This window comes from Streptomyces sp. D2-8 (assembly GCF_023184515.1).
Classification (GTDB): Bacteria; Actinomycetota; Actinomycetes; order Streptomycetales; family Streptomycetaceae; genus Streptomyces.
This window is the reverse complement of record NZ_JAAHBP010000003.1, coordinates 457,362-514,114: the sequence shown is the minus strand read 5'-3', so window position 1 is coordinate 514,114 and position 56,753 is coordinate 457,362. Positions and strand designations below refer to the sequence as shown.

Annotated in this window: 50 protein-coding genes and 3 pseudogenes (2 of these 53 cut by a window edge); 14 read left to right on the top strand and 39 right to left on the bottom strand. The window is 70.8% G+C overall.

What is annotated here, in order from left to right; translation table 11 throughout:
* The 3 genes from G3I77_RS08655 to G3I77_RS08645 all read right to left on the bottom strand — a co-directional run.
* Window positions 1-195, bottom strand: the 5' end (the start) of a protein-coding gene (locus G3I77_RS08655; RefSeq protein WP_248502026.1) for an Fpg/Nei family DNA glycosylase. It extends 669 nt beyond the left edge of the window; the window shows 195 of its 864 coding nt (coding positions 1-195); it begins with the start codon at window positions 193-195; its stop codon lies beyond the left edge, outside the window.
* Window positions 196-217: 22 nt separating this feature from the next.
* A complete protein-coding gene (locus G3I77_RS08650; protein WP_248502025.1) occupies window positions 218-2,305 on the bottom strand; it encodes a SpoIIE family protein phosphatase in 2,088 nt (695 codons plus the stop codon).
* A gap of 77 nt (window positions 2,306-2,382) precedes the next feature.
* Window positions 2,383-3,519 (bottom strand): DUF6777 domain-containing protein, encoded by a 1,137-nt coding sequence (locus tag G3I77_RS08645; RefSeq protein WP_248502024.1) that lies wholly within the window; start codon window positions 3,517-3,519, stop codon window positions 2,383-2,385.
* Window positions 3,520-3,663: 144 nt separating this feature from the next.
* Here G3I77_RS08645 and G3I77_RS08640 point away from each other — a divergent pair, with 144 nt between their 5' ends.
* Window positions 3,664-5,085, top strand: coding sequence for a lipase maturation factor family protein (locus tag G3I77_RS08640; RefSeq protein ID WP_248502023.1), 1,422 nt, complete (start codon window positions 3,664-3,666; stop codon window positions 5,083-5,085).
* A 91-nt stretch (window positions 5,086-5,176) separates the two neighbouring features.
* Here G3I77_RS08640 and G3I77_RS08635 read toward each other — a convergent pair whose 3' ends face one another.
* Entirely contained in the window at window positions 5,177-5,650 is a 474-nt protein-coding gene (locus G3I77_RS08635; protein ID WP_248502022.1) for a carboxymuconolactone decarboxylase family protein, read from the bottom strand.
* Between the two features lie 99 nt (window positions 5,651-5,749).
* Window positions 5,750-5,923 (bottom strand): annotated as a pseudogene (locus G3I77_RS08630) (glycosyl hydrolase-related protein); the annotation flags it as partial.
* A gap of 47 nt (window positions 5,924-5,970) precedes the next feature.
* Here G3I77_RS08630 and G3I77_RS08625 point away from each other — a divergent pair.
* From G3I77_RS08625 to G3I77_RS08615, 3 genes are all read left to right on the top strand, one after another.
* Complete coding sequence (locus G3I77_RS08625; protein WP_248502021.1) at window positions 5,971-6,996, top strand: S9 family peptidase; 1,026 nt, start codon at window positions 5,971-5,973, stop codon at window positions 6,994-6,996.
* Between the two features lie 161 nt (window positions 6,997-7,157).
* On the top strand, window positions 7,158-8,501 hold the full coding sequence (locus G3I77_RS08620; RefSeq protein ID WP_248502020.1) for an amidase: 1,344 nt from the start codon (window positions 7,158-7,160) through the stop codon (window positions 8,499-8,501).
* A gap of 207 nt (window positions 8,502-8,708) precedes the next feature.
* A complete protein-coding gene (locus tag G3I77_RS08615) occupies window positions 8,709-9,128 on the top strand; it encodes a VOC family protein (protein ID WP_248502019.1) in 420 nt (139 codons plus the stop codon).
* 19 nt (window positions 9,129-9,147) lie between these two features.
* On the opposite strand, the gene G3I77_RS08610 is transcribed toward G3I77_RS08615, so the two are convergent.
* Both G3I77_RS08610 and G3I77_RS08605 read right to left on the bottom strand, forming a co-directional pair.
* Window positions 9,148-9,630, bottom strand: coding sequence for a GNAT family N-acetyltransferase (locus tag G3I77_RS08610; protein ID WP_248502018.1), 483 nt, complete (start codon window positions 9,628-9,630; stop codon window positions 9,148-9,150).
* Between the two features lie 53 nt (window positions 9,631-9,683).
* Window positions 9,684-9,857 (bottom strand): hypothetical protein, encoded by a 174-nt coding sequence (locus tag G3I77_RS08605; RefSeq protein ID WP_248502017.1) that lies wholly within the window; start codon window positions 9,855-9,857, stop codon window positions 9,684-9,686.
* Between the two features lie 368 nt (window positions 9,858-10,225).
* Here G3I77_RS08605 and G3I77_RS08600 point away from each other — a divergent pair, with 368 nt between their 5' ends.
* Window positions 10,226-10,618 carry a hypothetical protein gene (locus tag G3I77_RS08600; protein ID WP_248502016.1) on the top strand — a complete coding sequence of 131 codons (393 nt, stop codon included), beginning with the start codon at window positions 10,226-10,228 and terminating at the stop codon, window positions 10,616-10,618.
* Between the two features lie 24 nt (window positions 10,619-10,642).
* On the opposite strand, the gene G3I77_RS08595 is transcribed toward G3I77_RS08600, so the two are convergent.
* From G3I77_RS08595 to G3I77_RS08570, 6 genes are all read right to left on the bottom strand, one after another.
* On the bottom strand, window positions 10,643-12,145 hold the full coding sequence (locus tag G3I77_RS08595) for an SDR family NAD(P)-dependent oxidoreductase (protein WP_248502015.1): 1,503 nt from the start codon (window positions 12,143-12,145) through the stop codon (window positions 10,643-10,645).
* 106 nt (window positions 12,146-12,251) lie between these two features.
* On the bottom strand, window positions 12,252-13,595 hold the full coding sequence (locus G3I77_RS08590) for a wax ester/triacylglycerol synthase family O-acyltransferase (RefSeq protein ID WP_248502014.1): 1,344 nt from the start codon (window positions 13,593-13,595) through the stop codon (window positions 12,252-12,254).
* A 159-nt stretch (window positions 13,596-13,754) separates the two neighbouring features.
* Window positions 13,755-16,358, bottom strand: coding sequence for a PA14 domain-containing protein (locus G3I77_RS08585; protein ID WP_248502013.1), 2,604 nt, complete (start codon window positions 16,356-16,358; stop codon window positions 13,755-13,757).
* Between the two features lie 101 nt (window positions 16,359-16,459).
* Window positions 16,460-17,680, bottom strand: a complete 1,221-nt coding sequence (glgC, locus tag G3I77_RS08580; RefSeq protein WP_142156854.1) for a glucose-1-phosphate adenylyltransferase — start codon at window positions 17,678-17,680, stop codon at window positions 16,460-16,462.
* A 51-nt stretch (window positions 17,681-17,731) separates the two neighbouring features.
* On the bottom strand, window positions 17,732-18,883 hold the full coding sequence (gene glgA / locus G3I77_RS08575) for a glycogen synthase (RefSeq protein WP_248502012.1): 1,152 nt from the start codon (window positions 18,881-18,883) through the stop codon (window positions 17,732-17,734).
* Window positions 18,884-18,922: 39 nt separating this feature from the next.
* On the bottom strand, window positions 18,923-19,678 hold the full coding sequence (locus tag G3I77_RS08570) for a (2Fe-2S)-binding protein (protein WP_282572660.1): 756 nt from the start codon (window positions 19,676-19,678) through the stop codon (window positions 18,923-18,925).
* Between the two features lie 208 nt (window positions 19,679-19,886).
* Here G3I77_RS08570 and G3I77_RS08565 point away from each other — a divergent pair, with 208 nt between their 5' ends.
* A complete protein-coding gene (locus G3I77_RS08565; protein ID WP_248502011.1) occupies window positions 19,887-21,215 on the top strand; it encodes a DMT family transporter in 1,329 nt (442 codons plus the stop codon).
* On the opposite strand, the gene G3I77_RS08560 is transcribed toward G3I77_RS08565, so the two are convergent.
* Window positions 21,205-22,419, bottom strand: coding sequence for a transglycosylase family protein (locus G3I77_RS08560; RefSeq protein WP_248502010.1), 1,215 nt, complete (start codon window positions 22,417-22,419; stop codon window positions 21,205-21,207). The genes G3I77_RS08565 and G3I77_RS08560 overlap by 11 nt on opposite strands.
* A gap of 351 nt (window positions 22,420-22,770) precedes the next feature.
* Here G3I77_RS08560 and gndA point away from each other — a divergent pair, with 351 nt between their 5' ends.
* Window positions 22,771-24,210 (top strand): NADP-dependent phosphogluconate dehydrogenase, encoded by a 1,440-nt coding sequence (gene gndA / locus G3I77_RS08555; RefSeq protein WP_248502009.1) that lies wholly within the window; start codon window positions 22,771-22,773, stop codon window positions 24,208-24,210.
* 486 nt (window positions 24,211-24,696) lie between these two features.
* On the opposite strand, the gene G3I77_RS08550 is transcribed toward gndA, so the two are convergent.
* The 8 genes from G3I77_RS08550 to G3I77_RS08515 all read right to left on the bottom strand — a co-directional run bounded on the left by G3I77_RS08550 (window position 24,697) and on the right by G3I77_RS08515 (window position 32,844).
* Complete coding sequence (locus G3I77_RS08550) at window positions 24,697-25,041, bottom strand: GNAT family N-acetyltransferase (RefSeq protein WP_248502008.1); 345 nt, start codon at window positions 25,039-25,041, stop codon at window positions 24,697-24,699.
* A 24-nt stretch (window positions 25,042-25,065) separates the two neighbouring features.
* Complete coding sequence (panD, locus tag G3I77_RS08545; RefSeq protein ID WP_248502007.1) at window positions 25,066-25,485, bottom strand: aspartate 1-decarboxylase; 420 nt, start codon at window positions 25,483-25,485, stop codon at window positions 25,066-25,068.
* A 1,301-nt stretch (window positions 25,486-26,786) separates the two neighbouring features.
* On the bottom strand, window positions 26,787-27,446 hold the full coding sequence (locus tag G3I77_RS08540; protein WP_248502006.1) for a nucleotidyl transferase AbiEii/AbiGii toxin family protein: 660 nt from the start codon (window positions 27,444-27,446) through the stop codon (window positions 26,787-26,789).
* Window positions 27,443-27,805, bottom strand: coding sequence for a hypothetical protein (locus tag G3I77_RS08535; RefSeq protein WP_230222500.1), 363 nt, complete (start codon window positions 27,803-27,805; stop codon window positions 27,443-27,445). The genes G3I77_RS08540 and G3I77_RS08535 overlap by 4 nt, the downstream gene beginning before the upstream one ends.
* Window positions 27,806-28,429: 624 nt before the next feature.
* The gene (locus tag G3I77_RS08530; RefSeq protein ID WP_248502005.1) at window positions 28,430-28,939 is read right to left on the bottom strand and encodes a gluconokinase; all 510 of its coding nucleotides are present in this window, start codon (window positions 28,937-28,939) and stop codon (window positions 28,430-28,432) included.
* A gap of 27 nt (window positions 28,940-28,966) precedes the next feature.
* A complete protein-coding gene (locus tag G3I77_RS08525; protein WP_248502004.1) occupies window positions 28,967-30,013 on the bottom strand; it encodes a glucose 1-dehydrogenase in 1,047 nt (348 codons plus the stop codon).
* Window positions 30,014-30,047: 34 nt separating this feature from the next.
* A complete protein-coding gene (locus G3I77_RS08520; RefSeq protein WP_248502003.1) occupies window positions 30,048-31,901 on the bottom strand; it encodes a glycoside hydrolase family 15 protein in 1,854 nt (617 codons plus the stop codon).
* A 46-nt stretch (window positions 31,902-31,947) separates the two neighbouring features.
* Window positions 31,948-32,844 (bottom strand): universal stress protein, encoded by an 897-nt coding sequence (locus G3I77_RS08515; protein WP_248502002.1) that lies wholly within the window; start codon window positions 32,842-32,844, stop codon window positions 31,948-31,950.
* Window positions 32,845-33,177: 333 nt separating this feature from the next.
* On the opposite strand from G3I77_RS08515, the gene G3I77_RS08510 reads away from it, so the two are divergent.
* Complete coding sequence (locus tag G3I77_RS08510; RefSeq protein WP_248502001.1) at window positions 33,178-33,993, top strand: hypothetical protein; 816 nt, start codon at window positions 33,178-33,180, stop codon at window positions 33,991-33,993.
* A gap of 78 nt (window positions 33,994-34,071) precedes the next feature.
* On the opposite strand, the gene G3I77_RS08505 is transcribed toward G3I77_RS08510, so the two are convergent.
* From G3I77_RS08505 to G3I77_RS08495, 3 genes are all read right to left on the bottom strand, one after another.
* On the bottom strand, window positions 34,072-35,094 hold the full coding sequence (locus tag G3I77_RS08505; protein ID WP_248502000.1) for a TerC/Alx family metal homeostasis membrane protein: 1,023 nt from the start codon (window positions 35,092-35,094) through the stop codon (window positions 34,072-34,074).
* A gap of 11 nt (window positions 35,095-35,105) precedes the next feature.
* Window positions 35,106-36,323, bottom strand: a complete 1,218-nt coding sequence (gene nhaA / locus G3I77_RS08500; protein ID WP_248501999.1) for a Na+/H+ antiporter NhaA — start codon at window positions 36,321-36,323, stop codon at window positions 35,106-35,108.
* Window positions 36,324-36,840: 517 nt separating this feature from the next.
* Entirely contained in the window at window positions 36,841-37,164 is a 324-nt protein-coding gene (locus G3I77_RS08495; RefSeq protein WP_248501998.1) for a TraR/DksA C4-type zinc finger protein, read from the bottom strand.
* Between the two features lie 559 nt (window positions 37,165-37,723).
* Here G3I77_RS08495 and G3I77_RS08490 point away from each other — a divergent pair.
* A complete protein-coding gene (locus G3I77_RS08490) occupies window positions 37,724-37,894 on the top strand; it encodes a hypothetical protein (RefSeq protein ID WP_248501997.1) in 171 nt (56 codons plus the stop codon).
* Between the two features lie 16 nt (window positions 37,895-37,910).
* Here G3I77_RS08490 and G3I77_RS08485 read toward each other — a convergent pair whose 3' ends face one another.
* From G3I77_RS08485 to G3I77_RS08470, 4 genes are all read right to left on the bottom strand, one after another.
* Entirely contained in the window at window positions 37,911-38,765 is an 855-nt protein-coding gene (locus G3I77_RS08485; protein WP_248501996.1) for a CBS domain-containing protein, read from the bottom strand.
* Entirely contained in the window at window positions 38,752-39,159 is a 408-nt protein-coding gene (locus tag G3I77_RS08480; RefSeq protein WP_248501995.1) for a DUF3040 domain-containing protein, read from the bottom strand. The genes G3I77_RS08485 and G3I77_RS08480 overlap by 14 nt, the downstream gene beginning before the upstream one ends.
* A gap of 126 nt (window positions 39,160-39,285) precedes the next feature.
* A complete protein-coding gene (locus tag G3I77_RS08475) occupies window positions 39,286-39,945 on the bottom strand; it encodes a response regulator transcription factor (protein WP_248501994.1) in 660 nt (219 codons plus the stop codon).
* A gap of 2 nt (window positions 39,946-39,947) precedes the next feature.
* Window positions 39,948-40,898 (bottom strand): HAMP domain-containing sensor histidine kinase, encoded by a 951-nt coding sequence (locus tag G3I77_RS08470; protein WP_248501993.1) that lies wholly within the window; start codon window positions 40,896-40,898, stop codon window positions 39,948-39,950.
* A gap of 1,435 nt (window positions 40,899-42,333) precedes the next feature.
* Between G3I77_RS08470 and G3I77_RS08465 the strand changes: the two are divergent.
* Window positions 42,334-43,229 (top strand): annotated as a pseudogene (locus tag G3I77_RS08465) (cation:proton antiporter); the annotation flags it as partial.
* A 114-nt stretch (window positions 43,230-43,343) separates the two neighbouring features.
* Here the strand turns inward: G3I77_RS08465 and G3I77_RS08460 are convergent.
* Window positions 43,344-44,600: a sodium:proton antiporter gene (locus G3I77_RS08460; protein WP_248501992.1), complete on the bottom strand. Its 1,257-nt coding sequence runs from the start codon at window positions 44,598-44,600 to the stop codon at window positions 43,344-43,346.
* Window positions 44,601-45,111: 511 nt separating this feature from the next.
* Between G3I77_RS08460 and rpmF the strand changes: the two genes are divergently transcribed.
* Together rpmF and G3I77_RS08450 are read left to right on the top strand one after the other, a co-directional pair.
* Window positions 45,112-45,282 carry a 50S ribosomal protein L32 gene (gene rpmF, locus G3I77_RS08455; protein WP_230222493.1) on the top strand — a complete coding sequence of 57 codons (171 nt, stop codon included), beginning with the start codon at window positions 45,112-45,114 and terminating at the stop codon, window positions 45,280-45,282.
* Between the two features lie 6 nt (window positions 45,283-45,288).
* Window positions 45,289-46,473 (top strand): GTP-binding protein, encoded by a 1,185-nt coding sequence (locus G3I77_RS08450; protein WP_248501991.1) that lies wholly within the window; start codon window positions 45,289-45,291, stop codon window positions 46,471-46,473.
* A gap of 212 nt (window positions 46,474-46,685) precedes the next feature.
* On the opposite strand, the gene rpsN is transcribed toward G3I77_RS08450, so the two are convergent.
* From rpsN to G3I77_RS41125, 3 genes and pseudogenes are all read right to left on the bottom strand, one after another.
* Window positions 46,686-47,006, bottom strand: a complete 321-nt coding sequence (rpsN, locus tag G3I77_RS08445; protein ID WP_248501990.1) for a 30S ribosomal protein S14 — start codon at window positions 47,004-47,006, stop codon at window positions 46,686-46,688.
* Window positions 47,006-47,242 carry a 50S ribosomal protein L28 gene (gene rpmB, locus G3I77_RS08440; RefSeq protein ID WP_129802793.1) on the bottom strand — a complete coding sequence of 79 codons (237 nt, stop codon included), beginning with the start codon at window positions 47,240-47,242 and terminating at the stop codon, window positions 47,006-47,008. Before rpmB ends, rpsN begins: the two co-directional genes overlap by 1 nt.
* Before the next feature lie 320 nt (window positions 47,243-47,562).
* Window positions 47,563-47,733 (bottom strand): annotated as a pseudogene (locus tag G3I77_RS41125) (epimerase); the annotation flags it as partial.
* 220 nt (window positions 47,734-47,953) lie between these two features.
* Here G3I77_RS41125 and G3I77_RS08430 point away from each other — a divergent pair.
* Window positions 47,954-48,415, top strand: a complete 462-nt coding sequence (locus G3I77_RS08430; protein WP_308311366.1) for a Fur family transcriptional regulator — start codon at window positions 47,954-47,956, stop codon at window positions 48,413-48,415.
* Between the two features lie 427 nt (window positions 48,416-48,842).
* Window positions 48,843-49,403, top strand: a complete 561-nt coding sequence (locus tag G3I77_RS08425) for a GNAT family N-acetyltransferase (RefSeq protein ID WP_248501988.1) — start codon at window positions 48,843-48,845, stop codon at window positions 49,401-49,403.
* Here the strand turns inward: G3I77_RS08425 and G3I77_RS08420 are convergent.
* From G3I77_RS08420 to G3I77_RS08395, 6 genes are all read right to left on the bottom strand, one after another.
* A complete protein-coding gene (locus tag G3I77_RS08420; RefSeq protein WP_248501987.1) occupies window positions 49,347-50,225 on the bottom strand; it encodes a trans-aconitate 2-methyltransferase in 879 nt (292 codons plus the stop codon). The genes G3I77_RS08425 and G3I77_RS08420 overlap by 57 nt on opposite strands.
* Window positions 50,226-50,305: 80 nt before the next feature.
* On the bottom strand, window positions 50,306-51,529 hold the full coding sequence (locus G3I77_RS08415; protein WP_248501986.1) for an aminotransferase class V-fold PLP-dependent enzyme: 1,224 nt from the start codon (window positions 51,527-51,529) through the stop codon (window positions 50,306-50,308).
* On the bottom strand, window positions 51,526-52,863 hold the full coding sequence (locus G3I77_RS08410; RefSeq protein WP_248501985.1) for a pyridoxal-phosphate dependent enzyme: 1,338 nt from the start codon (window positions 52,861-52,863) through the stop codon (window positions 51,526-51,528). The genes G3I77_RS08415 and G3I77_RS08410 overlap by 4 nt, the downstream gene beginning before the upstream one ends.
* Window positions 52,860-54,356: a Y4yA family PLP-dependent enzyme gene (locus G3I77_RS08405; RefSeq protein ID WP_248501984.1), complete on the bottom strand. Its 1,497-nt coding sequence runs from the start codon at window positions 54,354-54,356 to the stop codon at window positions 52,860-52,862. Before G3I77_RS08405 ends, G3I77_RS08410 begins: the two co-directional genes overlap by 4 nt.
* 118 nt (window positions 54,357-54,474) lie before the next feature.
* Window positions 54,475-56,238 (bottom strand): ABC transporter ATP-binding protein, encoded by a 1,764-nt coding sequence (locus G3I77_RS08400; RefSeq protein ID WP_248501983.1) that lies wholly within the window; start codon window positions 56,236-56,238, stop codon window positions 54,475-54,477.
* Window positions 56,235-56,753, bottom strand: the 3' end of a protein-coding gene (locus tag G3I77_RS08395; RefSeq protein WP_248501982.1) for an ABC transporter ATP-binding protein. Its footprint extends 1,221 nt past the window's final position; only the last 519 of its 1,740 coding nucleotides appear in the window; its start codon lies off the right edge, out of view; its stop codon occupies window positions 56,235-56,237. The genes G3I77_RS08400 and G3I77_RS08395 overlap by 4 nt, the downstream gene beginning before the upstream one ends.

Below are 56,753 nucleotides of genomic sequence, written 5' to 3'. Positions count from 1 at the left end.
GTCCGCGGTCTCCAGGTCGAGGAACTTGCCGTAGCGGCGTACGGCGGCGACCTCCTGGCCCTCCAGCGCGGACAGGGGCGGTGCGTACGTCTTCAGGACGCTGATCGCGACGGGCAGCACCCGTACGATCTCGTGGCCGACGAGATGCTCGGTCAGGAAGTCCTTGAGCGCCTCGACCTCGGGGAGTTCCGGCATAGGTCCAGAGTGCCACGCGGGATCAGTCGTGGTCGGGCACCACGAACTCGCACCACACGGCCTTGCCGCCGCCCCGGGCCTCCACGCCCCACACGTCGGTGAGCAGCTCGACCAGGAGCAGGCCCCGGCCGGAGACGCCCGACTCGCCCGCCTCGCGGCGGCGCGGCAGGGCGCTGGAGGAGTCCTCGACCTCGACGCGCAGCCGGCGCTCGGAGCCGGAGAAGGCCCGCAAGGTGACGACGGCCGAACCCTCGGTGTGCATCAGGGCGTTGGTGATCAGCTCGTCGGCGACCAGTTCGATCTCGTCGGCGCGGTCGCCCGCTCCCCAGGCGGCGACCGCGGTGCGGATCATGTGCCGGGCGTCGGACAGGGCCGCCGGATCGCCGGGGGTCACATGCCGCTGGAGCCGGCGGCCGGACTGCGGCCCCTCCGGGCCGCGCCGGCGCAGCAGGAGCAGCGCCACGTCGTCGTCGCCGCCGCGCTCGGCGGCCACGTCGATCAGCCGCTCGGCGAGGTCCCGTACGTCGTCGGGGCCGGTGGCGACCAGTGCGCTCAGGGCGCGCATGCCGTCGTCGAGGTCGGCGCCGGGCTGCTCCACCAGCCCGTCGGTGCACAGCAGCAGCGTGTCGCCGGGGTCGAGCTCTATGGTGCCCACGGGGTAGTCGAGGCGGCCGAACTCGGCGGACAGGCCGAGCGGCAGCCCACCGGGGACGGTGACGCGGCGGCAGGAGCCGTCGGTGTGGCGCACCAGCGGATCGATGTGGCCGGCCCGGACCATCTGGAGCACGCCCGTGGTCAGGTCGGCCTCCGCGTAGAGGCAGGTCGCGGAGCGGTCGGTGTCGAGTTCGTGCAGGAAGACGGAGGCCCGGGCCATGACGGTGGCCGGGGGATGCCCCTCGGCGGCGTAGGCGCGCAGCACGATGCGCAACTGACCCATGACGGCGGCCGCGTGCGTGTCGTGGCCCTGGACGTCGCCGATGACGGCGCCGACGCGGCCGCCGGGCAGCGGGATCAGGTCGTACCAGTCGCCGCCGATGTCCCGGCCGACGGAGCCGCCGATGGTGGCGGCGCGGTAGCGGACGGCGACGTCGGCGCCGGGCACGCTCGGGATGGTCCGGGGCAGCATGGCCTGCTGGAGGCCCTGCGCGAGGTCCATCTCCTGCTCGTAGAACATGGCCCGCTGGAGGCTCTGCGCGATGCTGCTGCCGAGAGCGACGAGGATGTCGCGCTCCTCGGGCGTGAAGCCGTACCGGTCGCTGTAGAGCAGGCCCATGGCGCCGATCGGCCGGGCCTGGACGATGAGCGGCAGATAGGCGGCCGAGGTGATGTTCAGGTCGGTGATGTGCGGCCACAGGGTCGGGTAGCGCTCGGCGAACTCCTGCGGTGACTCGATGAAGCACGGGCCGAGGGTCCGTACGGCCTCGCTCATCGGGTAGGGCTCGTCGATCCGGGTGACGCGGGTGCCGGGCACGAAGCTGTCCGAGGGGCCCTCGGCGACCAGGCGGATGCGGCCGGCCTCGACCAGGCCCATGACGAGGCTGGTGGCGCCCAGGTGGACGAGGCCATGGGTGTCCTTGAGGACGTCGATGACGTCCTGGAGGGTGCGGGCGTGGGCGAGGGCGGCCGTGGTGAGTTCGACGACACTGGTCTGCTGCCGGCGGGCCTCGTCCTGGGCGGCCTGGTCGCGGTGGGCGTCGATCTCGCCGAGTTCCTGGGTGGCGTCCCGGACGATGCCGATGATGCGGCGGGGCCGTCCGGTCTCGTCGCGGCGGATGTAGCCCTGGGTGTGGGTCCAGCGCAGGGTGCCGTCGCGGCGGCGGATGCGGAAGTAGGCGCCGTAGTTCTCGCTGCCGTCCTTCAGGGCCTGCGAGACCGCGGTGTCAAGGCGCCGTGCCTCGCCGGGCGGGACGCGCTTGGAAAGGGTCTCGGGGTGGTCGTCGTACTCGTCGGGGCGCATGTCGAGGACTTCGTGGGCCTGGGCGTCCATCTGCATCAGGCCGGTGTCCAGATCCCAGTCGAAGCTGCCCATCCGGTTGAGCGCGAGGATCGGATCCGGGTGGGCGGGCCAGTCGTCCGGGAGTGACAGGGCGCTCCCTCCCCGATCAACCATGGGCCCACCTTGCCAGGATTCGTCCGATTCTTCGACTGGATGTGCCGAGTCTACGAGTTGCTCCGCCGGATCCGCCTTCAGTCGTTGAAGACGTCTGCGGTGCCGCCGGGGAGGTGATCGGCGGCCCGGTCATCGGGAATCAGCCCGGCTGCGTCGGGCGGATCGGGGTTGTCCGGGACGGCGTCGGGTCCGACCTCGTCGGGGCCGCCGGGGTCGCCCGGGGCGGCCGGCTGGTCGGGGAGCGGGGCGGTCTCGTCGGCCGGGGGGACGGCCGCGTGCGTGTCCGGGAGGCTCACGTCGGCCGGGGTGTCCCAGGGGGATGCGCTGCCCAGGCCGGGGTCCGGCTCCAGGTACGGGTCCGGTTCCGGTTCCGGCGGGACGTCGGTCTGTCGCGGGGCCGGGGGCCGGGACGGCTGGGGTGATGCCGCCGCCCAGGCCGGAGGAGGCAGGGCCCGGTCGTGGCGTACGTCGTGACCGGTGCGGCGTTCGATCCAGGTCCGGGCCGTGACATCGATGATCGTGAAGTCGGTGATGACCCGCGGGGCGGGCGTCACGACGATCACCTCGCCGGGCCGGTATCCGGGCCAGGGCGTGCCCCTGGTGACCGGCGTGCCGCGCAGCGCCGCCGGCGGCCGGAGCGGGTTGCCGCAGGCGCAGCGGACGCGCGGCACACCCCGGTCGTCGACCAGGACGGCGGTGCCGGCCTGGAGGACGGACTGGTAGCGGGTGACCCGGCCGGCCCGCAGGCCGTGACTGGTGACGCGGGTGTCGGCGCGCAGCACGACCGGGGTCAGCGCGCGCACATGGTCGGGGACGGACGCCGGGGCGATGCCCGCGACCTCGGCGAAGGCGCGGCCCCGGGCGGGGTCGCGGGTGAGGTGGCCGACCTGCCGGCCGATGTCACAGCTGCCGGTCCGCTCGGTTCCGCCGTACAGGCCGGGCGTGCCGCCGGAGAGGGAGCGCGGTCCGCTCGAGGCGGCGAAGGCCCGATCGGCGCCATCCGGCGTTCGCGGGGCGGGGGACGGGGTAGCCGCCGTGAGGGCCGTGGAGTCCGTGAAGGGGTCGGGCCCCTGGGCCGCGGCCGGCTGGAGGAAGAGCTCTCCACCGGTGCCCGCGTCGTCGCCTCGGCCGGTGGTGTCGCCGCGGCAGCCCGAGAGGAGGAGCAGCATCGAGAGCACGCAGGCCAGGGCGAAGGTCCCGGTGGGTGTCCGCACCTCGTCCTCCCGCTCACCTCGGCCCGTTTCAGGCCATTCATCACTATTGTTTGCTTCGCTCACTCGGGTTACGCAACCGGAGCGGCGGTGTACGGAGCGTGACACCCGGGTCCGGCACCGCACTGGGAGGAGGGCCGCACGACCGTGGACTGGTTCAGCGCGTCCGACTACTGGCTGACCCGGCTGGTCTTCCAGCGGGCGCTGGCCGCCCTGTACCTGGTGGCGTTCCTGACGGCGGCGCTCCAGTTCCGTGCCCTGCTCGGGCGGCGCGGCATGCTGCCGGTGCCGCGGTTCGTCGAACGGGTGCCGTTCAGGCGGGCTCCGAGCCTGTTCCAGTGGCACTACTCGGACCGCTTCTTCGCCCTCTGCGCCTGGGCGGGCTGCGCGGTGTCGGCGGCGCTGCTGGCCGGGCTGGACTCGCTGCTTCCGCTGTGGGGCGGCATGCTGCTGTGGCTGGTGCCGTGGGTGCTGTACCTGTCGATCGTCAACGTCGGGCAGACCTGGTACTCGTTCGGCTGGGAGTCGCTGCTGCTGGAGGTCGGGTTCCTCGCCGTGTTCCTCGGCAACGACGAGGTGGCCCCGCCGGTCGTCGTGCTGTTCCTGCTGCGGTGGATCCTGTTCCGGGTGGAGTTCGGCGCGGGGCTGATCAAAATGCGCGGCGACGCGTGCTGGCGCAAGCTCACCTGCCTGGACCACCATCACGAGACCCAGCCGATGCCGGGCCCGCTGAGCTGGTTCTTCCACCATCTGCCCAGGCCTCTGCACCGCGTCGAGGTGGCCGCGAACCATGTCACCCAGCTCGTGGTGCCGTTCCTGCTGTTCACCCCGCAGCCCGTCGCGACGGCCGCCGCGTCGCTGATGATCGTCACCCAGCTGTGGCTGGTGCTGTCGGGCAACTTCTCCTGGCTGAACTGGATCACGATCGTGCTGGCGCTGTCGGCGGTGCGCTTCCCGGCCGATCCGCCGGACCTGCCCGACGCCCCGCTGTGGTACGTCGTGGTGGTGCTCGCGGTGTCCGCGCTGTTGGCGGGCCTCGGCTACCAGCCGGTCCGCAACATGCTCTCGCGCCGCCAGGTCATGAACCGCTCCTTCGACCCGCTCCATCTGGTCAACACCTACGGGGCCTTCGGCAGCGTGAGCCGAGTGCGGTACGAGGTGGTGGTGGAGGGCACCGCGGACGACGTGCCGCGTGCGGATTCGGGCTGGCTGGAGTACGAGTTCAAGGGCAAGCCGGGCGATCCGCGGCGCTGGCCGCGCCAGTTCGCGCCCTACCATCTGCGGCTCGACTGGCTGATGTGGTTCGCGGCCCTCTCCCCCGCCTACGCCGACCCCTGGTTCGGGACGCTGGTGGAGCGGCTGCTGGAGAACGACCGGGACACCCTGAAGCTGCTGCGCCGCTCCCCGTTCCCGCCGGACGAGCCCCCTCGGTACGTGCGCGCCCGCCTGTTCCGCTACCGCTACACGCCGTGGCGCGAGCTGCGGGACACGGGCGCCTGCTGGGAGCGGACGTACGTACGGGACTTCCTGCCGCCGACGCGGCTGGCGGAGCCGGTTCCCAGGCCGTAGACGCGGTGTCGAGTCGGCGGCCCGGAACGCGCCGTCCGTGGCCGCGCGCGGTCCGGGCCCTGGGGCCGTCCCAGGGCCCGGTGCTCCACGCCTACTTGAACTGGCCGGGCCGGTAGTCGCCCGCCGGCTGCTCGAGCATGACGTTCAGCCGGTTCGCGGTGTTCATGAAGGCGATCAGCGTGACCAGCGCGGCGAGCTGCTCCTCGTCGTAGTGCTTGGCGGCCCGCTCCCAGACCTCGTCCGGGACCCCGCCGGCGCCGTCCGCGATCCGGGTCCCCTGCTCCGCCAGTTCCAGCGCGGCGCGCTCGGCCTCGGTGAACACCGTGGCCTCCCGCCATGCCGCGACCAGGTGGAGACGTACGGAGCTCTCGCCCGCGGCGGTGGCTTCCTTGGTGTGCATGTCGATGCAGACCGCGCATCCGTTGATCTGGCTCGTGCGGAGCGAGACCAGTTCCCGGGTGGCGGCCGGCAGCGGTGACTCCACGACCAGCCGCCCCAGGGAGGAGAACTGCTTGATGACCTTGCTCGCGCTCGGGATGGCGAAGACGTCCAGTCGTGCGCTCATGGTGAGCTCCTCTGCCGTTGTCGGTGCGTACACCCCTATGAGGCAGCGGCTCGTCACGATGTGACATGGACGAAAGTGACCTGCGTCTCCCGCTGCCCGCTAGGCGCGCCGCAGCCGGAGCGTCACCAGCTCGAACGGGCGCAGTCGCAGCGCGATCCGCCCGTCCTGGAGCGGCGGTGCCGCCACGCCGGCGAGTGGGCGTTCCAGCAGGTCCGTCACCTCGACGCCCGCGACGTCGAACCCGGCGGTGAGCGTGGCGCGCGCCCGGCCGCCGAGCCCAGACCTACCCTCCCGTACTCCACGGGGCCACACTGGACCGTATGCGGCTTCGGGGCACCGCCTGCGCGGCCGCCGGACTGCTGCTGGCCGTCGCGACGGGCTGCACCGGCGGTACGGAGGACAGCGCTCCCGAGACCTCCGCGTCGGCGCCCCGGGCCCCCGGTGAGGGTCCCCGCACCACGCCCTCCCCCACCCCGGCCGACCCCGTTTCCCTGAAGGCTCTGATGCAGCGCGAGCACACCGGCTCCGGCCTGCGCCTCGGCGCGGTGCTCGACCGCACCTCCGCCTACACCCGCTACGCCGTCACCTACGAGGCGGGCGGCCTGACGATCTCGGGGATCATGAACATCCCGGAGGGCGAGGGTCCCTTCCCGGCGCTGGTGCTGGCGCACGGCTACATCGACCCGGACGTCTACTTCAGCGGCCAGGGCATGCCGCGCGAACAGGACCGCCTGGCCCGCGGCGGCTATGTCGTCCTGCACACCGACTACCGCAACCACGCCCGCTCCGACAAGGATCCGGACAACGACGTGAACCTGCGCCTCGGCTACACCGAGGACGTCATCGGCGCCGCCCTGGCCCTGCGCGACTCCGGGCGCCCCGAGATCGACGGCGACCGCATCGGGCTGTTCGGCCGGTCCATGGGCGGCGGGGTCGTGTACAACACGCTGGTCGTGGCGCCGGGCCTGTTCGACGCGGCGGTGGCGTACGCCCCGGTCAGTGCGCGCCCGGAGGAGAACATCGACCACTTCCAGCGGCCCGACGGCGACCCGGTGGTGACCGAGATCGAGGAGAAGCACGGCACGCCCGAGGAGAATCCGGACTTCTGGCGCGGGGTCACACCCCTCACCCACGCCGCCCGCATGACCGAACCCCTGCTGATCCAGCACGGCACCGCGGACGGCACCTGCCCCCTCCCCTGGTCACGCGAGGCCGCCGCCGCCTTCGAGGAGGCGGGCAAGGACGTCGAACTCCGCACCGTCGCCGGCGAGGGGCACACGTTCGGGCCGAAGTGGGCGGCCTCGATGGACGTCACCGAGGCCTTCTTCGCACGCCACCTGCACTGAGCCGGCCGGACCCAGGAGGTCCAGGGAGGTCCAGGGGTGCGCTGAGCGCGCCGAGGCGCGTCGACCGGCCCGCAGCCCCTCGACGTGCGCCCCCGAACCGGTGCACAGTTCTCCCTACGTACTCGTCAGTAAGTCCGCCCTCTCCCCTCCGAGGAGCCGCTGTGACCACCTGGGCCGGCCGCACCGCCGCCGAGATATCCGCCGCCGTACGCGAGAAGCGGGTGACGCCCCGCGAGGTGGTCGCCGAGCACCTCGCCCGGATCGAGCGGCTCGACGGCCGGGTCGGGGCCTTCCGCGCGGTGCGCGCCGAGGCGGCCCTGGCCGAGGCCGACGAGGTGGCGGCGCGCGGCGACTTCACCGAACTGCCGCTGGCCGGGGTGCCCGTGGCCGTCAAGGACAACCTCGCCGTGCGCGGTGAGTCCCGGCGCATCGGCTCGGCCGCGACGCCCGACACGCCGGCCGCGCAGGACCATGTGACGGTGGCCCGACTGCGGGCGGCGGGCGCGGTGGTCGTGGGGCTGACGAACGTCCCCGAACTGTGCGTCTTCGGCACGACGGACGGAGTGCTGGGCATCGCCCGCAACCCCTGGGACCCCACGCGTTCGGCGGGCGGCTCGTCGGGCGGCAGCGCGGCCGCCGTCGCCGCCGGGATGGTGCCGATCGCCCTCGGCAACGACGGCATGGGGTCCCTGCGCATACCGGCCGCCAACTGCGGCCTCGTCACCATCAAGCCGGGGCAGGGGGTGGTCCCGACCGGCGAAGGGGACGGCACCTGGTTCGGCCTGTCGGAGAACGGGCCGCTCGCCACGACCGTCGAGGACGCCCGCCTGATGCTCTCAGTCCTGGCGGGCACCGAACCCGGCACCGCGGCCGCACCCGGCGTCCTCAGGGTCGCCGTGTCACTGCGCAGCCCGCTGGCCGGCGTCACCATCAGCCGTCCGTACGCGGCGGCCGCCCGGGACGCGGCCGGGCTGCTGATGAGGGCGGGCCATCAGGTCCGGCGCGCCGACCCGCCCTACCCGCTGTCACTCGCCACGACGTCCCTGGCCCACTGGACGGCGGGCACCGCCGCCGAGGCCCGGCCCCTCGACCCCCGGCTGCTGACGCGACGCACCCGCGTCCACGCCCGGCTCGGGCGGCCGTTCCTGCGCACCGTGAGCTCGGGGGCGGGCCGGGAGCAGCTGCGCCGGCGGCTGGAGCCGTTCTTCGCGGAGCACGACGTGCTGCTCACGCCCGCGCTCGCCCGCCGCTCCCCGAAGGCCGGACCCTGGCACGAGCGGGGCTGGCTGAGCAACGTGCTGGCGAACACGAACTACTCGCCCCTGACACCCGCGTGGAACCTGACCGGCTGGCCCGCCCTGTCCGTCCCCTGCGGAACTCTCCCCTCCGGTGTCCCGGGTGCCGTGCAGCTGGTGGGCCGTCCCGGCACGGAGTCCCAACTCCTGGATCTGGCGGGGCAGCTGGAGGAGCGAAACCCGTGGCAGCGTACGGCGCCGATGGACTAAGGTCGGCCGGGTGACTGCCGGGTCGGCCGTAGGCCATGCACGAGTGAGGCGCCCGGCCTCGGCGTGAGCGCGGCGGGGGTGACCCCGCCCGGGCCCGTCCGAGAGCCGGAGAGGGCACGCGCCCCGCCTCTCGTCCTTCGTGTCTTCATCCCCGCGCCCTCAGCGGCGCTTCCTCACGGACCCCGAGACCCGGAGACGAACCCACGCATGTCCCACACCCCGCACGCCACCGAACTCCCGACCACGGTCGCCCACTTGAACCACACCGCCGTCTACGCCTCCCACCGCCGGCTGTCGGCGGAGTTCCTGGCGGCCGTCCTGGGGCTGGAGGTCGGCGCCCCCTTCGGCCCCTTCCTGCCCGTCGACCTGGGCAACGGCGTGACCCTCGACTACTACGAGAAGACCGACGAGCCGATCCAGCCGCAGCACTACGCGTTCCTCGTGCCCGATGAGCAGTTCGACGGCATGATCGACCGTCTGGAGGCGATCGGCGTCACCTACTACGCCGACCCGAGCCACACCGAACCGGGCCGGGTCAACGACCTCTTCGGCGGTCGCGGCGCCTACTTCGACGACCCGGACGGCCACAACATGGAGATCATGACCCGGCCGTACGCCAGGCCTTGACCGTCACAGACCCGTTGCCCTACAGCGCCCGATGCATGATGTGCAGCCCCACCCGGCCGTGCCGGGGGTGGTCGAACGCGTCGGGCACGGTACCGAGGATCGTGAAGCCGAGGGAGGTCCACAGCGCCACGGCCGGGTTGGTCTGGACGACGGCGTTGAACACCATGCCCCGGTAGCCGGCGGCCCGGGCCTCTGTCAGGAGATGTTCGGCGAGGGCCCGGCCGTAGCCCCGGCCGCCCTGGCCGGGGTCTACCATGAAGCCGGCGTTGGCGATACGGGCGGCGGGACCGCCGTAGTTGGGAGTGAGGTAGGCGGAGGCGACGACTACGCCGCTGTCGTCCTCGACCACGTAGACGCGCTTCGCCGGGTTCATCCACAGGACCCGGGCCTCCTCCTCGGAGGTACCCGGGTCCCATGCGTAGGTCTCGCCCGCGGCGACGATGCGGTGCCAGAACGGCCAGATGCGAGGCCAGTCGTCAGCCGTGGCTTCCCTGATCAGCATGGCCGTGAGTCTGGCACGCCCATGCGCCGCGGTCGCGGTGGGGTCTGCCGCCGTCAGTCGACGCTGGGCAGGATGTGGGGCTCCGCGAGGTCCTCCTCGTAGCCCGCGAGGCGGATCGGGGCCGAACGGGCCCACACGTCGAGGCTGCCGAGCTCGTCGACCCGTCGGCCGGCGTGCTCGCCGCGTTCCTTGGGGCGTTGATCGCGATTCGTCTTCTCCGGTGTCACCGCGCACTCCTTATGTGTCGGTCACCCTCGGGACGTACGCGCCGGTCCTGCTGCGCCTGACGCCCGCTCGGGCTCATATGTCAAAAGCAGTTCGGACGCGGTGGCGCCGGTCGACTCACGGGAGAGCAGGCCGTGGTGAACCGGCTGGTCCCACGACGGACCGTGGGTGTGGGTAGGACCCCGTACTGCTGTCCGTCCGCATCAGACTAACCAAATGAGCAGGGCCCCGCTCGATGGGGCTGAAAACAACCGGTAACGATCGCGCGTCATCCCGCGTTCAACTCCGGTTTACGTACCGATTTGTACGCTCACGGGCCTTTTCCGAATCACTCGAACGGCGTATGTCGACGACGGCGCTTTCCAGACGGTTGCGCAGTTCAAGTGCCGTTGGCCGAGTCGCAAGCGTCGGCGCTGTCGCGTGCCGTGGCCACGCCCACGCCGGCGGACACCGGAACCGGCGGACCGCTGCACTGCTGCGCCGCGGCCGCCCGGCCGACAAGGAGCTCCACGCCGCGGGCCTGCTGCAGCCCGTCGGCGGGCTGCTGTGGCCCGGCGACCCCGCCGGGCGTGCGGACCACGCGGCCGACGCGGTGCGCACCCTGCTCGGCGACCGGGTCTCGCACCTCGTACGCCGCTGCCCCTGGCGGGACACCCCGGCCGGCGGCCGCTCGGCCGGCTTCGAGGCCGGGGCCCTGGAGGACAGGCGCACGGTCCTGGAACTGCTGGCGGCCCGCAGTTCCCGCCTCGGGGCCGCCGACTGACGACCCGTCACAGCGATCGGGCGACTACCACTTCCCGGGCGCGTAGTCCTTCATGAAGACCCCGTACAGGTCTTCTCCCGCCTCGCCCCGCACGATCGGGTCGTAGACCCGGGCCGCACCGTCGACCAGGTCGAGCGGCGCGTGGAACCCGGCCTCGGCAAGCCTCAGCTTGTCGTAATGCGGTCGCTCGTCCGTGATCCAGCCCGTGTCGACCGAGGTCATCAGAATCCCGTCGGTCTGGAACATCTCCTGCGCGCTGGTCCGCGTCACCATGTTCATCGCGGCCTTGGCGGCATTGGTGTTCGGGTGCCCCGCACCCTTGTACCCGCGCCCGAAGACACCCTCCATCGCGGACACGTTCACCACGTACGCGCGCCCGCTCTCCGCCTTCTTCGCGGCCTCGGCCATTGCGGGCCGCAGCTTGCTGATCAGGATGAACGGCGCCGTGTAGTTGCACAGCTGCGTCTCCAGCAGCTCCACGGGCGAGATCTGCTCGATCGTCTGCACCCAGGTGTTGGAGTCGACCACGTCGGGCACGAGCCCGCCCGCGTCGATCGCCGTGCCGTCCAGGTGCCGTTCGACGCTGGCGTTGCCCGCGACCAGGGCGAGGTCGGCGACCTGCTGCGCGTCGAGCCCGCTGGTGCCGAGGGGCAGCGCGGCGATGCCGTCGACGGCGCCGGAGTTGAAGGCGCCGATGACGTGGTGGGCGGGCAGCTCACCGGCGGGCAGCGGGGCGCTCTCGCCGTCGACCAGGGCGGCGTAGGCGGAGGGCAGGCGGCGCACGGTCTGCGTCGCGTTGTTGACGAGGATGTCGAGCGGGCCCGCCTCGGCGACCTGGTCGGCGAGGGCCACGGCCTGGGCCGGGTCGCGCAGGTCGATGCCGACGACCTCCAGGCGGTGCATCCAGTCCGCGGAGTCGTCCATGGCCTTGAAGCGGCGGATGGCGTCCTTCGGGAAGCGCGTGGTGATCGTGGTGTGCGCGCCGTCGCGCAGCAGCCTCAGCGCGATGTACATGCCGATCTTGGCGCGGCCGCCGGTGAGCAGCGCGCGCTTGCCGGCGAGGTCGGCGCGGACATCGCGCTTCTCGCGGTTCACGCGGGCGCAGTCGGGACAGAGCTGGTGGTAGAAGTAGTCGACTTCCACGTACCGGGACTTGCAGGTGTAGCAGGAGCGCGGGCGCTGGAGTATCCCCGCGACCCTGCCCTCCTCGGTGGTCGACGACGGCAGCAGGCCCTCGGTCTCGTCGTCGATGCGCTGGGCGGAGCCGGTGGCCGTGGCCTCCGTGACCGCCTTGTCGTGGGCGGTCTTGGCGGCCCGGCGCTCCTGGCGGCGGCGCTGCTTGACCGTGCGGTAGACGCCCGCCGTGGCCCGGCGCACCGCGATGGCGTCCGGGTGGTCGACCTCCAGCTTGTCGAGTTCCTCGAGCACGCTGAGGCAGACGGCCAGGCGTTCCGGGTCGATGCCGGGTCCGTACGAGAGCCCGCTCGCCTCGTCCATGGCCTGCGGGCCGTCCTCTGTCACCGTCATCGCCGCTGTCGTTTCCCTGCTCTGCCGTCGCGGCGCGCCGGTCGCGCCCGCTTTCGAAGGGCGAATTTTACTTCAGCGCCGGGCCGCACCGCCAAACGCGCCTTGATCACGACCGGCAGGCCTTGATCAGCGTCGCCACCTCCTTCGAGACGGCCGTGGCGAACAGGTCGAGGTCCGGGACCGCCTCGCCGTCGGCGACGAGGCCGTAGTGGACGCTTCCCCGGTACGTGGAGACCGCGACCGCCAAGGAGTGGCCGGGGGCCAGCGGTGCGAAGGGGAAGACGGCGGTGAGCGGGTGGCCGCCGAGCTTCAGGCCCAGGCTGGGCAGGGGCACGCTGGTCACCAGGAGGTCGAACCAGAGCCGGGCCGCCTGGCCGACCAGGGGGCCGCCGAGCCGGTGGGCGAGGGCGGGGACGTGGTCGGCGAGCAGGGCGACGGCGCCCGCGCCCCGGTTGGGGCCGGCGTCCTTGTTGCGGTCCATGGCGTCCCGGACCGAGGCGAGGCGGGCCAGCGGGTCCGGGTCGTCCACCGGAAGCCGTATCAGGTACCCGGAGAGCCGGTTGCCCTGCGGGTAGGCGGTGCGGGGGCGGCGCTTGGAGACGGGGATCAGGGCGCGGGGCGCGACGCCCTCGCTGCCGTCGCCGCGCTCGTCGAGCCAGCGGCGCAGGGCGCCCGCGACGACCGCGATGAGGACGTCGTTGACGGTGCCGCCGACGGTCTTGCGGACGCGGTGCACGTCGTCGAGGTCGAGCACCACTCCGGCGGTGCGGCGGGTGCCGCTCGGCTCGCAGGTGAGCGCGGGGGTGGAGCGCACGTCGAGGGAGGAGCGGGCGACGGAGGCGCCGATGTCCAGGGCGCGGCTCATGTCGGACAGGGCGCCGCGCATCATCCCGGGCAGATCGCGTACGTCCGGCACGAGGCCGCGCGGGGGCTCGGCGGGGCGGGGCCGGGGTGCGGGCATGTCCATCGGGTCCATGACGCCCGCGGCGAGGGTCAGCGCCCGCAGTCCGTCGGCCAGGGCGTGGTGGAACTTGAACAGCACGGCGAAGCCGACGCCGTCCTCACCCGGCAGCACGTGGGCCTCCCAGGGCGGGCGGTCGCGCTCCAGGGGGCGCCCCATGAGCCGGCCCGCGACCGCCTGGAAGTCGGCGGTCGGGGCGTGCAGCCGCACGTGGTTCAGGGGGTCGAAGTCCGGATCCGCCTCGCGGGCCGCGCCGCCGAAGGCGAACGGCCTGCGCAGGGCGGCGGGCAGCGGCTGCCACACGTCGCGGATGCGCATCCGCAGTCCGGGGACCCCGGCGGCCCGGGCCGCGAGCAGGTCCGCCGCGTGGGCGCCCGCGGTGGGCGAGTGGGCCGAGAAGATCCCGAGCGCGCCGAGGTGCATCGGATGTTCCGCGGACTCGAGGTTCCAGAACGCCAGGTCGAGAGGAGCGAGCAGGTCAGCAGTCAAGGGCTTGCCTCGCGTCGACGACGGGTGGGCCAGCAGTCAACCGCCCCCAGCCGATTACGGTCAAGTACGATCGGGCTACGTACAGTTAACAGCAGATTAAGTCCCACCCCATGGAAAGGGGCGGGACTTATGGTGCATCTGCGGCCAGTTCAGCACAGGTTACGACGCCGGGCACCCCGTGGGAGTCACCCGGGAGGCGTCACGGATCAGCGCCTCGTGCGCGGCCTTCAGCTTGGCCGTGTCGGGCTTCAGTACCGCGCGGTCGTAGGTGAGGAAGCCGTTCAGCTCACCCTCCACGTCCGCGATCTGGGTGTAGACGGCACCGTTGCTGCCCTTGCAGACCAGCGCCCGGACCTCGTCCAGCTTCGTCAGGTAGTCCTCGGTGTAGGTCGCCGGGTCGACGTCGACGTAGGACTGCTGCACCGACCAGGCGTGGCCGGGCACCGCGAGGCCCAGACCGCCGTACTCGCCGCTGACCAGGGCGCGCTCGCCGTCCGGCCGGGGCGGCAGGGCGGGGCTGGGGTAGCCGTGCTCGTCCATGAGGTCGCCGGTGCCGCCGTCGGCTCCGAGGTTCAGCCCGGACTGGCCGTTGACCAGCCGGGTCGGGTCCCAGGCCTTGGCCTGCTCGGCGACCCGGCCCACGTCGTACTGGCCCCAGCCCTCGTTGAAGGTCACCCACATGACGACCGACGGGCTGCTGATGTGCTCGTCGATCATCTCCTTCATCTCCCGCTCGTAGCGGGCACGGGAGGCGGCGGACGGGTTCACCCCGGCCGTCATCGCGGGCATGTCCTGCCACACCAGCAGCCCGAGCTTGTCGGCCCAGTAGAACCAGCGGTCCGGCTCGACCTTGATGTGCTTGCGGACCGAGTTGAAGCCGAGCCGCTTGTGCGCCTTCAGGTCGTGGACGAGGGCCTCGTCGGTGGGCGCGGCGTGCAGGCCGTCGGGCCAGAAGCCCTGGTCGAGGGTGGCCATCATGAAGACGGGCTCGCCGTTGAGGACCGTGCGCGGCACGCCGTCGATCTTCTTGACGGCGATGGAGCGCATCCCGAAGTAGCTGCCCACCCGGTCGTCGCCGATCCTCACCTTGAGCCGGTAGAGGAACGGGTCGTCCGGGGACCACAGGTGCGGGTCGTCGATGGCCAGTGCCAGCGGGCTGCCGGTGCGGCCGCTCGCCGTGGCCACCCTGCGCTTCCCGTCGTACGCCGTCGCCGTGATCGGTACGCCGTCCCGTACGCCCCGGGCCTCCACGGTCAGCTTCTCGCCGACCACGTCGGGGGTGAGCTTCAGCGAGTCCGCGTGGTCGCGCGCCACCGGCTCCATCCAGACCGTCTGCCAGATCCCGGAGGACGGGGTGTACCAGATGCCGCTGGGGTCCAGGCGCTGCTTGCCGAGCGGCGGGTTCTCGCCGGAGGCCGCGTCGGTCGGGTCGTAGACGCCGACGATCAGCTCCTGGGTGCGGCCGGGCTTCAGCGCGTCGGTGATGTCGGCGCTGAACTTGTCGTAGCCGCCTTCGTGCTCGGCGACCTTCGCGCCGTTGACGTACACCTCGGAGCGCCAGTCGACGGCGCCGAAGTTGAGCTTCAGCCGCTTATCTGAGCCGATGTCCCAGTCCCGCGGGACCGTGAAGGTGCGGCGGTACCACATGCGGTCCTCGTGCCGCTCGATTCCGGAGAGCTGCGACTCCACCGGGTACGGGACGAGGATGCGCTCCTTCAGCGCCTTGCCGACGGGCGGCTGCTCGCCCGGCTCGGCCGGGGCGAACTGCCAGCGGCCGTTGAGGCTCTGCCAGGCGTCCCGGGTCAGCTGCGGGCGCGGATACTCGGGGTGGGCGTTGCCGGGGCCCACCTCGTCGGCCCAGCGGGTGCGCAGCTGGTACGTCGAGTGGTTGGGGCCACTGGTCCAGAACTCCTTGACAACGTTGCCGTCGGTGCCGGAGAGGCCGCCTTCGCCGTCGTAGCGGAGGTCGGCGGTGCCGCGGGCGGTGCCGGTCTTGTTGCCGACGACCGGTTCACCGAGGGCGACCAGGAGGGCGGCGGGGTCGGACGGGTCGAGCCGGGCCGCGCCCAGGGGCCAGGCGGCGCCGCCGATCACCGCATCGAGGTGGTCGGTGAAGCTCGCCGGAGGCGTGGTGAGGGGCTGGGCGAAGTCGAGCTTCAGGGTGCGGCCGGTGGGCTGGACGGTGGCCGCGAGGGCTCCGTCGTAGTCGAAGCCGTCGGGGAGGCGGAACGCCGACTGCGGGACGGGCTCCTTGCCGCCGCCGGGCGGGGTCCAGCGGAGGTGGAGGTTGGAGCCGCCGTAGTGCTCGAAGTACTCGACCTTGATGTCGTAGGCCCGGCCGGCGGTCAGGTCGACGGGCTGGGCCGTCTGCTCGCGGTCCCAGTCGTCGACCCAGTGGTCGATGGCGAGCTGTCCGTCGATCCAGAGGCGGAAGCCGTTGTCGGCGGTGATCGAGAAGGTGTGGGAGCCGGTCTCCTCCGGGACGAGCCGGCCGGTCCAGCGGACGCTGACGTCGTCGGACCGGCCGGTGGTGAAGTTCAGGCGCGGCTCCAGGTTGTCGAAGTCGAGGTCCTGGTCGAACGTGGTCGCCTTGAGGGTGTGGAAGTCGAAGGCGCCGGGGGCGGAGTGGGTGTAGTACTCGCCCTTGAGGCCGTGGATCTCGGCGGGGTCGTCCGCGAGGGCGGGGGCCGCGGTCAGGCCGGCGAGGGCGAGGAGCGCGGCGAGCAGTAACGCGAGCCGGCTTCTGGGGCGTCCGGTACGCACGGAACCTCCATCACAACGTTGTCATGGACAGGATGTGGCATGACAACATGGATTCCGCTCTTCGTCCAGAGACAGGACAAAGTCCCCGGGGCCGCCCCGCGTCAGGTGACCAACTGCCCCTTCCCGAGGGCGATGACCCCGCCCTTGGACACTGTGTACAGCTCCGCGTCCCGCTCCGGGTTGACACCGATGGTCATGCCCGGCGGCACCTCGACGTTCTTGTCGAGGACGGCGCCGCGCACCACCGCGCCCCGGCCGATGTGCACGTTGTCGTGCAGCACCGAACCCTGCACCACGGCTCCCGGGTCGACCACCACGCCCGGCGACAGCACGGACCGCGTGACCTGCCCGCGCACCAGGCACCCGGCGCTGATGATGGACTCGCTGGCGATGCCGCCCGCGTTGAAGCGGGCCGGCGAGAGCTGGTACGAGTGCGTGTAGATCGGCCAGCTGCGGTTGTACAGGTTGAAGGCGGGCCGCTCGGCGATCAGGTCCATGTGGGCCTCGTAGTAGGCGTCCAGCGTCCCGACGTCCCGCCAGTAGCCCTGGTCGCGGGTGGTCTCGCCGGGCACGTGGTTGGCGCTGAAGTCGTACAGCGCGGCCTCGCCCCGGTCGGTGAGCTGAGGCAGGATCGAGCCCCCCATGTCGTGCACGGAGGACTCGTCCTCCGCGTCCCGCTTGAGCGCCTCGATGAGGGCCTTGGTGGTGAAGATGTAGTTGCCCATCGAGGCGAAGACGCAGCTGGGGTCGTCCGCGAGACCCGGCGGATCGGCGGGCTTCTCCAGGAAGCGCTCCACCGTCTGGCCGTCCGAGCCCGGCGTGATCACCCCGAAGGACGACGACTCCGTGCGCGGCACCCGGATCCCGGCCACTGTCACGCCCGCACCGCTCTCGATGTGCTGGGCGAGCATCTGACGCGGGTCCATGCGGTAGACGTGGTCGGCGCCGAAGACGGCCACGTACTCGGGGCGCTCGTCGTAGATCAGGTTCAGCGACTGCAGGATCGCGTCCGCGCTGCCCAGGTACCAGCGCGGGCCGAGGCGCTGCTGGGCGGGCACGGGTGTGACGTAGTTGCCCAGCAGGTTGGACATCCGCCACGTGGTCGTGATGTGCCGGTCCAGCGAGTGCGACTTGTACTGCGTCAGGACACAGATGCGCAGGACGTCGGCGTTCACGAGGTTGGACAGGACGAAGTCGACCAGGCGGTACGTGCCGCCGAAGGTCACCGCCGGTTTGGCACGGTCCGCGGTCAGGGGCATCAGCCGTTTGCCCTCGCCGCCCGCCAGTACGATCCCAAGGACCGAAGGACCACCACCACGCATGGCCGCTCCCCTCACGCCGATTTCCCGATGCCTGCCCCTGAGCAGCACGCACTAAGCCTGTTTGAGGATCTCCTCGTAGAGCCGGACCGTGCGGCGGGCCACCGCGTCCCAGCCGAACTCGCCGACCGCGCGCTCCCGCCCGGCCTCGCCCATCCGCCGGGCGGCCTCCGGATCGCCCAGGACGGTGTCCATGGCCCGGGCGAGACCCGCCTCGAAATCGTCGCCGGGCGGGACGAGCAGGCCGGTCGTGCCGTCGTCCACGACCTCGGGGATGCCCCCGACCGCCGAGGCCACCACGGGGGTGCCGCAGGCCATCGCCTCCAGGTTCACGATGCCGAGCGGCTCGTACACCGAGGGGCAGACGAACAGCGCGGCATGTGTGAGGAGCTGGATCACCTCCGGGCGCGGCAGCATCTTCGGGATCCAGAACACACCGTCGCGGACCTCGCTCAGCTCCCCGAACAGCTCGCGGAACTCCTGGTCGATCTCCGGTGTGTCCGGTGCGCCCGCGCACAGCACGACCTGCGCGGCCGGGTCGATGTCCCGCACCGCGCGCAGCAGGTGGGGCACGCCCTTCTGGCGGGTGATCCGGCCGACGAACAGCACGTACGGGCGGGAGCGGTCCAGGCCGACGCGGTCCAGGGCGTCCGTGCCGTGGTCGGGCCGGTACAGGCCGGTGTCGATGCCGTTGTGCACGACATGGACCCGCCCCGGGTCCAGCGCCGGGTAGCAGCCGAGGATGTCCTCGCGCATGGCGGCGGAGACGGCGACCACCGCGTCGGCGGCCTCGATCGCGGTGCGTTCCGCCCAGCTGGACAGCTCGTAGCCGCCGCCGAGCTGCTCGGCCTTCCAGGGGCGCAGGGGCTCCAGGGAGTGCGCGGTCATCACGTGCGGGATGCCGTACAGCAGCTTGGCCAGGTGGCCGCCGAGGTTGGCGTACCAGGTGTGGGAGTGGACCAGCTCGCGGCCTTCGAGGGCGGCGGTCATGGCGAGGTCGACGGAGAAGGTGCGCAGTGCGTCGTTGGCGCCGTCGAGCGCGGACCAGGGCCGGTGCCGCTGCACACCGTCGGCGCGGCCCTCGCCCCAGCAGTGCACGTCCAGATCGACGAGCGTTCTGAGCTCGCGGGCGAGGAACTCCACGTGGACACCTGCACCGCCGTACACATCCGGCGGGTACTCCCGGGTCAGCAGTCCCACTCGCACCCGCAACTCCCTGCTCTCAGCGGCCGTTCCCTTTCATGGTCACCCAGATGGGGCGCGTGGGGAAGAGCGGGGAGGTCGTGGGAAGCAACAGTCGCCGCAGACGCCCCCGCCGGGCACCCGGTAGTACAGACAGCAGCTGCGGCGTCGGAAGGCGGTGCCCGCGAGGGTTCCGGCGCCGGTGAGCAGGGGGTGCGCGAGGAGTTCCGCGGCCAGGGAACGGGCCCGGGCGGCGACGTCCGGGCGGCCGTGCAGCCGGGCCCAGCGGTCCAGTTCCCGGGCGGCGCCGGCCAGCGCGGAGGCGGCGTTGCCCCGCAGCAGGCCAGGGGCGAGGCGGTGGTGGGCGCGCAGGGCCGCCGCCAGCGGGACGAGGTGGCCGTGCAGCACGACGTCCGCGAGCGCCGGCGCGTTTCCGGGGAGGGGCCGTACGCCGGTGAGCCACAGGTCGTCGGGGGCGCTGCCGTCGGCGTCCCAGCGCAGCAGCCGGGCGTCGAGGTCGGGGAGGGAGCCGTACAGCGCGGCGCAGCCGAGGGCGATCGACCAGAGCCGGGCCGCGAGCCCCTGGTGGGTCACGGACGCGGCGACGCGCGGCTCCGGGGCGCGCAGGGCGGCCGCGACTTTCTGCACACGAAAAATGAGGGGATTTCCTGAAACATCCGGCGACGCGGCACCGTACGCCTGTGCGAGAGTGGGAAGAGACCCGGCCGATGCTCCTGCCGTGCGCAGCACGAAGAAGCCGGCGAGCGGGCGGAGCGCGGCAAGGTCGGGGTCGAGGTCCACGAAGAGCAGTAGTACCAAGGCCCCTAAGGGATGCGCCCCCGGGGCCCCACGGGCGTCGCCCACCCTGGGGATGACGGGGCTCCCCTCGTACTCCATCGGCAGTAGGACCCAATGAGTGCTCAGGGACGACGACGGGAAGACCTGGACACGGCAGGGTGTTGGTCATGAAAGCCCACCCTTCGCCGCGCCGGGCCGAGCGCCCCCGCTCGACGCAGAGGAGTAGCCGATGAGCGCCCTCGCGTTGTCCGTCCTGCTGTCCCTCGTCTCCGCGTTCGCCTACGCGGGCGGGGCCATCGTGCAGGAGCGGGTGGCGGAGTCCTCGCCGGTCAAGCAGTACGCGCCGCTGCGGCGGCCGGGCTGGTGGGCGGCGGTGGCGCTGAACGGCCTCGGTGGAGTGCTGCACGTGGTGGCGCTGGCGTACGGTCCGCTGAGCCTGGTGCAGCCGCTCGGCGCGCTGACCATCGTGGTGGCCCTGCCCATGGCGGCGCTGTTCGTCGGCCGCAAGGCGGGTGCCACGGCGTGGCGGGGCGCGATCATGGCGACGGTGGGGCTCGCCGGTCTGCTGTCCCTGGTCGCCGCGGCGGACGCGCAGTCGCTCAACACGGCGGAGCGGGTGGCCATCGCCGTCGCGACCGCGGGTGCGCTCGTGGCGCTGATGATCGCCGCCCGGGCGGCGCACCGGCACCCGGCGGTCCGCAGCATGCTGCTGGCGACCGCCTCCGGTATCGCGTTCGGCATGTCCTCGGTGTTCACCAAGACCGTCGCGGTCGACTGGACCGGCGGTGTGTCGGCGGCGGACGTGCCGTCGCTCGCTGTGATCGGTGCCCTGGCCACGGCCGGCATGCTGCTGTCGCAGGCCGCCTACCGGGGCGCCGGCCTCGCGGCCCCGCTGGCGACGCTGACGGTCGTGAACCCCGTGGTGGCGGCCGCGGTCGGCATCACGATGTTCGGCGAATCCTTCCGCTACGGCACGACGGGCACCGCACTCGCGCTGAGCTGCGGTGTGGTGGCGGCGGGCGGCCTGATCCTCCTGACCACGGAGCGGCTCACGCACGGGCATCCGGACACCGTGCCCGGGCCCGCGAAGGAGCCGAGCGGGGCGGGTGTGCGGGACCTGCCGGCCGAGGAGCCGCGTCGAGTGCCGGAGCGTGTGGGTGGGGGCGGTGTGCCCGAGCCGATGAGTGCGACGGAGAGCGTGGCCGGTGTGCCTGAACCGGTGGGTGGAGCGGAGAGCCGGGGCGGCGTGCCCGAGCCGGTCCCCGCCGGGGCGGAGGCCGGGTCCGCCGGTGGGCGGCGGCTCGTGGAAGACGTGCTCGTGCCGGGGCCGGAGATACCGGCGGCGGTGCTGGTGCCCGGGCCGGAGACACCGGCCGCGGTGCTGCTACCCGGGCCGGGGGCAGCGGCGGCTCCCGGGCAGGATGCCTCGTACGAGAGCGGGGAGCCGTCGGTGGCGGCCTCCGACGACGAGCGCCCGCTCTCCTACGTGCCCTTCTACGGCGTCCCGTACGTCCCGCTGCCCACGGTCGGCCGGCACCGCATACGCGTCAGATCGTGACGCCGCCGCCCCGGAGGTACGCCACCGGGTCGATGTCCGAGCCGAAACCGGGCCCCGTCCGCACCTCGAAGTGCAGATGCGGGCCCGAGCTGTTGCCGGTGGAGCCCGAGCGGCCGATGCGCTGGCCGGCGCTCACCGACTGCCCGTCCCGCACGGAGATCGCCGACAGGTGGGCGTACTGGCTGTAGCGGCCGTCGGCGTGCCGGACCACGACCTGGTAGCCGAACGAGCCGCCCCAGCCCGCGCTGACGACGCTGCCCGCCGCGACCGATTTCACCGACGTTCCGGTGGGCACGGGGAAGTCGATGCCGGTGTGGTAGCCCTTCGACCAGGAGGAGCCCGCCTTGCGGTAGGGCGTCCCGAGGGAGGCGCTGACGGGGGCGACAAGGCCCTGCCGGGTGGCCGTGGACCGGCCGGCGCGCTCCTTGACCTCGTCCTTGGACCGCTCCTTCGGCCGCTCCTTGGCGCGGTCCTGGGACGGCTTCTTCGTCGAGGGCTCGGCCGACGGCGCCGGCCTGGGCGCGGGGCGCGTCTTCGTGGCGCCCTCGCCGCGCAGCGCGAGGCGCTGGCCGGGCACGATCAGATCGGGGTCGGACCCTATGGCCGAGCGGTTGGCGGCGTACAGGCCCCGCCAGCCGCCCCGGACATCCTGGTCGTCCGCGATCCCGGAGAGGGTGTCGCCCCGGACCACGGTGTACATCTCGGCGTTGCCCGCCCGGGACTGCGGCGTGGACTGCGGCCGTACGGCCTCGATGGAGGTCTTGGCCCGCTTCTTGCCGTCCTTCTTCGTGCTCTGGGCGGCCGGCCGGATGTCGGGCTCGCCGCCGCCCCGGGTCAGTCCGGCCCGTTCCGAGCAGACCGGCCAGGCACCCGGGCCCTGCCCGTCGAGCACCTTCTCCGCGACGGCGATCTGCTGGTCCTTGCTCGCCAGGTCCGCGCGGGCCGCGTAGGCCCTGCCGCCGTAGGCCTCCCAGGTGGACTGGGTGAACTGCAGTCCGCCGTAGAAGCCGTTGCCGCTGTTGATGCTCCAGTTGTTGGTGGACTCGCAGGCGGCGACCTTGTTCCAGGTGTCCACGTCCGCCGCCTGGGCGGCGCCGGCGCCCATGAACGGCAGGGCCATGCCCGCGCCGCCCGCCGTGACGGTGAGTGAGGCGCGGTTGATCCTGTTCGGCTGATACCGGCGGTGCCGGCCGCGTGCGGCCATCGATTGCCCCCCTAGACATGCGTCAGGAGGGGCAAAAGTAAGCGCTGCGAACCGGCCAGAACAAGACGGCTATCAGCCGCCCGGGAGTCCAATTGGCCGGTATAAGGCCTCTGTTGCGCGACGTGCGCCACGGTGGTGCACCGTGTACGGCACACGGTGCGCGGGTGCGCCGTGCGCGGGGACGCGTACGTCGGCTGAGTGCGACGGGGCTCTCGTCCGTATCAGCCTGCGCGACGTCGTGCGACCCGCGCGTGCGGACGAAGTAGCGGCACGTCAGGATGGTCGACGGAGGGTGCCCGTGGGCACCGCCCACCGGCAGCACCGATACCGAGGTCTTTAGGAGCGAACCGAATGAGCAGTACAGCGCAGATCGGCGTCACGGGTCTCGCGGTCATGGGCCGCAACCTCGCCCGCAACTTCGCCCGCAACGGCTACACGGTCGCGGTGCACAACCGGACGCCCGCGCGCATGCACGCGCTGGTGGAGGAGTTCGGCGGCGAGGGGGAGTTCGTCGCGTGCGAGAGCGCGAAGGACTTCGTGGCGGCGCTGGAGCGGCCGCGGCGTCTGGTCGTGATGGTGAAGGCCGGCGAGCCGACGGACGCGGTGATCCAGGAGTTCGCGCCGCTGCTGGAGCCCGGCGACATGATCATCGACGGTGGCAACGCCCACTTCGCGGACACCCGGCGCCGGGAGCGCGACCTGCGCGAGCAGGGCATCCACTTCGTCGGCATGGGTGTCTCCGGCGGCGAGGAGGGCGCGCTGAACGGGCCGAGCATCATGCCGGGCGGCCCGAAGGAGTCCTACGACTCGCTGGGCCCGATGCTGGAGAAGATCTCGGCGAAGGCGGCGGACGGCTCGCCGTGCGTCTCCCATGTCGGTCCGGACGGTGCCGGGCACTTCGTGAAGATGGTGCACAACGGCATCGAGTACGCCGACATGCAGCTCATCGGCGAGGCGTACCAGCTGCTGCGCGACGTCGCCGGGTACTCCCCCGCCGAGATCGCGGAGATCTTCCGGACCTGGAACCAGGGCCGTCTCGACTCCTACTTGATCGAGATCACGGCCGAGGTGCTGTCGCACGTGGACGCGGAGACGGGCAAGCCGTTCGTGGACGTGGTGGTGGACCAGGCGGAGCAGAAGGGCACGGGCCGCTGGACCGTACAGATCGCGCTGGACCTGGGTGTGCCGGTATCGGGTATCGCCGAGGCGGTGTTCGCGCGCTCGCTGTCGGGCCACGCCGAGCTGCGGGAGGCCTCACGCGGGCTGGCCGGCCCGAAGGCGCAGCCGCTGAGCGAGGCGGAGGCCCGGGCGTTCGCGGACCGGGTGGAGCAGGCGCTGTACGCGTCGAAGATCGTGTCGTACACGCAGGGCTTCCACGAGATCGACGCGGCGCGCGACGAGTACGGCTGGGACATCGACCTCGGTGCGGTGTCGGCACTGTGGCGGGGCGGCTGCATCATCCGTGCGGCGTTCCTGGACCGGATCCGCGCCGCGTACGACACCCGCCCCGACCTGCCGAGCCTGCTGTCGGACGCGACGTTCGCGCAGGAGATCGCGGACGCCCAGGACGACTGGCGTGAGGTGCTGGTCGCCGCGACCCGCCAGGGTGTGCCGACGCCCGGTTTCGCCGCGGCCCTCGCCTACTACGACGCCCTGCGCGCGGAGCGGCTGCCGGCGGCGCTGACGCAGGGGCAGCGGGACTACTTCGGTGCGCACACGTACCGCAGGGTGGACCGTGACGGGTCGTTCCACACGCTGTGGGGCGGGGACCGGTCGGAGACCCCCGCGTAGGCACCGCCGCTGAGGGAAATGTGCGGGGCGGTGGACGGCACGAGGTGCCGTCCACCGCCCCGTTCGCGTATCGGGGTCAGGACAGTGGCGGTCCGGGCTCCGGGTTCGGTACGGGTTCCGGTCCCGGGGGGATCGGGGACGGGTCGGGGCCCGGCACGGGGCCTGGGCCGGGGGGCGCCGGCGGGGTGGGTGCCGGTGGCGTGGGTGCCGGTGGTGGTGGGGTCGGCTCCGGGCCCGGCGGGGGCTGCGGGTTGGGCACCGGATCGGGGCCGGGCGGCTCCGGGCGCTGGGGATCCGGGCCCGGTGTCGGGGCCGGCGGCACCGGGTCGGGAATCGGGTTCGTCATCAGGTCCTCCAGCCAGTAGGACGACTCCGGCTCTGGACTACTCCCCCGCCTACCCGGCACCCGCCTCGGCAGTCACTCCCCCGCAGGACGGGGAGGGGACCAGGTGGGGGTAGCGGGGACAGGGGTGACGGGAACGGACTTCAGAAGCGGCCGGGATGGGCCCTCAGCCAGTCCTTCGCCGCCGCCAGCAGGTCCTGACCGGCCGGAGAGGCTTCGTCCGGGTGGCGTTCGGCCCACTTGGTCACGTACGGGCAGAGCGAGGCGACCGCACGGTGCTCGCGTCCGGCGAGGGCGTAGAGCTCTCGGGCGAGCGAACCCGCGATGCCCTTGCCCTCGTGGGCCGGCTCGACGATCGTGTGGACGGGCACGAGCGCGCGCTCGGGGCTGTCGAGCACGAAGTACTCGATGCGGCCGAGGACTTCATCACCGGACACGGCCTCCAGTCGGCCCGCCGCCCGGTCGTCGCGGATCTCCGGGTCGCTCATCGCCACGCTCCTCCTCTGCTTCGGTCAGGCCCCGGCGGCCTGCGGACTGCGCTGCTGGTCCGAGCCCGGCACCGGCTCGGACGGGTCGGCGCCCAGGGCCACGATCCGGTTGTCGCGGTCCACGTGCACGACCCGCGGGGCGAGTGCCCGCGCCTCGGCGTCCGTCACCTGGGCGTAGCTGATGATGATCACCAGATCGCCGGGCTGGACGAGATGGGCGGCGGCCCCGTTGATCCCGATCACGCCGGATCCGCGCTCGCCCTCGATGACGTACGTCTCCAGCCGGGCGCCGTTGGTGATGTCCACGATGTGCACGAGCTCGCCGGGCAGCAGATCGGCGGCGTCAAGCAGGTCGGCGTCGATGGTCACGGATCCCACGTAGTGCAGGTCGGCCTGGGTGACGGTGGCTCGGTGGATCTTGGACTTGAACAGAGTACGCAGCATTTTGGACTCCTGGAAGGCGGCTCCCTGCCTGCTTTGTGCAGGTCAAGGGCGGTCTCGACCTTACACCGACACCCCCGTTCGATGTTTGTGAGGAACATCGCTCCGGTCAGGCGAGACGACTTCCTGCCTGGGCTTTCGCGCCGTCACCGACGCCTGTACAGGGAGTCCCTCGGGAAGGCCCGGCGACTCATGCTGACCGGATGCTGACTTGCCTGATGAACCATCAAACATGCGGAGACTGCTCTGTACGTACGGACGACGTGCGTCCACGCACCACTGACCTGTCGGGCACCGACAGCACTCTGGTTCATGGAACACGGCCCCTTTGGCCACCAGCCGGTCGACCGCCCCGGAAGCCGGCTCGCTGCCTGCCGCCCGCCCGAGGCTCCTCGGCAGCGTGGAACTCGCGAGCGAGGCGGGGCCAAGGCGCCGACACCGGCCCGCCCGGGCCGAAGCCCAGGTCACGCGCCCCTGCGCACTTGCGTGCGCCGCTCCTCCCTTCCGTACGGTCCAGCCAATGGTGAATCGCCCGTGCACGTCGTGAGGAGAGCTGTTGAAGCCGACCGAGGAAGTGCTCCAGGACCTGACCCAGCCGTCGAACGTCTCCGCCCACTCCGACGTGGCGCTCGTCGGGAAGGTGGAAGCTCCGCCATCGCGGCGGACGACAAGAAGCGGAAGGAGAACGAGGACGAGACGCTCCGCCGGAAGCCCGACCTCGTCCCGATCCCGCAGACGGAGCTGCCCCGGCAGCTCGAAGTGACCCTCTGGGACGTCCTCCACACCCTCGCCCGGGCCACCGCCCGTCGTGGCGTGGTGCGGTCCGGGGACTGGCGGAGCACTGGGGCGCGCTCAAGTCCACCCAGGCCCTGGCCGGCGGTCGCAACTCCTTCCTCGGCCTCACCGACGAAGGCCACCGCATCGCGGACCACTACAAGTCGCTGCAGTCCGGCGAGCTCGGCATCGGCTTCGCGCTCACGCTCACCGAGCACATGCTGCACAGCCGCTTCCCCGACCACTCAGTGACGATCGGCCCCGCTGACACGGCGTTACGCGCGGGCTGAGCCCTCACCAGCAGGGACAAGGGCGAGAAGGTGAAGTACCGCTATCGTCCCCAGTACTTCGCGGAGGTCTGCCGCCGGGCGAGCCGTCCCTCGTCATCCCTCTCGCCTGCAAGGGCAACCACAGCGACTCCGCCACCTCCGCCGAGCAGCTGGCCTCCACCTCGGCCCACGCCGAAGCGGTGGCCACACCGCATCCTCTCGTCGCAACGGCGGTAGAGAGGACGGACGTGTGACCGCCTCTCAGGCATTCTCGTCATGAATCCGCACACCCAGATCCTCCGCCCACTCCAGCGCCCACGCCTTGAGTTCTTCGATCTGCCGGGAGGTGAGCCCGTACGCGGTGTAGTCCTCATCCTCGTACCAGTCCGCGCCGACGAGCCGGTCTCGGAGGTCCTCGAGGCTGAACTCGTCATGGGCGCGACGGCGGCCCAGGGATTCGAGGTCGGCGGTGGAGCGGTGGCGGGATGCGGCCTGGACGTCGATGAGGTCGCGGACGGTGCCGCGGTCGGCGAGGGCACGGACCTTGGTGCCGATCACGTCGTCGAGGGAAAGAACGGGGCCGTAGGGGGTCTGGGCGGGCGGAGCCCAAAATGCCTCCTTGAGGACGTCGACCTCGCACTCCTCGCCGGTTTCCGGATCGGTGACGAGGAACCGGCCGCTGAGCGGATCGGTCTGGACGTGCGTGGTCCGCCATCCGCGCGCGCTGAGACCTGCTGTGAGTGAGGCGACGATCTCCTGCATCGGAGCGGGGTTCTCGGTAGCGACGTCGAGGTCGCGGCTGAAGCGTTCGACCAGGCCGTGGGCCTGCACGGCGTATCCGCCGGTGAGGACCAGAGGGTAGGGGGAGCCGAGGTCGAGGATGTCGGCGAGGAGACGCTCGTGGAGTGGAGTGAGCTTCATTCGGCGGTCGTGCCGGCCCGAGCGGTGCGGAGCAGCTCGGGGAAGGCGTCCTCCCAGACCTCGCGGATGTAGGGACTGATCAAGCGCCGCAGCACGGGCCACTGCTCGATGAGCAGCCGGTGGTGCAGGAGGGCCACCAGGTCCTCACTCAGTCCTTCGGCGAGGACGGTCCGGTAGAGCGTCATGCGGGACTTCGGACGGTCCAGGCTGTAGCTCGTCCGCCCGGACCAGACGATGTGGAGCGGCAGGTCCACGTTGCCCTCGACGGGGCCGGCCAGCTCCTGCAAGCGCTCGGGCAGTCGGCTGCGGTAACGGTCCCGCAGCACCTCGGCGCGGGGGGCGGTGATCGTCGTGTCCATGCATCCAGTATCGCTGCTGGGAGGCGGCGGCATGGCGGATACAGGGCTCCCCTGTCGTACGTACGGGTCGGGCACCGCCCGCCCCTCCCTCGCGGACGAATGACGCCGACCAGGCAGTGATCGCCGGCAATGATCGGCCGGAGAACGCTGGGCACGGCGGAGTCGTCGTGCCCACCTCCTACCTTGCCGGTCCGCGCGGACAGCAGCAACCTACACCGTCCGCGTTCCCCCCTTCACCACGCTCGCGACCCATGCCGGCCGTTGCCCGCAGCGCATCAGGGAAGCGGAAGTGGGAGCACTGAGGTTGAGGCGGAAGCGACCGGCCCCACCGCGATCCAGCAGAATACGGCGGCGCGTGTCGGTCGCTGCCTTGTACGTTCTCGGGCTTTCGGCTCTTGCGCTCGCCGCCGTGTGGCTGGCGGTGCGCATCACTCCACTGCCACCGGTGTCAGCGGCCGGTCAGACGGTGCGGGTCGGCGCCGCGCCGCTGGGGTGGAGTCGGTCCGGCCCCGGGCAGCTCGATCTGGGTGCCGCCGGATTCGGTCGAAACGGTGGCAGGTTGAGACCGCGCCCCGACGCAGCAGCGCTGCACCGGGCGCAGGTGCTCGCCCTTTCGTCGGCAACTCACAAGGCCGTGACGGCGGCGTGAGCGAGGGCAGCGGTCTGCTGTGGTGTCCCGTCGATTGGGATGGCCGCGCCCGCTTCGTCGTCGGTCAGCGGTTCGAGGTCGGCAAATTGCGTTCGGAGCAGGTCGGGCGGCATGAAGTGGCCCCGTCGTTCAGTGATCCGTGCGGCGATCAGCTCAGGTGAGCCGTCGAGGTGGAGGAAGAAGACGTGTGCCCCGGCGGAGGCCAGCCGGTCACGGTAGCTGCGCTTGAGGGCCGAGCATGTCACCACTCCGCCGCTGTCCGCATGGTCGGTCAGCCATTGTGCGATCTTGTCGAGCCAGGGGCGGCGGTCTTCGTCATCGAGGGAGTGGCCGGCTCGCATCTTCGCCACGTTGGGTGCGGGGTGGAAGTCGTCCCCCTCGGCGTAAGCAACACCGAGGCCCTGTGCCAGCAGTTGGCCCACCGTGGTCTTTCCCGACCCCGACACGCCCATGACAACGACCAATGGAGCAGAGTTGTGAGACATCCAGGAGCTTCCTTCAGATCTTGTCGCCTACAGTTGGATGACCACCTTGACGTCGTCCGGTTGTGGGAGAAACGCCTCCGTCGCGCGTTCCAGCGGCACCCGCCGGGTGATCATGCGCTCAAGCCATGGGCGGTCGGCCTTCGCCAGCGCGTCGGCGGCCTGGCGGTAGTGACGCAGGTTGGCGTTGACCGAGCCCACCACCGCGTCGTTCTGCAGCACGATCTCCCTGTTGATGGCGCCCGCGTCCACGGTCATCCTGCGGCCGGCGGGCGACACACCGGTCAGGCAGACCACCCCGTAGGGCGCGGTGCCGGTCAGCGAGGCCAGGACCGGCTCGTTCGCGCCCGTGGCCTCGATAACGACATCGGGACACACGGCGGAGACGACCTGCTCGACGTCCTCCGCGTGGTAAGTGGCCCCCAAGTCCCGTACCAGTGCGGGCTTGGGCCCTTCGGTCACCCGGTCCAGCACATGCACCTCCAGTCCGCGCTGTGTACCCAGGAGGGCGGCCAGCAGACCGATGGGTCCCGCACCCATCACCAGGGCGCGGCGCGGTTCGAACCACGAACGGGCACCGACACGCTCGACCTGTTCCCATGCCTTGGCCACCACGGTGGTCGGCTCCATGAGCACACCGACGTGCTCCAGATGCGGCGACAGCTTCACCGCGTAGTCGGCTTCCACGCACCACGCCTGCGCGCCGTAGCCGTCGATCTCTTTGATACCGCGTTCGGTGTAGCGGCCGTTGCGGCACATGTCGAACTCTCCATGGGCGCAGGCCCCGCACGGCTCGGGGTCCGGACGGCGCACCACCCCCGCGACCAGGTCACCGGCCGAGAAGCCACTGCCGGGCGGCGCCTGCCGCACCCGCCCGAGGGACTCATGGCCCAGTACCAGCCACTCACGGCCCGCAGGGACCCAGCCGTACTCGCCTCGGACAATCTCCTTGTCCGTTCCGCACACCCCCACAGCCAATCCCTGCACCAGCAGCTCACCGGAGGCCGGGACGGGGTCGAGCACCTCGCGCACCTCTACGGAATCCTTCTCGCCGGGCCTTACGGTCAATGCGCGCATCGCCAATCTCGTCCCTCTCGTGAGGCGGGGCGTGTCAGGAGAACCATGCTTGGGTTGACAGTTCCGGCCGGATCCCACGCTGAACCCTGCCGAGCACGACGGCGCTGGATATGAGCCCGACGTGGCTGAGACCCTGGGGAAAGTTGCCCAGGAACGCTCCTGTCCCGGGATCCATCTGCTCGGGGAGGAGCCCCAGAGGGCTGGTGTATGAGCAGAGCCGTTCGAAGAGGTCTGCGGCTTCGTCGAGGCGGCCCTGTCCTGCCAGGTTGTCCACGAGCCAGAAGCTGCACAGGACGAAAGCGCCCTCGGGCTGATCCAGCCCGTCCGGTGACTGCTGGGGAAGGTAACGGTAAAGAAGGCCCCCGCCGGCGTCGAGCCGACTTGCTATCGCGTCCGTGGTGGCGACCATGCGGGGGTGATCCGCGGGTACGACGCGTCGTAGCGGCAGAGCCAGCAGTGAGGCGTCCAGACCGCCGCCGGTGCCCAGGTGCTCGGTGAGTGCGCCGGTGTCCTCGTCCCAGGCTTCTCGCAGGATGTGGTCGGTCAGCCGCTGTGCTTCCTTGGCCCAGGTAACTGGGTCACCGGGCAGGTTCAGCCGGTGGGCGAGCCGGGCGGCCCGGTCCAGGGCGACCTGGCACATCGCGGCCGAATAGGTGAACGGGCGGCCTGGGGTGCGTACCTCCCAGATGCCGCGATCGGGGGTGCTCCAGGCTCGACGGGCTTGTTCCACCAGCACCGTAAGGCGCTTCCACAGGTTGTCGTCGAGCCGACCGCCTGTTGCCGCCCACTGGAAGGCACAGTCAAGTATCTCCCCGTACACGTCATGCTGGATCTGGTCGGCGGCGGCATTTCCCCAGCGCACTGGTGCCGACTTGCGGTAGCCCTCCAATTCCCTGTCGACGGTCTCCGGCTGAGGCGGGCGGCCGTCGACGTCGTAAAGAACCCGTGGCCGGTCGCTCCATTGGGCGGTGGCGAGTGCCCAGTGCACGAAGCCGCCGGCCTCCATGGGCAGTCCGATACGCCGCAGGGCGAAGACGGCGTAGGCGGCGTCTCGTATCCAGGTGTAGCGGTAGTCCCAGTTCCTTGAGCCCCCGACGAGCTCAGGCAGGGACGAGGTGGGCGCCGCGACCATGGCGCCGTTTTCGATGTGGTCCAGCAATTTCAGCGTGATCGCTGAGCGTCGCACGAGGTCGGCCTGGGGGACGTCGCGTACCACCTGGGCCGACCAGCGCCGCCAGGCACGGGCGGTGTCCTCCAGCGCTCCGCTGACAGCCTCGTCCGAGGACCGAAGAGGTTCACCCCAGCTCAGGGTCAGTGCCAGCGCCTCCCCCGCGTGCATGGGCACCGTGCAGTCGAGGGCGTGCAGAGGGCGCGATGATGCAAGGTGGAGAGAGAGCCCCTGCCGGGGGCACATGAGGTGCCAGCCGTCGGTACGCTGCTCGGTGCGGGCATCGCCGCGCGGTCGAAGGAGTACGCGCAGGTCGACGCTGCCTGCAACCACACGCACGTGTCGCGCCAAGGCTCCGATTCCGGCCGGTGTGTCTTCTTCCAGAAGCGAATCCGGCCGAAGCAGGAACGCGTCGGTGACCTCAACCGTCCCTGTGGTGCTCGCCATCTGCGTGACGAGCAGCGCAGTGTCGTGGACGTACCGCTGGCGGCTGGCGCGCAGGTCCTGCGGGGCAATCAGGAATCGCCCGCCGCGGTCGGTGTCCAGCAGTCCACAAAAAAGGGGCGGGGAGTCGAAGCGAGGCACGCACATGAACCCGACAGCCCCGTCCCGCCCCACCAGGGCTGACCCACGACCGTCCCCGAGCAACCCATGATCCTCTATCGGAGGGTAGCCAGCGCGTTCTTGCAAATGCCTCACCCCACTGTTGCCCTTACCCATGCAGCTTCGCCTTCCGGCCGAACGTGATGAGTGGCTTACGGAGTGTTCAGTCGCCATCTCGCCCGGGGACGACGGCCACAGGGCACTCGGCTGTGTGCAGTACCTCGGCGCTCACCGACCCGAGAAGCAGCCTCTTCAACCCAGATCGGCCACGGGATCCCACCACCAGCAGGGCAGCGTTGCGGGCGGCTTCCGCGAGAATCGTCGCCGGCCTCACGCGTTCTATACGCAGATCCGCCCGCACCGACGGGTATTGTGCACGCCGCTCGGCCATCTCCTTTTCGAGGAAGTCCCGCGGCCCTTGCTCCAGCACCTCGAAATCCGAAGGCACCATGCCCATCGGGCCGGTAGGCCCCATCGCCATAGGCTCGGCGCTGTAGACCACCTCCAGGTGCGCGCCCAGCAGGTCAGCTTCCCGATACGCGAAATCCAGGGGCTTCAGCAAAGCATCGGCCGGGTCCACTCCGACCACTACACGGTTGCCCGGGGAGCCACTGGTGTCTCCTGGGCGGATCACGATCACTGGGCAGTCCGCATGCGTGGCGACCTGCCAGCTGACCGAGCCGAGCGGCAGCCGCGGGAACCCGCCGCTGCCCCGGTGGCCGATCACGAGCATGTCGGCATCCGCGGAACGCTCGATCAGTACGGCTGCGGCGTGCCCCACGGGAAGCTCGCCCGCCACGGTCAGGCCGGGGAACGCAGAACGCGCGAGGTCTTCACATCGCTCCACGAGGCGTGCCCCCACCTGGACCGCCGCGTCCTTCTCCCGGCTGTCCGTCGCAGAGCCGCCCGGCAGCGGGAAGCGGATGGCATGGGCGACGTGGAGTCGACCTGTCCGGAGGGCCGCTTGCCGTGCCGCGAAGCGTACGAGCTCCTCTTGGTCCGGGCCGTCGTCGATGCCGACGATGACGGGCCGGTCCTGTACCGGGACGGCATCAGACATGCAGCCTCCTGCTTTCCTTATCGCTCCCACGAAGCACTGCAGCAGCGGGATTCAGCGAGTACCCGGGGCCGGGCGCGCTAAAGACGGCGGCATCCGCTGCTGCTGGCCGTACCGTGTCGGACCGGCGAGTCAACCGTGAACGGGCCCGCGACCTGCCTGTTCGACGGCTGATCAAGGCCCGTTCGACCCGGACGATCAGGAGACGTCACACCGAAGCCGCCTGGACAAATGGGCCCGGGGCGACGCCTGCAGGCTGCCGGTTGCCGACCTCGCGGAGCGTGATCCACGATGGGGGGATGCGAGGGCCGTTGCGCGGCGCGCGGTGGCTGCACCGTGCTCAATGCCGGCTTCTACGGCAAGGTCCTCGAGGAGGAACGGGCCTACGAACGTCTGTACGACGAATTGCTGGTCGCTCCGCAGAGCTCGGCCCTCACCCGTGATCTGCTGGCCCGCTTGCCCGTGCCGGAGTCGGCGGTGACATCCAACCTGAAGACGGTGTTCCCCCCGGAGACGCTGCGGGCCCTGGCGAACCAGCAGATAACCGAGGTGATCGCCTACCTCGAAGGCGATCGGGACACCTTGCGTCTGACAGTAGACGTCCAGCCGCTCGCGGAGAACGTCGGCAGGCTCGCCCAGACCTATCTCGGTGACGCCGTCGCCTCGATACAGCAGCGGTCCGAGCCCGACTTCCAGGCATTCACCGACCGCCTGGCGGAGACGGCGGCTCAGTTGTTAGAAGGCGAGCGACCGGACGGGCTGCCCACTTTGGCGCTCTCGCCCGACCAGGCAGAGCGTGCCACCTCGGTGCTCCTGGGCCTGGTGCCCAAGGCCGACAGGCGGGCGCTCGAACCCGAGGTCCAGTCCTCTTTGGCAAGCGGAGATGTGGCCTCGGCGCTGGCCGCCGTCGCCCAGCCGCCGTCTCCGGGCGCACGCGCGCCGCAGCCGCGGCCGTGCTGCGGAACGCCGACGGGAACACGTGGATCATCACCACCGATCTCGGGATGCCGGAAGACGCCCTGGCACCGCTTGACCGCATACAACTCGCTACCCGGCTCATGCAGGGAGCGGTGGAGCCACTCGCCGCAGTCGGCCTCGCCGCTCTGGCGATCGTGTGGTCTTCCGGCCCTCCAGGCACCGCCGGCCGATTGATGCCACTGGGCTGGGCACTCGCCACGACCGGCCGGCTTGGCAGTCCAGGGCCGAGCTGACCTGCGTCCCTGGCCCTGTTCAGAATGGGCCGGCTTCCTGGCTGGACTCCTTCGCCTTGGGGGGATGCGCACGCAGTGAGCCCGGGTGGGCCTTGGTGGTCGGGTCGCGCCTGGTCTTGATCAGGCTGGCCACGGTGACGACTGCGAGCACGAAGGCGATCACAGCGAGGCTGATCGGGGTGGAGATCTCGGGGACCCCCTCGTTCAGGTCGACGTGTGCCCAGTGCAGGATGAGCTTGACGCCGATGAACGCGAGGATCAGCGCGAGCCCAACGGACAGATACACCAGCCGGTCCAGCAGCCCCTTGACGAGGAAGAACAGGGCGCGCAGGCCGAGCAGGGCGAACGCGTTGGCGGTGAAGACGATGTAGGCCTCCTCGGTGATGCCGAACACCGCGGGGATGGAGTCGAGCGCAAAGAGCAGGTCGATGCTTCCGATGGAGAGCAGGACGATGAACAGCGGGGTGACCATCCAGCGCCCGTCGATGCGGGTGGTGAGTTTGCCGCCGACGTAGTCGGCGGTGATCGGCAGGATGCGGCGGGCCGCTTTGACGATGACGTTGTCCTCGATGTCGGGGTCCTCGTCGCGGTGCCGGAACAGCTGTACGGCCGTGTAGATCAGCAGCAGCCCGAACAGCAGGAACATGAACGAGAACAGCGCCAGCAGGGTGGCTCCGAGCGCGATGAAGATCGCGCGCATGATCAGGGCGAGCATGATGCCGAAGGTGAGCACCTTGTGCTGGTGTTCCGCCGGCACGGCGAAGGTGGTCATGATGATGACGAAGACGAACAGGTTGTCGACCGACAGGCTCTTCTCGACGATGTAGCCGGCGAAGTACTCGGTGCCGAACTCGCCGCCGTATCGCGCGGCGAACCAGACACCGAAGGCGACGGCTACAAGGATGTAGAACACCGACCACGCGGTGGCCTCACCGAAGCCGACCCGGTGCGGGCGCACGGCGGCCAAAATCAGGTCGCCGGCGAGCAGGATCAGGATCAGTCCGATAGTGACGGTCCAGACGAGTGCGCTGATCTGGAGCACCGGTCCTCCTTTCAGTTTTCGGATCGGTCCTCGTTCGACGCGGATGGCGTGGTGGTGACGCCGGTTCCCGCCGGGGCGGTGAGGAGCAGCACCGCTCCAGCCAGGGCGGCGACTGCGGAGGCGGTCAGGATGCCGACCTTGGCCTGGCCGATCAGGGCGGCGTCGGTGAAGGCCAGGTCGGTGATGAACAACGAGACGGTGAACCCGATACCCCCCAGCGCGGCAGCGCCGAGGACCTCGCGGTGATGCATGCCCGCGGGCAGAGCACCCCAGTTCAGCCGGCGCACCAAGTAGGTCACCCCGCCGATGCCGATGATCTTGCCGACGACGAGACCGATGATGATCGCCCAGGTCACCGGCTGGCCGAATGCGTCTGCGAGCACGCCGCCGCGCAGGTCAACCCCGGCGTTGGCCAGGGCAAAGATCGGGATCACGAGGAAGGCGCTGACCGGGTGCAAAGAGCGCTCCAGGTCATCCAGAACGTTACGCTCGGCCACGGGCCGGGCCGGGGTGAGCAGACCGAGCGCGACCCCGGCGAGGGTGGCGTGCACGCCGGATTCCAGGGTGGCGAACCAGACGAGCACCCCGACGGGCACGTACGCCCAGGGCGAGTTCACTCCGAGCCTGCGCATGCCGACGGCGACCAGCAGTCCGGCCACCGCGCCCGCCAGCCACCCGAGGCTGAGGCGGTCGGTGTAGAAGACCGCGATGACGCCGATGGCGAGGACGTCGTCGACGATGGCGACGCTGAGCAGGAACAGCTTCGCCCCGCTGGAGGCGCGGCGGCCCAGCAGAGCCAGGACACCTACGGCGAAGGCGATGTCGGTGGCCATCGGAATGCCCCACCCGCGCCCCGCCTCCCCTTCGCTGACGACGGCCAGGTACAGCAGCGCCGGGAGTACGACGCCGCCGACGGCTGCCAGCGCGGGCAGCGTCGCTGCGCGGCGGTCATGCAGCTCACCGACGACCAGTTCACGTTTGATCTCCAGGCCGATGACGAAGAAGAACAGGACCATCAGCCCGTCGTTGACCCAGTGCCGCAGGTCGTGGGTGACCCTGGCTTGCCCACCGCCGAGGGTGACCTTCTGCTGCCAGAACTGGGCGTAGCCGTCTGCCGCCGGGCTGTTCGCCCACACCAGCGCGCTCGCCGCCGCGATGACGAGGACGATCCCGCCCGCGCTCTCCGCGTGCAGGAACGCCCGCAGCGGGGAGGTGACCGCAGCCGCCATGCGTCTGATCGGACCAGCCACGACTTCTGTCACCCTCCCTCGTCCACGAACAGCCATGCATGCGCGGTGGCTATCACTCCTCCGCGTCGACTCTCACAGAGTTCGCCCTGCGGCGCAGCCGCACCCCACTGGACGGCGCGACCTCGCGCCGGTGCCACCAGGCACACACAGACCAGGTGCCATGGCAGCGATGCGCGCGGACATCATGATGCAGCGCTGGCCGACGCCACCAACAAACCGTCCGGCATTTCGATCTCCACCAGTACGCTGCGGAACCGTCCGCCTGGTGCCGGACCTCGGCAGCGGACCATGCCGCCTGTTCGTTGTGGCTGGCATGGTCGGTGCCGTCCAGGTCGGGAGTGCGCAAGGCGTGCGTCGCTCACTCGGTGAGACCGGCCAGCCAGTGCAAATGCTGGTAGTCGAAGGTTTCTCCGGTGGTGGCCCACTGGAAGGCGCAGTCCTGGACTTCCCCGTAACGGCTCGCATCTCCCCTGGCAGCAAGCAAACGCAAAGCGCGTCAGCCGGTGCGCTGTTGGCAGGTGACGCAGTATCGCGTCAAAGGCCGGATCTCCAGCTGTGCTGCGTGGAAGGGCTGGGCGCAGTTCCGGCACGTGCCGAAGACGCCGTCGTTCAGCCGGGCCATGGCTTTGTCGATGCCGATAAGCGCGCGTCGAACAGTGTTCTTCTGGCTGGCCAACACACCATCGGCCGTGGGCTCGGCCTCGTTGAGCGCATCCAACTGGGCTAGGCGAACCTCGCGCTCAAGCTCCAGGCGCCGCCGTGCCTGGTGCACGCCGGTGTGTTCCTCAAGCGACCCCACACCGGCGGTGTTCAGTGCCATCGGCGTGATCCTTTCCTCACGCACGTTCGGAAGCGGGCCGGGCAGCCGACGCTTCCCGCTGGCTTTCACCCTGACCGATCAGGGGTGGGGGTGGACATCGGTGACAGACCCCATTTGTGCCCTGGTGTGGCATGTAGGTGTACGCGAAGCGTGGCGCCCTGCCCCGCTGGGGACCGTCCCGGCAGCAGCCCTGATGCGCAGGGCGCGAACTCGTGAGTGCCGCCGCCGAAGTCGGTTCGGCGTCCGCCCCCAGTGGGGCTTGGGCCGTTGGGCCAGTTGCCAGTAGGAGGGCGTCGATATGGTCAGGAGTGTCGATGCCCGCGTTCACGGGCGCAGCAGACCGGCCACCCGCTCGCCAGGTCCGGTTATACCCGTGGTCGACGAACCCCATCAGCAGATGGTGGCCGATGCTCTTCTTCCAGGTCGCTGCCACGTCGTCCTGCTTTCTCGGTATGTGCGATCACCCACACGCGTCCAGATCCACGGTTACCAAACTGCGGCGTCCAACGCCGCTGCGCCGGTCAACTTCCCGACGTGTTCACGCACGCTGGCGCGGGCGGTGAGGATCACCGCCAAGGCCTTGGCCCGCCCGCGGCGAGAGCTGCGCCGGCCCAACGCCGACCGGCTCGCCGACCCGGACGGCCCGCATCTGGATGAGCAGCGGGAGCGGCACGGCTCCTACCGCTGGGTCGCCGTGATCGCTGCGGAACGCCGCGTCCGCGGCCGGTGAAAGCCGTGTGGGATGGTCACTGGTTCTCCCCGCGGAGTGTGCGGCGCTGGACGAGCCGGGAGATGCCGCGTTCGGTGATGATGCCCACCAGTTGTTGCCCGTCGGTGACGACAATGGGCATCCCGCTGGCCGGTGAAAGCTTTTCGAGCACGTTTTCCAGCAGGTCGTCCGGTGCGCAGGCGGTGCACCGCGCCCAGGGGATCGCTACATCCCGTACACGCAGGGTCTCCCGCTGTGGGGCGGGGACTTTCGCGAGCCGCGGGAGGTGGAGCAGGCCGCTGGGATGTCCTTGGAAGTCGATCAGGATCACCTTGGAGTGAGGGGTTCGCACTGCCACGTCGTCGATGCACCGCTGCACAGTCAGCCAGTCGTGGCACGTCTCGACGGGACTCGACATGGCGTCGGCCGCCCGGACTCCGCGCAGGGCGGGAGCGAGTGTCGCGTGCTGGCGCTCCGCGGTCGCGACGATCATGACGAAGAAGCCGATGAGCGCCAGCCATAGCCCACTGAGAGTGCCGCGCAGGACGGCGATCCATCCGGCGCCGATCAGAACGATGCCCAGAATCTGCCCGCTGCGTCCGGCCGCGCGCTCGGCGCGGTCCCGGTCTCCGGTACGCCACCACATCAGCGCCTGCACCACCCGTCCTCCGTCGAGCGGTGCGGCCGGCACGGGAAGGGGATCCTCTTGGACATTGCCGGGCAGCAGTGCCCTGCCCACCTCGCAGGCGGGCAGCGCCGCGTATGGCTGCCCGCCGGAGTCGACCACGAGCAGCCCGGGCAGACCGTGTTCGACGAGGGCTCTCAGCGCCTCGACGGCCGAGGTGTCCTGGCTGACGGTGACATAGGACTGCGCGAGATCACGGGCGCGCATCGGGGCCGCCCCCTGGAAGCTCGGTGCTTGGTCGCGGGAGATGAGTCGGCCTCGTTGTGCGGCTCCCCCCGTAACCGGCAGCCCGGCGCTGCGAATGAGCGGAGGTTGCTGGGAGCCGGCTGTTCGGCGGTCCCTGCTTGTCATCCGCGGACGGCGGCGTCGCAGTGAGGATGGCCGTGAGGAGGAGACCCAGCACCGCGATGACCGCACAGGCGATACCCGTCTTCCAGCGCCAGTCGAACCGCCTGCCACTGTCATCGACCCATCCCTCGGAATCCTCGTCCTCGTCCTCGTGGAGGAACTGCTGGTTCAACGCATCGATCAGTGCGGCCAGTTCGGGATCCTCCTGCGAGAGACGCCGCTCCATCTCCGCGAGGATGTGCCGGTCGTCCATCGAGGGGTTCATATCGATCACCTGCGGTGCGTCTGTGGGACGGGGACTCGTCCGCGAACGTCACGATCGCTCGCGGGGCTGCTCTCTGCGGTGCGGGCGCCGTTTGGTGTCGCCTCGGTCGTGTGGTCAGGGTTCGATCAGTCCGACGCGGATGGCGTAGCGGGTGAGTTCCAAGCGGTCCTTCAGGCCGAGCTTCTGCAGCAGGTTGGCACGGTGGCGTTCGACGGTCTTGGGGCTGATGACGAGGATGTGGGCGATCTCCTGTGTGGTGTGGCCTTCCGCGACGAGTTTGAGGATCTCCTCCTCGCGGTCGGTGATGGCTCTGGCAGGCAGGGACTGGCCTTCGCGGACGCGGTCGAGGTAGTTGCGGATGAGGGCGTTGACCGCGCCGGGGTAGAGGAAGGGTTCGTCACGCATAGTGGCGCGACAGGCTTCGACGAGGTCGCGGTCGGCGACGGACTTGAGGACGTAGCCGGAGGCGCCGGCGGCCAGGGCTTCGAAGAAGTACTGCTCGTTGTCGTACATCGTCAGGATGAGGATGCGCAGCTCCGGCTGGATGCGTGAGAGTTCCCGGGCGGCCTGCAGGCCGGTCAGGCGGGGCATGGCGATGTCGAGGACGGCCAGGTCGGGATGGTGGGTACGGGCGACCTCGATGGCCTCGGCTCCGTCGCCGGCTTCGGCCACCACGGTGAGGTCGGGTTCGCTGTCGAGGATGAGGCGCACTCCGCGGCGGACCAGGTGGTGGTCGTCGGCCAGCAGGATGCGGGTGGGCGTCGCCTCGGTCATGGTCACTGACTCCGGTGGGGGGTGGGGACGGTCAGGCGTACCTCGGTGCCTCCGTCGGGGGCGGGGCCGAGGGTGAGGCCGGCGCCGATGAGCAGGGCGCGTTCACGCATGCCGCGGATGCCCGCCCCTTCGGTGGCCCCCTCGATGCCTCGGCCGTTGTCGCGCACGCGTAGTTCTACGCCATTTGGGGTCCGCTCCAAGGTGAGGCCGACGCGCGTGGCGTCGGCGTGGCGGGCCGTGTTGGTCAGGCTTTCCTGGGCGACGCGGTAGAGGACGAGTTCGGCGTTCTCGCCCAGCGGCGGCAGGTCGGGCGCTATGTGGTGCCGTACGGACAGGGCGGGGCTGGTGAACTCGGCCGCGAGGGATTTCAGCGAGCTGGTCAGGCCGAGTTCCTCAAGGACGCCGGGGCGCAGGCGGCGGGCGATGCGGCGAATCTCGTCCAGGCTGGCGCGGGTGGTCTCCTGGACCTGGTGCAGTTGCTCACGTACCGGGTCGGGTGCTTGGTCGGCAACGCGTTTGAGATCGAGCAGGACGGCCGTGAGCGTCTGGCCGATCTCGTCGTGGAGTTCCTGGGCGATGCGGTGGCGTTCGGATTCCTGCGCGGTCAGAGCGCGGGCGGCGCTGGTGGCGCGTTCGGCTTCCAGCCGGTCGAGCATCGTGTTGAACGTGATGATCAGTTCGGCAACCTCGCCGTGACCGTCGACAGCCGGGCGGGCGCCGGGGCGCAGCAGGTCGGTGGTGGTCATGGCGCGGGCGAGGCGTTGCAGCGGAGCCAGGCCAATGCGCAGCAGGAGCGCGTTGGCGATCAGCATCGCGGCCAGCCCGCCGCTGAGGACAGCGGCCTCAGTGAGCAGGACGGGGGCCGACACGGTGGCCGGGCCCAGCAGCAGCAGCGCAGTGGCTGCGACCAGTACCACGGCGTTGAGCAGGAAGATCCTCCAGAACAACGGCACCGGATACCGTCTCCTCAAGCTGGTCCTGGCTTCCACTATCGCCTCCCCGGCAGTGGACGGCGGGCCGGCCGGTCACTGAAGGCTGCCTGCGCCCAAGGCGCTCTGCTCCAGAGTCTTCGCCGGGCAGGGCGAACGTCCATCGGGTCTGGCACCCATTTCCGCGTCCCCTCTACAGGTCTGGCCCGCGTGTCTACAGGTCTGGCCCGCGTGCAATTGGGTGTCGGACCCGATGGCGGCCGCCGCCTGTGGCGAGTGAGGGTGGAGCCAATCCCCGCTTTCGGCCCACTGACCGTCGTGCGGAGGCGACCGCTTGCGGCGTCGGCAGACGCGAGCCCAGCTTTCGACAGCCCTCCTCTTGGCTGGGCGGGAAAAGCCGCAGGTCTTTCGGATCACGAGAGGAGCCCGGCACCGATGTACGCAGCACCACAGCCAACAGGTCACACCGAGTCGGTTTCCGGTCCGGCCCTGCTGGTGCTGCGGTTGCGTCGGAAGGCGGCTGGATGGGTGCGCCGTATGGCGGGCGTCAGCACGGCCGGAACAGGCAGGCCGGGCGTGGGGGAGGAATGGCCGTGAGCGTTACGGCATGGTTGGCGAAGCAATCGATGTAGCCCCGACTAGGTTTGCCGTTCGGGCGGTAGTCGGTACCGAGGTAGTACTTGGCCTTGCCTCCCATCACGTCCTCGGACAGCCCGTCTGGACCGGCAGCAGCAACCCTTGCCAGACTGCCCCACAGCCACTCCGACAACAGGTGCTTGGGCCGGCGCGGCGCAGGGGCAATGCCTAGTCCAGCGCGGGCACATGCCCGGCCCGCGCGGGTCAGTTCCACCACGACGCGGGTAACGAGACCCACCTCCGGAACGTCGATCCGATCTTCAGTGATCTTCAGAAGTCCTCTGCGGGCGAGAGCGTGCAGGGTGGCTCCGGCGTCGAGGTGGCCGTCGTCGCGGAGACGCCTGTGAATCGTGGTGCACTCCGCGAACGGAAGCTCGGCTTTGATCGAGAACGGCAGCTTGCGCCATGCGGAGGCTGGCCCTGGGTCCTGATAAGTGGACCGAGCCGTCCTGGCTCGGCGCTCCGCTTCCTGGTCCTCGCGGAAGCAGGCAAGCAAGTAGCTACGCTGACGGCTATTCAGACCATCCCACATCACGTCGGCCTTCTTCCGCAGGGTGCATCGCACGCAGAGCCATCGTGCGGCGACCACCCTGCCGACTGGCACCACCCAGACGATGCTCCTACGCCCCAGAGCCATGCCGAAAGCAGCCGCCCCTACGCCGCCTATCGGGCCGCACGGGAGCGGCGTAGCAGCATCTCGGTCAGCCTACGACAGCCCAGTGACAGCGCTCGGGGCATCGCAACCCGTGAGGCGCTGCTCAAGCGAGAGAACGAACCGTTCCGGGATCTCCGGAGCCTTCACCCAACCCGAAGTGGTTCGCCAACAGGCCTGTTTCCCCTGGCCACGCTGGCCTTCGGCATCATCGCCTTCGCGGCGGCGGGTGCGGCCAACGCCAGCGGCATCATCGCCGCGTATCTGTCCGGGCTGGTGCTGGGCAATTCCAAGCTGCCGCACCGCGCCGCCACCCGCTCCTTCGCCGAGGGCGCCGGCTGGCTCGCCCAGATCGGCCTCTTCGTCATGCTGGGACTGCTGGTCACACCCAGGGAGCTGCCCGGGGCGGTTGCGCCGGCTCTCGTTGTCGGACTGGTACTGCTGCTGGTCGCCCGCCCCTCCTCGGTCGTCGCCTGCCTGCTGCTTTTCCGGGGCATCTCATGGTGTGAGCAGGTGTTCGTCTCCTGGGCGGGACTACGCGGCGCCGTCCCGATCGTGCTGGCCACCTTCCCCATCGTCGCCGGTGTATCGGACGCCGACGACCTTCTGAACATCGTCTTTGTGCTGGTGGTCCTGTTCACCCTGATCCAAGGCCCCACCTTGCCCGCCGCGGCCAGAGCTCTGGGCCTGCCCGTCCGGATGCGCTGCGGGACGTGCAGGTGGAGACCGCGCCGCTGGACGTCCTGGACGCGGACCTGCTGACACTGACCGTGCCCTCGGGCTCGCGCCTGAACGGCGTGGCCGTCTTCGAACTGCGGCCGCCTCCCCCGACAGTGCTCACCCTGATCGTCCGCGACGGCGCCACCCTCGTCCCCCAGCACGACACGCCGCTGCTCAGCGGCGACGAGCTTCTTCTGATCACCACCCCGGACACCTGTGAGGCGGCTGAACGACGACTGCGGGCGGTGGGTCGGCGCGGCAAACTCGCCCGCTGGTTCGGCGAGAAGGGTGATGTCGAGCCCGTTCAGACAGGTCGCCATGGATGGCCGACCTGGGTCGGACGGTGAGCACGAGCGCGACCGAAGTGGCTGGCGTCCCTCGCACACAGTAGGCGTCATTCGGCAAGGTCAGCGTCCTTCTTCACAAGGACGCTGCCGCGGTTGCAGCACCGATCGCGGCTGCTACATGGATCGGATGTCTCGATGCCGGTCCAGGCGGGCGATGACCGGGCCTGCGGTAGTCCCGTGCAGTACTACTGAGGCCAGCACGGTGAAGGTCACCACTGCCCACAGCTCCCGCTCCGGGAGAGCAAAACCATGGTGGCCCAAGGCGTAGGCAAGGTAGTACAACGAGCCGATCCCCCGGACGCCGTACGCCGCGACGACCCAGCGTTCCCGGCTTCCCAGGGAGCTCCGCAGCAGGCCGGCCCACCCCGACAGCGGCCGGATCACCAGCACCACCGCGCATGTGGTGATCGCGCCCCGCCACGTCAGGGCAGACAGGCCGCCCAGCGCGATGAAGGCGCCCAGCAGGAACAGCACGGCTGCGGTCATCAGGCGCTCCACCTGCTCCATGAAGTCGTGCAGGACGTTGTGGTAGCCGTGAGCTCGCTCAGCGGACCGGATGGCGCACGCGGTGACGAACACCGCCAGGAAGCCGTAACCCCCGGCAAGCTCCGTCACTCCGTAGGCCAGGAAGGTGGCGCCCAGCGCGACGAAGCCCTCCCGGTGCTGAGACAGCCGCAGCGCTCTTGATCGTGTCCGGAAGAACAGCCAGCCGAGCAACCGCCCCATCAGTAGCCCGCCCAGCACACCGACAGCGCACTTGTACGCGACGTCCTGCGCGGCCCACGGACCGATCCACTCGGTCGTCCAGCCGCTGCCTGCGGCGGCGGCCAGCCCCACGGCCGCGTAGGTCAGCGGAAACGCCAGTCCGTCGTTCAGGCCCGCCTCACTGGTGAGAGCGAACCGCACGTCGTCCTCGTCGTGCTCGTCATCCGTGGGCTCGCCCACCCGCACTTCCGCAGCGAGCACCGGATCGGTCGGCGCCAGGGCAGCCCCCAACAGCAACGCGGCGGCCGGCGGCCAGTCCAGCAACCACCAGGCCACCAGCGCGGTGATCAGAAACGTCAACGGCATGGTGACACCCAGCAATCGCCAGGTCGCGCCCCACCGATGCCACCCGACAGGCCGGTTGAGCGCCAGCCCCGCGCCCATCAACGAGATGATCACCACGACTTCGGTGACATGCTCGGCCACCGCCCGGTCATCCACCGGGTCGATCACGGGCAGTGGCAGAGGCAACAGATACACGCCGATGCCGCACAGCAGGAAGACCAGCGGCAGTGACAGCGGTCGTCCGGACAGGACCCGAGGCAGCACGGCCGCGAGCAACGCTCCGACCCCCAGCCACGCGAAAACCGCGTCCGCGCTCGTCACCAGTACGACCCACCCTTCCCGCCGACATACATCATTGCGTGCGCCCCGCTGGGCGCCCCGGCCGAATACCCCACATCCCGCAGGTCATGGACGACAACGAGCAGCCAGGCCCAAGCCATCGTCGGCTGGGCATGGGCGGCCTTCTCCTCGCACCCTGCAATGTCGGCACACCGTTGGCGAGAGCCCGCAAGCGTCAGCCGTACCGGAGGATCAATAGAGCCGCATCGTCGTACCGCGGGCCACTGACGTGCTGAAGCAGGTCCTGGCGCAGCATCTCCAGCGCCGCCTCCGGGGCGCCTTCCTTGGAGCTCCGCTCGCGCGGGCAGGCACGCGCGCAGCTCGGCAAGACGCCCATCGAGCGGGTCCACGCGTCCACCCTCGCCAAGTCAGCCCACCGCGACCTCTGGCACACCCTCCCTTCCCGCACCTCGAGCGGCCTCGACAACCAACCGTCGTAATGACATCCATTTTCATGTACTGTCTACCTCGCTCACTCACACCGGAGGTCCTCATGGCCGTACCCAAACGCAAGATGTCGCGCAGCAACACCCGACACCGTCGCGCGCAGTGGAAGGCTGTGACGCCTCAGCTGGTGACGGTCACGGTGGACGGGGTTCCGTATCGCGTACCCCAGCGGCTGGCCAAGGCGTACGAGCGTGGCGTGCTCCACCCCGAGGGCTGACACCGCATGACCCACGTTCCCTCGCGCCTACCCGTCACTGTCCTGTCGGGGTTCCTCGGTGCCGGCAAGACCACCCTGCTCAATCATGTCCTCGGAAACCGTGAGGGCTTGCGCGTCGCCGTCATCGTCAATGACATGAGCGAAATCAACATCGACGCCGCCCTGGTGCGCGGCGGCGAGGCAGCCCTGTCGCGCACCGAGGAACGCCTGGTCGAGATGACCAACGGGTGCATCTGCTGCACCCTGCGCGACGACCTCCTGGAGGAGGTGGACCGGCTGGCGCGCGAGGGGCGTTTCGACTACCTCCTCATCGAGTCCTCCGGCATCTCCGAGCCCATGCCGGTGGCCGCGACCTTCGCTTTCGCCCGCGACGACGGCGCCACCCTCGGCGACCTGGCTCGGCTGGACACGATGGTCACGATCGTGGACGCCGCAAACTTCCTGCCCGAGCTGGCCGGCGGTGATGAACTGGTCGAACGGGGCCTGGATCAGTACGAGGACGACGAACGCACGGTCAGCGACCTGCTGATGGACCAGATCGAGTTCGCCGATGTCATCGTCCTCAACAAGCTCGACCTCGTCGACGCCCCGTCCGCCGACCGGCTGCGGGCCACCTTGGCGCGGCTCAACCCTGCCGCCCGCGTAGTGCCGGCCGTGCGGGGCCGCGTACCGGTCGGCGAGGTCCTGGGCACCGGCCGCTTCGATCTGGAGCGAGCACAGCAGGCCCCGGGCTGGGTCAGGGAACTCAACGGCGACCATGTTCCCGAGACGGAGGAGTACGGCATCTCCTCGACCGTCTTCCGGTCGGGAACGCCCTTCCACCCCGGGCGCCTGTGGACGTTCGTGAACGAGTCACTCGACAGCGGCGCCTACGGACAGGTGCTCAGGTCAAAGGGCTTCTTCACACTGGCCAGCCGCCCTCGTGTGACGGGGCTGTGGTCCCAGGCCGGCTCGGTGGCACGCTTCGAGCCCTCCTCCGCGCATGACGCCGAGAGTCCTTACGCACAGGAACTCGTGTTCATCGGCACCCACCTGAACGCCGCGTCCCTGCAAGCGGCCCTGACCGACTGCCTCATGAGGGAGGACGAGCGGCTCCCCCGTTCCGACCCCTTTCCCGCCTGGGACACCTACGGCTTCGACGAGGTTTGCGCGCACGAGCACGAGCCCCTCACCGCCACGACGGGGCCCTGAAACTCCGGGCCGGGCGGTGGTCGCAGCCACGGCACCGTCCGGCCCGGTACACCATCTGCACCAGGGAGGCCATTCATGGACAGGAAGCAGCCCCGACTGGGGACCGTCCAGGAGACCCTCCTCATCCCGCTGTACGCACGGGCGATGGAGAACCGCAAGGAGTTTCCCCTGCTGCGTGACGCCCGGGCCGAGGAGATCGTCGCCGGAATCGACTACGACTTCGCACGCTTCGACGGCCTGCCCAGCCTCACCGGTACGAATCCGGCATGGGCCTGCTCACGCATGCGGACACGCGAGAGGCCGAACTTCCGCAGGTGGCCCCGTGGCCGCCCGTCCACGCTGTCCCGGTTGCGCACCCGGGTCGCACTGGCGTTGCGGGGCTGGCGCCGCAGTTCCACCACTGCGGCCCGGCGCTCGTCGTCGGTGGAGGACGGTCGGCGAATGATCTCCTTCAGCTCCGCCCGTCGGGCCGCGTACCGCTCGACGGTCGCCTTGCGCTTCTCGTTCTGCGCGACCTTGCTCTTCTTGGCCATCAGACCTTCACTCCCCGGGCACGGATGCGGGCCACGGCGGCCTCGATGCCGATGCTGTCGACGGTCTTGATCGCCTTCGCGCTGAGCGTCAGCCGGACGTACCGGCCCTCGCTCGGCAGCCAGTAGCGCTTGCGCTGGATGTTGGGGTCGAAACGGCGCGACGTGCGCCGGTGCGAGTGGGAGATGGTGTTGCCGAAGCCAGGCTGAGCACCGGTCAGTTGGCAGTGGGCGGACAAAGTCTTACCTGCCTCTCGTCGTGCGGCCAGTTATTGGTAATGGAAACCATTCTCACATGGTACCCACATGACTCGCACCGATGTACGCCCGATCATCAAGCACACGCGGACACTAAGGTGACGGGGGAATCGGGCGCCGCGCGGAGCGCTCGGAGACACCGGTGGTGGCAGTGACCGCGGGGAAGAGCTCTCGCGTCGCTCGCCATGAACTCTTCAACCATGACGGGGCCTGGGCCGCACACGGCCTCCATCTCGCCCCAGGCCCAGGGGTACGGACACGGCGTGTTCGGGCACCTCCGCGGGGCCACTGGCAAGTTCGGCACGGTCTCGTCGGGACCGCGTCGGCCCTCCTCGGCGACCTCGCACAGGGCCGACGCGCTCCGCCCTGCCAGAAGGAGGCAGGCGCGGCGGAGAGCGCGCAGTTCACGGACGGCCGCCCGGCCGACCGCCCCGGAGGCGCCCAGACCCCCGATCAGGGGCTTGACCCTCATCGTTGCGTTCCGTGCCATCGGGCGATCGCCCCCTGGGTCAGCTCACCCAGATCAGATCCCCCACAGTCACCCATCCTTGACTCGCTTATGGAAATGATTACCATGTGCGATACCTCGGTGCGTCAAGGGAACCATCTGGTCCACGCGAGGACGTTCCGTCGTTGAGACGAAGCCCGCGGCCGATCCGGCACACAGCCGACTGATCCCCGCTTCATGGGAGGTGGGCGTCCTGCGCGACGCAAAGGCAAGGAAGTTACCGGCGCCATGGCGTCCGACACGGCAGCGGATGGCTGTACTGGGCGCCCTTTACGAGCGCGCCGGCTTCACCTCCGCACAGGAACTGCACGAGGCTCTCGAAGCCGACGGCATCACCGTCGGCCTGACCACGGTCTACCGGGCTCTACACGCCCTGGACCGCTCCGGGCAGGTCGATGTCGTGCGGGACAGGACCGGGGAACGGCTCTATCGCCCCCGGCCCAGCGACGGGCACCGCCACTACCTCGTCTGCCGCGACTGCGGCTTCAGCACGGCGGTGGAAGCGGGCCCGGTGGAACGCTGGGCGGAGAACGTTTCCGAGACCATGGGATTCACCGAGGTGGAACACACCGTGGAACTGACCGGCGTCTGCGACCGCTGCCGCGTCGGCCCGACCGCGCAGAACCCGGCCGGACAGCACGCCTGAGGGGCGTCTCGCGCCCGGCCGGTGAGGCGCGCTCCCGTCCAGCACCCTCATGCCGGCGATCCGCACGGTGTCGCGCTGAATTCGACCCCACCTGTCAGGGGCCGCACGGTCCGACCGACCGGGTTCGTCACATCCGAGACGGCGGCGCCTGGTACATGACCCGGCTGCGGTGCACGTGCTTCGCGCCCGACGCCACGACGGCCAAGCTGGAAGTCCGCAGCGCGGACGCACCGGAGACCGACACGTGGGTGCGTGTGACGGGCACCAGGCGTACCGAAGGAGAGCTGGGATCACTCGCGGCCTGGCCGCCGGCGCTGGACTCCACGACGGTCGAACGGCCGCGGAACTGTCGGACCCGTGCGAGGAGCGGTGCCGAGGGCGGCGGACGGCGCGCCAGGAACCTCGCACGGCTGGCAAGCTACCGGGTGTGACAGCGCATGAGACGGCACCCGCTCCGGTGATCGCACAACTCAGCCGGCCCGAGGACGTCACCGCGGCCGTCCGTCGAGAGCTCACCGCATGCTGGACGGCGGTCGTCAACGCCGGAGGGGCCGTCGTGCCCATGAACTGCCCACTCCCGCCGGTGACCGAGGCGGCGCTCCGGCCTGCGGTCGAGAGGATCGCACGTGGACTGTCCCCGGAGCGCAGCAGACTCCTCCTGGCGACCGTGGACGGCGCGCTCGCGGGCTGGCTGCTGCTGCGCCGCGACCAGCACCCTCTCGTGGCGCACTGCGGCGTGGTGAACCATGTCCAGACACATGTGCGCTTCCGTGGCATGGGTGTGGGCGCCGCGCTGATGCGGCGCGCCCAAGGCGTCGCGCGCGACGACATGAGTCTGGAGCGGCTGCAGCTCGCCGTGCGGTCCGGGCTGGGGTTGGAGGAGTTCTACCGCAAGGCGGGGTGGACCGAGGTCGGCCGGTGGCCGGGCGCGCTACGGGTGGCGCCCGGTGACGACCGGGACGAGATCCTCATGAGTCTGGCTCTCTGAAGCGGCGGTCGCCTCCCGCTGCCGAGCCCCGACGGGAGGCCGGGCTCCGCGCCGGTGGTCCATGACCGCGACCAGTACGGCGCTGTCACCGAACTGCCAGACAGGCATGACATGAGCGAAGCCGGCCTGGCGCAGCAGTGCGGCGTGGCGGCCTACCGTGACCTGCTCGTCGCCTCCGCTCCCCGCGTGGTCGGTGTGACGCCGTCGGCGTTCCGCAAGCAGGTCGGCCAGTTCGGGTTCCCGGGCCGCGGCGTCCCACCAGGACCGCCAGTCCTCCCGTGAGCTGCCGCCCGCACGCTCCGTTCTGCGACGGCCCACATGGGCGGTGAGCTCCGAGCACGTCACCACGTCCGGCGGGAAGTGGTCTCCGTTGACGAGGACACCGCCGGGGCGAAGCAGGGACGCGAGAGCGCGGTATGTGCGCAGCAGCGCCGGCTCCGGCAGGTAGTGCAGCGCGGTCGTGGAGACGGCGGCGTCCAGGGGGCGTTCCAGTCCGAGGGCCTCGACCCAGCCTTCCTCGCCGATGACGGTGTCGACGTAGCGGGCGGCGTCGGCGTGGTGGGTCCGGCCCAGTTCGAGCAGCACGGGGTCCATGTCGGTGGCGACGATCTCCGCGTCCGGGAAACGGCCGGCAAGCCTGGCAGCCAGGGAGCCGGGCCCGCACCCGAGATCGAGCAGGAGGGGGCGGTCGTGGTCGGCTGTGGTGTGCTCGAGAACATCCCCGATCACCGTGAACCGCTCCTCGCGGTCCACCGCGTACCGCTCCTGTTGCCGTTCCCAGCGCTCCACCCACACCCTGGCGGTCGCCATACTCACGCCCATCCCCTGCGTCACCCCATCCGTCTCTCGTCCGTCCACGGGTGGGAACCAATCTACATCTGGAAACGATTGTCAGTTGCGTTTCATGCCAACGACGTGAGGACGGTCAGCAGGCGGTCGATCTCCTCCACCGTGTTGTACACGTGCAGGCTCACACGCACCGAAGCGTCCCGGGCGTCGGCGCCGGCCTGGCAGAGGCTGTCGGCTCGCACCATGAAACCGTGGCTGAAAAGGATGAACCCGAGGTCGTCGGACGGGATGTCGCCGTGCCGGAAGGTGACGATGCCGTGGCGGCGCTGGGCGACGGGGAGGGCGGAGTCAGCAGCCAGGCTCGCCGGACAACCCAGGACCTCGTACGGGCCGAGGCACCCGAGCCGGTCCGTCAGCCGGGTGGTGAGCGTGGTAGTCCAGCGCGCGATCCGCTCGACTCCGGCCGCGTCGAGCCAGTCGAGCGCGGCCCGCAGGGAGGCGATGCCCGCCGTGTTGGGCGTACCCTGCCAGCCGCCCGGCCGGAACACCGGCCCTCGCGCGTTGCGCGCCCAGACCGCCCCCGAGCCGGGCAGAGCCATCGCCTTGTGCCCCGAGAAGACCACGAAGTCCACGTCCAGAGACGGATCGTCGAGGTGGACGGGCACGTGGCCGACGCTCTGCGCCGCGTCCAGGCAGATCGGGACATCCGGCCCGACCGCCGCGCGGATGCGGTGCACGTTCATGTCGCCGCCGTACACGTGGTGGACGTGGGTGGCGGCAACGAAGCGGGTACGCGGGCCCACGGCCTCGGCCAGGGCCCGGTGGTCGTAGTCACCGGAGACCGCCTGGTACGGCAGGGCCCGTACGCGGACCTCGACACCGCGCTCGGCCAGCAGCCGGCCGGCCTCGAGCCAGGGGTCGAGATTGGCCTGGTGGTCGGCGTACGGCACGAGGATCTCGTCCCCGTCCACGAGGTACGACACGAGCCAGTCGCGGGCGACGGTACGCAGCCCCTCGGTGGTGCCGCTGGTGAAGTGGACGCCGGAGCGGCCCGGTTCGGGGTCGTGGAGGAACTCCTTGACCCGCTCCCGGGTCGATTCCACCAGTTCCGTGGTCCGGTTGGCCCAGGGGTAGGTGCCGCGGCCGGCGTTGGCGTTCGACGTCGTGAGATAGGTCTGGACGGCCTCCAGTACGGCACGTGGCTTCTGTGACGTAGCCGCACTGTCGAGGTATGCCAGCTCCGGATGCGCGGTGACGATGGGGAACTGTTCCCTCATCTCCCGTTGCCAGAGCGGGTTCTCGGGCTCCAGGGCGGGAAGCGGGCGCGCCGGGCTCATTCGCGCACCAGCGGTGCGCCCGCGTCCCGCCAGGCGACGATCCCGCCGGCCAGACTGCGGACGTCCGGGTGGCCCATCCGGGTCAGTGCGGCGGCGTAGCGCAGTGACTTCTCCCCGACGGGACAGGCGAGCAGCACGGGAGTGCGCTTGCTGAAGGGGAGCCCGCCGCGGAGCAGGTCCTCGAACACCTCGTCGACGATGTTGACCGAGCCCTCGATGTGCAGGGCGGCATAGGCGTGCGGGCTGCGCAGGTCGACGACGAGTGGCCGGGGGTCACCCCCGGCGGACCAGCGCCGCGCGTCGTCCACGTCGATGACGCGGGCCTCCGCACGGGCTTCGGCGTCGGTGACGGCCGCCGCGGAGTGCCCCCGGTCCGTCCGGCCCAGGAGTTCCGGGCGTCGCTGACGCACATAGCTGAGGTAGCTCTCGGCCCGGTCGCACACGATGAACACCGCCGTCCGGCGCTGCCCCGTTCCGTCCAGTTCGGCGTCGGCGTACCGCAGTTGCCGCACCGCTCCTTGGTAGGCGGCGCCGCCGGTCGGTCCGCTCAGCAGTCCGCAGCGGCGGATCAGGGTGAGCATCCCGTCGATGGCCTCGTCCGAGGTGACCGACTCGATGGTGTCGTACGTCGCCGGGTCGAACAGGCCGACCTGGTGGACCTCGTCGATGGTGCGGATGCCCGGTATGAAGTCCGACTTGTGGGCGACCAGGCCGAGGACCCGCACGCGCGGGTCGTGCTCGCGCAGGACCCGGGCGACACCGGTCGACGAACCAGCTGTGCCGACGCAGGCGACGAACCAGTCCGGCACCCGGCCGTCCAGGTCCTTCACTATCTCGGGTCCGGTGCCTGCCGCGTGGGCCTCGACGTTGCGGGGGTTGAAGTACTGGTCGGTGTGCAGGTACGTGCTCCCCGGGTCGGAGAGCGCCCGGTGGAAGTGCGTGAGCGGGTCGTCCGTGTCGGTCGGATCGAGGCACTCGCTGCGCCCGGGAAGTTCCTCGATCTCGGCACCGATGAGCAGGAGGAGTTCCTTGATCTCGGGTACGCGCATGCGGTTGGTGACGCTCTTGAACCTCACTCCGTGCATACCGGCCAGCAGGGCCAGTGCCTTGGCCGTGTTGCCGCTGGAGAGCTCCACGACCGTGCCGTCACCGTCGGTGGCAGCCTCCAGATGGGGCCGGGCCATGTGCCACGCGGGCCGGTCCTTGACGGACCCGAACGGGTTGAGCATCTCCAGCTTGGCGTAGAGGTCGATGTTGCGCAGCCCGTGCACGGCGGGATCGATACGCACCAGAGGCGTGTTGCCTATGGCCTCGGTGATGCTGTCGTACCTCATCCGGTTGTTCCCCCCAAGGGTGTGATCGGCCAGTAGTCCTCGTCAGGACACCAGCGCCAGGAGTCGCCCCGCCGCTCCACCGCGACCGTCCGCCCGACGGGTTGCCGCTGCGCGTGATGGGCGTGGAAGTCCATGGCGTAGCCGGCGGTGTTGGCGAAGGCCAGCAGGTCCCCCGCTTGCGGCAGCCGGGGCAGGAAGACCAGGCGGCGGGTGATGAGATCGCCTTCCAGGCAGAGGTTGCCGGTGAGGTAGACGCCGACCGGTTCCTCGTCACCGGCCGCGGCTTCGCCGTGCGGCAGCAGGACGGGGTCCACGAGGACTCCGTGCTCCTCGAGGCTCATGTCTCCCGCGTTCATGCCGAGGTGCACCAGGTACTGCCCGGAGTCCGTGTCCGCGGGACGTACGTCCAGCACCCGGGCCAGCGACAGTCCGCACTGGTCGACCAGGGCGCGACCGGGTTCGATGTACAGGTCGTGGAGGTGTTCCAGCAGAAGGTTGGCGGACGACCGGCCCAGCACCGGAGCGGGCAGTGAGAGCAGTTCGTCGAGGTAGCCGGGGCCGGCGGTGGGGCGGTGGGCGGGGTACAGCGCGGCGTTCCCGCGCACCGTGCCGCCCTCGTTGCGCAGCCCGTATCCATGACCGCGCCAGGTCAACGGCGGGCGGACGCCGAGCACCGCCTCGGTCAGCGCGGTGGTCCAGCGCTCCCACTCCTGCGCCTCGGCGACGTATCCGACGCCGAATCCGCCGCCGATGTCGAGGGCGCGCGGCGCCAGTCCCCGTGCCCGGCACTCATCCAGGAACAGCACGCACTGCTCCAGCGCCCGTGCCTTCTCCTCCACGCCGGTGGTGTCGAGGTGGTAGGCGGCGCCGACGAACTCCGCGGTGTCAGCGTTGCGTTCGAGCGCCGACAGGAGCGCCTCCGTGTCCCGTACCGGGGTGCCGAAGCGGCTGCGCCGGGAGAGCAGCCGGGTGCCCGCTCCCCCGTGGCCGGCGGCGGACTCGAACCCCGACAGGCGCGCCAGCACGGCCACCCGGCCGAGCCCGTGCGCGCGCACCAGCCCGGAGAGCCGTTCCAGTTCCCCGGGCGAGTCCAGATTGACCGTCGCTCCCACGCGCGCCGCCAGCCACAGGAACGCGGCGTCCTTGGGACCGGTGGCCATGATGCGGTCGCCGGTGAACCCACAGCCCAGTGCGTGCCTCAGCTCTTCCAGAGAGGCGACATCGACGCCGACGGCGACCGGGTCCTCCGCCGCCAGTCGCCGCAGCAGGGCGCTGGACCGGTTCGCCTTGTGCGCGAAGTACACCCGCCCGGTCAGATGGTGGCGGCGGTAGACGGCACGGAAGCGGGCGGCGTTCTCGGCCACGGCCTCGGGGAGCAGCACGTTGAGCGGGGACCCCAGCGCGTCGACGAGCGAGTGCAGGAAGGGCCGGTCCGTCAGCAGTGCGCCGAGCGGCGGCTCCACCCTGGGCCTCAGATACAAGGGCGCATCCACGTGAGACCCCTCCCGGTGCCGGTCGACCGTCGGCGCGACGATCGTTCGGGAGTAGTCGTTTCCAGGTATACCCGGCCCTAAGCCTCACCGGCCCGGGTCTCGGGGCAAACTCCCGTGCTCAGGAGGGGGTGGTGGTGAGGATGCGGTTGAGCGCGCTGCCGGGGCGGCTTGTGAGTTCCTCCCAGGTCCCCACTTCCGCGATGCGGCCCTCCTCGAGGACGGCGATGCGGTCGGCACGGCGGATGGTGGCCGGGCGGTGGGCGATGACGATCGTGGTGCGTCCCTCCTCCTGCAGCGCGGTGGCGAGTTGGGCGTCGCCGGCGTTGTCCAGGTGGGCGGTGGACTCGTCGAGGACGAGGACCCTCGGCCGGACCAGCAGCGCGCGGGCCATGGCGATGCGGGCCCGCTGACCGCCGGAGAGCGTGGCGCCGCGCTCGCCGACGAGGGTGTCCATCGGGGCTATCCGGTCGACGCCGCACAACCGGGCCGCTTCGGCCAGCGCCTGGTCGTCCGCCTCGGGTGCGGCGAGCCGCAGGTTCTCGGCGAGGGAGCCGTGGAAGAGGGGCGTGTCCTGTCCCACCAGCACCACCGCACGCCGCAGCTCCGCATCGCTCACCTCACGCACGTCCACGGGGTCGCCGTAGGCGGGCAGCAACTGGACCGCACCGGCGGAGGGGTCCCAGAAGCGGGCCAGCAGGTGGGCGCAGGTCGACTTGCCGGCGCCGGAGGCGCCGACCAGGGCGAGTGTCCGGCCCGGAGGGACGGTCAGATCGACGCCGTCCAGCACGGGCCGTCCTCCGTAGTCGAACCTCAGCCGGTGCAGCCGTACGCCCAGCGGTCCGGGCGGCAGGGCGCGGGGGGCGGCGGGCGGCGGGGCGAGAGCGGGGGCCTTGACGGCAGCGTTGACGCGGGAGGCAGCGGCGCGCAGGGCCACGGCCTGGCTGAGAGCGCGGGCCGACTCCGCGACCGGGCCAAGGACGGAAAGAGCCAGGGCCATCGCAGCCGGGGCCCAGGCGCCGTGCAGCCGTCCGGAGGTCACCGACTGCGCCGCCGCGGCGACCACGCCGAGGACCGCGGCCACGATGAGGAGGTCGCGGACCGCGGCGGCGACGGCCTCCCAGGTGGCCTCGGCACGTTGGGCGTCACCCACCTGCCATCCCCGCTCCGCGAGCTTGCGACGGCGTTCGGTCAGAGCGCCGAAGGCGAGCAGTTCGCGCAGCCCGTCGACGGCCTCCACCGTGTCGGCCGACAGCCCGGCCACGGCCGTCCGGGTGCGGCCGCCGCGTGCCGTGCGCGCGCGGGCGTCCGCGAAGGGCGCAGCGGCGAGCAGGGCCGCGACCGGCAGCACGGCCGCCAGCAGCCACGGCTCCACCGTGGCAAGGACCATGGAACCACCGGTGAAGACCGTTCCTGCCGCCAGCAGTTGGGCGGTGGTGTGGGCGTAGAAGAACTCCAGGGCCTCCACGTCGGCCATGGCCGTGGCGGCGAGGTCGCCGCTGCGCCGTCCCGCGACGCGGGCGGGCGCGCTGCGGGCGAGTCCGTCGAAGACGCGCACCCGCAGTACGGCCAGCACCCGGTAGGCCAGGTCGTGCGAGAGGTCCATCTCCCGCCAGGTCATCAGGGCGCGTACCAGGACCAGTGCGACGAGCGCGGTGACGGTGCCGGCCGAGGGGGCGCGCCCTTCGATGACGGCGGTGCCCACGGTGTGCGCGGCCAGGGTGAGCAGCGCGACGAGGGAGCCCTGCTCGAGGAGCGCGGCGGCACAGGTGCGAGCTGTCATGGCGCGGTGTGCGGCGAGGGCGGGGAGGAGGGCGCGCAGTGCGCCTCGCGCGGGTTCGTCCGCAGCGGTGGTGGCGGTGCCAGTGGTGGCAGCGGTGCTCATGCGGCGCGTTCTCCTCGGTTGGCGCGGCCGGCCTCGACGAGCCGCGCGTAGACGCCGTCGGCCTCGACCAGGTCGGGGTGCTCACCCACGGCGTCCACCCGTCCTTGGTCGAGGACGACGATGCGGTCGGCGTGTCGGACGGCGGCCAGCCGGTGGGCCACCACCAGGACGGTCCGGCCGCTCGCGGCGTTCAGCAGTTCCCGGACGATGTCCGCCTCCCGGCGTTCGTCGACGGCGCTCGTGGCCTCGTCGAGGACGAGGACCGGGGCGTCGGCCAGCAGGGCTCGCGCGAGGGCGAGCCTCTGACGCTGGCCGCCGGAAAGGGTGGCGCCGCGCTCGCCGAGGACGGTGGCGTAACCGTCGGGGAGGGCGGCGATCTCGTCATGGACACCGGCGACGCGCGCCGCCCGGGTCAGGTCGTCGTCCGTCGCGTCCGGCCGGGCCAGGCGCAGGTTGTCGGCGATGGTGGCGTGGAAGAGGTACGTCTCCTGCGAGACGACGGCGATGCCCTGCCG

Coding starts and splice junctions, on each gene's coding strand:
- G3I77_RS08495 (WP_248501998.1), bottom strand. CDS start 37,164: ATGGCACTGAACACCGCCGGTGTGGGGTCGCTTGAGGAACACACCGGC.
- G3I77_RS08540 (WP_248502006.1), bottom strand. CDS start 27,446: ATGAAGCTCACTCCACTCCACGAGCGTCTCCTCGCCGACATCCTCGAC.
- G3I77_RS08610 (WP_248502018.1), bottom strand. CDS start 9,630: ATGCTGATCAGGGAAGCCACGGCTGACGACTGGCCTCGCATCTGGCCG.
- G3I77_RS08595 (WP_248502015.1), bottom strand. CDS start 12,145: ATGACGGTGACAGAGGACGGCCCGCAGGCCATGGACGAGGCGAGCGGG.
- panD (WP_248502007.1), bottom strand. CDS start 25,485: ATGCTGCGTACTCTGTTCAAGTCCAAGATCCACCGAGCCACCGTCACC.
- G3I77_RS08625 (WP_248502021.1), top strand. CDS start 5,971: ATGCGGCTTCGGGGCACCGCCTGCGCGGCCGCCGGACTGCTGCTGGCC.
- G3I77_RS08475 (WP_248501994.1), bottom strand. CDS start 39,945: ATGACCGAGGCGACGCCCACCCGCATCCTGCTGGCCGACGACCACCAC.
- G3I77_RS08400 (WP_248501983.1), bottom strand. CDS start 56,238: ATGAGCACCGCTGCCACCACTGGCACCGCCACCACCGCTGCGGACGAA.
- rpsN (WP_248501990.1), bottom strand. CDS start 47,006: ATGGCCAAGAAGAGCAAGGTCGCGCAGAACGAGAAGCGCAAGGCGACC.
- G3I77_RS08410 (WP_248501985.1), bottom strand. CDS start 52,863: ATGAGGTACGACAGCATCACCGAGGCCATAGGCAACACGCCTCTGGTG.
- G3I77_RS08550 (WP_248502008.1), bottom strand. CDS start 25,041: ATGAGCGACCCGGAGATCCGCGACGACCGGGCGGCGGGCCGACTGGAG.
- glgC (WP_142156854.1), bottom strand. CDS start 17,680: ATGCGTGGTGGTGGTCCTTCGGTCCTTGGGATCGTACTGGCGGGCGGC.
- G3I77_RS08415 (WP_248501986.1), bottom strand. CDS start 51,529: ATGAGCCCGGCGCGCCCGCTTCCCGCCCTGGAGCCCGAGAACCCGCTC.
- G3I77_RS08565 (WP_248502011.1), top strand. CDS start 19,887: ATGAGCGCCCTCGCGTTGTCCGTCCTGCTGTCCCTCGTCTCCGCGTTC.
- G3I77_RS08480 (WP_248501995.1), bottom strand. CDS start 39,159: ATGGACGACCGGCACATCCTCGCGGAGATGGAGCGGCGTCTCTCGCAG.
- nhaA (WP_248501999.1), bottom strand. CDS start 36,323: ATGGCGGCTGCGGTCACCTCCCCGCTGCGGGCGTTCCTGCACGCGGAG.
- rpmF (WP_230222493.1), top strand. CDS start 45,112: ATGGCCGTACCCAAACGCAAGATGTCGCGCAGCAACACCCGACACCGT.
- gndA (WP_248502009.1), top strand. CDS start 22,771: ATGAGCAGTACAGCGCAGATCGGCGTCACGGGTCTCGCGGTCATGGGC.
- G3I77_RS08515 (WP_248502002.1), bottom strand. CDS start 32,844: ATGTCTGATGCCGTCCCGGTACAGGACCGGCCCGTCATCGTCGGCATC.
- G3I77_RS08520 (WP_248502003.1), bottom strand. CDS start 31,901: ATGGGTAAGGGCAACAGTGGGGTGAGGCATTTGCAAGAACGCGCTGGC.
- G3I77_RS08650 (WP_248502025.1), bottom strand. CDS start 2,305: ATGGTTGATCGGGGAGGGAGCGCCCTGTCACTCCCGGACGACTGGCCC.
- G3I77_RS08635 (WP_248502022.1), bottom strand. CDS start 5,650: ATGAGCGCACGACTGGACGTCTTCGCCATCCCGAGCGCGAGCAAGGTC.
- G3I77_RS08560 (WP_248502010.1), bottom strand. CDS start 22,419: ATGGCCGCACGCGGCCGGCACCGCCGGTATCAGCCGAACAGGATCAAC.
- G3I77_RS08420 (WP_248501987.1), bottom strand. CDS start 50,225: ATGGGCGTGAGTATGGCGACCGCCAGGGTGTGGGTGGAGCGCTGGGAA.
- G3I77_RS08450 (WP_248501991.1), top strand. CDS start 45,289: ATGACCCACGTTCCCTCGCGCCTACCCGTCACTGTCCTGTCGGGGTTC.
- G3I77_RS08525 (WP_248502004.1), bottom strand. CDS start 30,013: ATGCGCGCATTGACCGTAAGGCCCGGCGAGAAGGATTCCGTAGAGGTG.
- G3I77_RS08535 (WP_230222500.1), bottom strand. CDS start 27,805: ATGGACACGACGATCACCGCCCCCCGCGCCGAGGTGCTGCGGGACCGT.
- G3I77_RS08530 (WP_248502005.1), bottom strand. CDS start 28,939: ATGTCTCACAACTCTGCTCCATTGGTCGTTGTCATGGGCGTGTCGGGG.
- G3I77_RS08615 (WP_248502019.1), top strand. CDS start 8,709: ATGTCCCACACCCCGCACGCCACCGAACTCCCGACCACGGTCGCCCAC.
- G3I77_RS08485 (WP_248501996.1), bottom strand. CDS start 38,765: ATGCGCGCCCGTGATCTCGCGCAGTCCTATGTCACCGTCAGCCAGGAC.